This window comes from Streptomyces sp. NPDC059679, assembly GCF_042734105.1.
Lineage (GTDB): Bacteria > Actinomycetota > Actinomycetes > Streptomycetales > Streptomycetaceae > Streptomyces.
In genome coordinates this window covers 56,601-110,922 of the sequence record NZ_JBHWES010000038.1, presented here as the reverse complement: position 1 = coordinate 110,922, position 54,322 = coordinate 56,601, and the positions used below count along the sequence as shown (strand labels likewise).

The window sequence follows — 54,322 nt, the reverse complement described above, 5'->3', positions numbered from 1 at the left end:
CCCCGTCCTGCGGCGGGGCGGTCTGAGGGCGGGGTCGCGGTCTGGTTAGTGCGCGTACTGGCGTCCGTCGTCGGAGTCGCCGGGCGTCTGGCCGCCGGGTGTTGGGGTGTCGGTGTCGGGCATGGTGTCGCGGTCGTCCGGGTCCTGGAGGTGGACGGCGTGCTGTAATCGCATTGGTGCTCCTGTGAGTTGTTGAGGTGCGCAGGGGTGTCCCCGCGCTGGTTGCGCGGTCCTCGTCCCGGCCACTGGCCTGCAAGCGGGAGGCCGGGGCGAGGGTGGGGTGAGCCTTCGGGCGGCCCACCGGTCTAGGTGGCGTCCGCCTTCAGCACCTCGACGGGCGAGGTCTTGTGGCAGCGGCAGTCACAGCGGACGGTCATGATGAGCGCTCCGCGCGTGGCGGGCGGTACCGGCTTCAGCCGGACTTCGCCCGGGCCGTTGCAGAACGCGTGGATCTCGTCGGGTGTGGTGTCGGGCTCGGCGATGTACAGCGCGCAGTACGGGGACATCCGCCGGGTGCCGACGGGGACGGTCACCTCGTCTGCCTCTCGTGCTGCAGGGCTACGAGCACCGTGTAGAGGTCGGCGTCGGGGTGCGGTCGTCGGCGGTTGCACTCCGGGCACAGATGCCGCAGACAGCCGGGCCCGGAAGCGGCCGGGCGGAGCACGGTGATCGGCTCGCGGGTGGGCTTGTCGCAGCGATAGCAGCATTCGGTCACCGGGCGGCCCCTTCACGTGGGCCCAGCGCCGCGCTCGTGGCGATCTTCAGCGCGGCGAGGAGAGCCGTCGGGTCGGTGAGATGCCGGTCGTCCCGGGGCGGTACGCGCCAGCGCACCCCGGGCCCCCTACGGGAGTCGATGGCGGGTACCTCGATATAGGCGGTCGCTCCCCAGACCTCGATGCTGGGTAGCGCGCTCATGTCCCATCCGGCGGCTGAGCCGGGCGCGATCAACCAGTAGAAGACCTTGTCGAAGGGGTTCTTGATGACCGCGCCCGTCGCCTCGCCCAGCAGGTCGAGGGTGTGTTTACCGATGCCGATGGAGAGGGGAACGCGCACGACGTCCCAAGAACGGCCAGCGGGCTGCAGCTCCGTGCCACGGCCGCTTGGCGGTGCCCACGGTTCGGGTCCGTAGGCTTTCAGGCGTTCAGCCAGGTCGAGGCAACGGGATGCGTCCATGCATCGATATCACCGCACCGTGAACCGCGGCGGGATATGACAACCTATGACACGGAGTGGATCATGACCCGGGCTGTGGCCATCACCGGTACGCGGTCGACAGCGCATCGCGATCTCGCGAGCTACGCTGAACTGTTCGCCGACTACCTTGGCCCATTCGTAGACCCCAACGCGAGCTTCTACCTCGGCGGGGCCACGGGCATCGACTCCCTCGCCCTGCTCTGGCTGGCGGGCAACGCATCCTCACAGATCACGATCGTCGTACCCGGTACCGTTCAGCAGCAGCCCGCCGAGGCGCAGCAAGCCATCACCCGCAGCCGCAACCGCATCACGGAGATCGTCGAATTGCGCGCCGACCGGCTCGATGCGCCCGCATTCCACGCCCGGAACCGCTGGATGGTCGACCACTCCCACATGGTCATCGGGTTCCCCCTCGCTGGCCCGCAGGGTACTTCTGGTACCTGGCAAACCATCAACTACGGTGCCGAACAGGGGAAACCTCATCTGATCGTGCCCGTGTGACGCGAATCACCGGCATGATGAGGCCATGAGCACGCGCGAAATGCTCCTCGGTGCTGCTGCCCTCAAGTCCCTTCGGAAGGCACGGGGATGGTCTCTGGCCGAAACCTCACGGGCACTCATCGCCACAGCGCGCCGCCTTGGCCAGCCCCTCGACTCATCTGCCGCGAGCGTGCAGCGATCGGTGGCCCGGTGGGAGAGCGCTACGCGCCCCATCCTCCCCAGCGACCGGTATCAGCTTCTGCTCGTGCATCTTTACGCCCGAGGCGCCGACGGGCATATCGCACTCGGGCCGGGCAGCGACTTCGCCGAACTGCTTGACGCGCTGGCCCGTCTGGGAGAGGCGGAAGCCCGGCTGAGCGATCTGCGCGCGCTGTTGATGCGTACGGCCACTGATGATGGAACCGGTCTGCTCGCTCTACTCGGGCCCGCAACCCGACTGTCCATGGCCGCCGCGCTCACCGATCCGACGCGCGTCGATGAGGTCCTGCTCGACGGGTTACGGACGGCCGTGGGTGACGTCAACGCGCACGTCGGCTCGCTGCCCTTCGCTCGGCTCCAACTCCTGCTCGCCCCCGTGATCGAGTCCTGTCGGCGGCTCCTGCTCGGAGCTGTCCCCGCCCCCCTGTTACCTGAGCTGCGCACGGTCGCGGTGCAGGCGTACACCCTCGGCGGGCGGCTGGCGTTCGAGACCCGGGACGACCAAGCCTCCCGCGCGCTGTACGCGGCCGCCACGGCTACGGCCGGACAACTCGACGCTCGGTGGCGCCGGGCCGTCGTCCACATGAGCCACGCCTTGGTCACGCTGTACTCCGCCCCCGGTATCGAAGCGGCCCGCGGGTTGGTCGACGCCGCGGTGCGTGATGCGCGTACGGGCGACAGTGTCCGCGTGCGGGCCCGAGCGCATGCGTTACAAGCCGAGGTCGCCGCCCGAGCGGGGTCCGAGCGGCACGCGCAGACTGCGCTGTCGCTTGCCTGGTACGACCTCGACCGCAACGGCGAGGGCGATCCGGCGCCGGCCAGCTTCAGCCCGGACCACCTGCGCGGCTTCGAGGGGCTGTGTGAGCTGTACGTCGGAGACGCGGCGGTCGCTCACGACTTCTTCGCCGATAGCGTGGCGGCTCTCGGCACACCGCGTGAGCGGGTACAGCGGGCCATCGTCTCCACCGATCAGGCCCTGGCCTGCATCCGGCTGGACGCGCCTGAGCAAGCCGCGGATCTTCTGCACAGCTGCGTCGACTCCGCCGCCAGTACCGGCGGGCGTGTGCCCGCGCTGCGGCTGCGGCAGGCACGCAGGGAACTGCGGCCCTGGCGGCGTGAGGACTTCGTCGCCGACCTCGACGATCACCTCGTCGAACTACTCGGAAGCTGACATGACGAGCCCCTGTCCGGCCCGAAGGCCAAGATGAGCCGACGCCCGGCTGGGCCGAAACCGCACCCCGATTAGAGTGGGAGCGCACGCCGTGACTGGCGAACGTGGAAGAGACCACGAGGAAGCGGTGTGCGGCTGCGACCATCACGAGGTGCCGCCCGCCTGGGCACCCCGGGACTTCGACCGGACCAACCGACCGATCGCCCGGAGGACACCAATGAGCCAGCCCCTCTCCCATTCCGACTCCGCCTCTTCCCCCGGCCCCTTCCTCTCTCATCCCGCACTGGCGGAGGCCGACCCGGAGCTTGCCGCGCTGGTGGGGGCGGAGGAGCGGCTGCAGGCGGAGACCCTGCGCATGATCCCCAGCGAGAACTATGTCTCCAGCGCCGTTCTGGAGGCATCCGGCACGGTGCTCCAGAACAAGTACAGCGAGGGCTACCCGGGCCGCCGCTACTACGAGGGCCAGCAGGTCATCGACCAGGTCGAGACCCTGGCGGCGGACCGCGCGAAGGCCGTGTTCGGGGTCGAGCACGCCAACGTGCAGCCGTACTCCGGCTCGCCCGCCAACCTCGCCGTCTACCTGGCCTTCGCCGAGCCCGGTGACACCGTGATGGGCATGTCGCTGCCCATGGGCGGCCACCTCACCCACGGCTGGGGCGTCTCCGCCACCGGCAAGTGGTTCCGCGGTGTCCAGTACGGGGTGCGGCAGGACACCGGGCTGATCGACTTCGACGAGGTGCGCGACCTGGCCCGTAAGGAGCGCCCCAAGGTGATCTTCTGCGGTGGGACGGCGGTGCCCCGCACCATCGACTTCGCCGCCTTCGCGGAGATCGCCCGGGAGGTGGACGCGGTGCTGGTCGCCGATATCGCGCATATCGCCGGGCTGATCGCGGGCGGCGCCCACCCCTCCCCGGTGCCGCATGCCGATGTCGTCTCCACCACCACCCACAAGACGCTGCGCGGGCCGCGCGGCGCGATGCTGATGTCGCGCGAGGTCCACGCCAAGGCGATCGACAAGGCCGTCTTCCCCGGGCTGCAGGGCGGCCCGCACAACCAGACCACCGCGGGTATCGCCGTCGCCCTGCACGAGGCCGCCCAGCCCGCCTTCCGCGACTACGCCCACGCCATCGTCGCCAATGCCCAAGCCCTTGCGGAAGCCCTGCTCGCCCGAGGCTTCGACCTGGTCTCCGGCGGCACCGACAACCACCTGATCCTCATGGACCTCACGCCCAAGGACGTGCCGGGCAAGGTCGCGGCCAAGGCCCTCGACCAGGCCGGGATCGTGGTGAACTACAACACCGTCCCCTTTGACCCGCGCAAGCCCTTCGACCCCTCCGGCATCCGGATCGGCACCCCCTCCCTGACCTCGCGCGGTCTGCGCACCGAGCACATGGCCACCGTCGCCGAGTGGATCGACCGGGGCGTGGGTGCCGCCGGGAGCGGCGACGAGGAAACGCTCGCCAAGATCAGGGCCGAGGTCGCCGAGCTGATGGCCGCCTACCCCGCCCCCGGTCTGCCGACCGCCTGACGTCGTTCGGCCTGACTTCGTCCAAGCTGACCTCGTCCGGGCTGGCCTCGTCCGGGCTGACTTCGTCCGGGCTCAACCCTTCCGGCTGGGAGCCCTCCGGCCTGGGCCCGGGCTGGTCGTCCGCGGAGCCCTGTCCGGCCGTCAGGCCGGGCAGGTCCCGCCACTGCTCGTCCGCCCGGACCTGGACCCGCCCGTCCCGGTCCGGAGCGGTCGCGGGGGCGGCCGCCGAAGCGCCCACTATCCGCGCCATCACCCGCTCGATCAGCGTCTCTCCGTCCACCGGCGACCCGCCCAGCGGGGGAGACTCCAGCGCGCGCCCGAGCGCCCGCAACTCGTCGGGCAGGCGCCCGTCCCCGTCCCCGGTCCGGGCCACAGCCTCGGTGCCCTTCGCGGGCGACCCCGAGCCCCTCTCCGCGGTCCTTTTCATATTCCGCTCCGTCACTTTCCCGCCTTCCTTCCTCCCCCTCCGCCAGCAGTCCCTCCAGCCGCCTCAGCGCACGGCTGAGCCGGGACTTCACCGTGCCGCGCGGCCAGCCGAGCGCTTGCGCGGTCTCCGACTCGTCCAGATCCAGCAGATAGCGGTAGGTGACCACCCGCCGCTGTGGCTCGCTCAGCTCGTCCAGCGCGGCCAGCAGTCGGGCCCGCCGCTCGCCCGCGAGCGCCGCCACCGCCGGGTCCGCGGATTCCGGTATGGCCGGCTCGGATCCGCCGCGGCCGGCACCGCCGACCAGCGCCGCTTCCCGGCCCACCGCCGTGCGCATGCGGCGCGCCGAGCGGAGCAGGTTGCTGGTCTCGTTGGTCACGATCCGCAGCAGCCATGGGCGGAACGACGCGCCGTCCCGGAATCCCCCCAGGGCGAGATACGCCTTGACGAAGGCGTCCTGCACCACGTCCTCCGCGTCGGGGCCCGCCCCGAGCAGCACGGCGGTGCGATGGGCGATCGGTGCGTGTGCGCGCATCAGCTCCGCGTACGCCTCGGTGTCCCCGGCGCGCACCCGCGCGATGATCTCCGCTTCGGTTGAAACCGTCTCCGCTTCGGCCGACGCCGTCTCGGCCCCGGCCCCAGCCGACTGCGCCCTTGCCGTCTTCCGCACGGCGAGGCCCCCCTCCCGCGCCCTCTCACGAGTCCTCACACCTTTCATACACCGGCGGACCGAGACCGGTTCCACACCTGAGAGAATGGGTGCCATGGCCCTCGATCGTCCCCGTGCACTCTCCGGTATCCAGCCCACCGCAGGCTCGTTCCACCTCGGGAACTACCTCGGTGCGATCCGGCAGTACGTCGCGCTGCAGGAGACCCACGACGCCTTCTACATGGTCGTGGACCTGCATGCGATCACCGTGCCGCAGGATCCGGTGGCGCTGCGCGCCAACACCCGTCTCGCCGCCGCGCAGCTGCTCGCCTCCGGGCTCGACCCGGACCGCTGCACCCTCTTCATCCAGAGCCATGTGCCCGAGCACGCGCAGCTCGCCTGGGTGATGAACTGTCTGACGGGTTTCGGCGAGGCGTCCCGGATGACCCAGTTCAAGGACAAGACGGCCAAGCAGGGCGCGGACCGGGCCACTGTCGGGCTCTTCACCTACCCGATCCTCCAGGTCGCCGACATCCTGCTCTACCAGGCCAACCATGTCCCGGTCGGCGAGGACCAGCGTCAGCACGTCGAGCTGACCCGTGACATCGCCGAGCGCTTCAACGGGCGCTTCGGCGACACGTTCACCATTCCCGCTCCGCATATCGTCAAGGAGACCGGGAAGATCTACGACCTTCAGGACCCGGCGATCAAGATGAGCAAGTCGGCGTCCACGCCCAAGGGCATCATCAGCCTGCTGGACGAGCCCAAGGTCTCGGCGAAGAAGATCAAGAGCGCGGTCACGGACACCGAGACCGAGATCCGCTACGACGAGGAGAAGAAGCCCGGCGTCAGCAATCTGCTGACCATCTACTCCACCCTCACCGGCACCACGATCGCCGACCTGGAGCGGAAGTACGAGGGCAAGGGCTACGGTGCGCTCAAGACCGAGCTCGCCGACGTACTGGTCGAGTGGGTCACCCCCTTCCGCGAGCGTACGCAGGAATACCTCGCGGACCCCGAGACGTTGGACGGAATCCTGGCCAGGGGCGCGGAGAAGGCCCGCGCCGTCGCGTCCGACACGCTGGCCCGCGCCTACGACAAGGTCGGCTTCCTGCCCGCCAAGCACTGACCGGCACTATTCGCACTGATCGGCACTACTCGATCACCTCGATCACCGGCCGATGTCCCAACGCCCCCTTCGCGGGGGCCGTGGGTACGTGCGCCGATGGACCGGTGAACCTAGCCGCGAAGGCGGCCCAGCCGCCACACTGACACCGGATACACCGGATACAGCGGATCAGGCCCACAACGCCCGGGAGGGCCAGGAGGGAGAACGCAGTGGGGACCGTAACGCTCGGCGTTTCGATCGCGGTCCCGGAGCCGTACGGCAGCTATCTGCAGCAGCGGCGCGCGGGCTTCGGTGACCCTGCCGCTCACGGCATCCCCACCCACGTCACGCTGCTGCCGCCCACCGAGGTCGACTCCTCGGCGCTGCCCGGCGTCGAGCGCCATCTGGCGGCGGTCGCGGCCGAGGGCCGGCCGTTCACGATGCGGCTGGAGGGCACCGACACCTTCCGCCCGCTGTCCCCGGTCGTCTACGTCAAGATCGTCGAGGGCGTCGAGGAGTGCGCGGCGCTCCAGGAGCGGGTGCGGGTCGCCTCCGGGCCGTGTGCCCGTGAGCTGCAGTTCCCCTACCACCCCCACGTCACGATCGCCCATGGCATCGACGAGGAGGCCATGGACCGGGCGTACGCGGAGCTGAAGGACTTCGAGGCGGCCTGGACGATCGAGGGCTTCGCGCTCTATCAGCAGGGCGCGGACGGGGTCTGGCGGCTGGAGCGCGAATACCCCTTCGGCGACGGCCCCGGCCCGTCGGGCCCCGGTCCGGTGCTCCCTCGCCAGGTCAACCTCTGCCGTCCGCCCGCGCCGTCCCTCTGACGGATCCGTAAGAGCCAGCGGATCCGTAAGAGCCAGCGGATCCGTAAGAGTGATGAGCGGGGTGTCGGACAAGCCGATTCCGGCTGACGGCCCGTCGTAGCGAGACCCTGGCCTCCTCGCCCCGGGGACTGGAAGCCGACCGAAGGGTACTCGCTGATCATGGATTGGTTGACCCGGCTGCCCGTGATCGGCCCCCTGATCGTCCGGCTGATGCACACCCACGCATACCGCTCGTACGAGACGCTGGAGCGCGTCCACTGGACCAGGCTCGCCGCCGCCATCACCTTCATCAGCTTTCTCGCCTTCTTCCCCCTGATCACCGTCGGCGCCGCGATCGGCGCCGCGACGCTCAGCGCGGACCAGATGCGGCAGCTGGAGAAGAAGCTCGCCCAGCAGGTCCCCGGGATCTCCGGGCAGCTCGACCTCAGCGGCCTCATCGAGAACGCCGCCACCATCGGCATCGTCGCCGGCGTGCTGCTGCTGTTCACCGGCATCGGCTGGGTGGGCTCGCTGCGCGAGTGCCTGCGCGCGGTGTGGGAGCTGGAGGAGGACCCCGGCAACGCGGTGAAGCGCAAGCTCAAGGACGCCGTCGTGCTCTTCGGCCTCGGCGGCGTCGCGCTCGCCTCCTTCGCCGTCTCCGGCTTCGCCGTCACCGCCGTCGGCTGGACCGCACGACATCTGGGCATCCCCGAGAACGGGCCCGGCGGCTCGCTGCTGCGGCTGGCGGCCTTCGCGGCCGCCGTCGTCGCCGACTTCCTGCTGCTGTGCTACGTCCTGACCTGGCTGCCCGGCGTACAGCCACCCCGCAGGAGCGTCGTCGTCGCGGCGCTCATCGGCGCGATCGGCTTTGAACTGCTCAAGCTGCTGCTGAGCAGCTACCTCCAGAACGTCGCGGCCAAAAGCATGTACGGGGCCTTCGGGGTGCCCATCGCCCTGCTCCTGTGGATCAACCTCACCGCCAAGCTGACGCTCTACTGCGCTGCCTGGACCGCCACCAAACCGGTCCCCGAGCCGGAGCGCCCCGGGCTGGGGATCCCCCAGCCCGAGCGCTCCTGACGTCGGGACTCGCGAGCAGAGCGTGCTCAGCCGCGTGAGCGGCGCCGCACCAGCTCCGGCAGCGGCCACCGCCGGTGCACCGCGTACGCCACGCCGCCCAGCAGCACCAGCGAGCCGCCCGTGACACCGACCGCCGTCCACATGCCGCCCGAGCCCGAGCCGTCGTCGCCGGGCGAGACGGCCGCCTGGGCGTGGTCACCGGTCTTCTTCCCGCTGCCTCCGGCGCCGTCCGACCCGGACCCGCTCTCCAGGCCCTTGGGGCCCGGCCGGACGAGCGTGCCCACCGGCTCGACCTTGTCGGCCGCCTTGAAGCCCCAGTCGAAGAGTTTCGAGGTCTCCTTGTAGACCTCGTTGGCCTCCTCCTTCTGCGGGTTCATGACCGTGACCAGCAGCACCCGGTCGCCGTGCTGCGCGACCCCGGTGAAGGTGGAGCCGGCGTGCGTCGTGTAGCCGTTCTTCACCCCGGCGATGCCCTTGTACTGCGGGACCTCGTAGCCGGTCAGCAGGCGGTTGGTGTTCTGGATCGCGAAGCTCTCGCGCTTCTTCTTCCCCTTGTTCTTCTTGTCCTTCTTGTACTCCCCGGGGAACTTCGCGGTCGCCGTCGAGCAGTACTCCCGGAAGTCCGCCTTCTGCAGCCCCGAGCGGGCGAACAGCGTGAGGTCGTACGCGCTGCTGACCTGGCCCTTCTCGTCGTAGCCGTCCGGGGTGACGACATGCGTGTCGAGCGCGTTCAGCTGCTCGGCGTGCGCCTGCATCTCCTGGACCGTCTTCCCCTTGCCGCCGTTCATCGCGGACAGCACATGCACCGCGTCGTTGCCCGAGCGCAGGAAGACACCGAGCCACAGATCGTGCACCGAGTACGTCAGGTTCTCCTTGACCCCGACCAGGCTGCTGCCCGCGCCCATGCCCGCCAGGTCGGACGGCGCCACCTTGTGCTCGCGGTCCTTGGGGAGCTTGGGCAGCACCGTGTCCGCGAAGAGCATCTTGAGGGTGGATGCGGGCGGCAGCTTCCAGTGGGCGTTGTGCGCGGCGAGTACGTCGCCGGACTCGGCGTCGGCCACCATCCAGGAGAGTCCGCTCAGCCCCTTGGGCAGCGCGGGCGCGCCGCCCTTCAGCGAGACCTGGGTGCCCGGGCGGCCGAGCCGTTCGCCGCCCACGTCGGACATCTTGGCGGGCGGCTTGGGGGTGTCGTCGTCGCGGTCGGCGGTCGGCGCGGCGTGGGCCGGGGCGGCGGACAACAGGGCGGCCAGGAGAAGGGCGGCGGAGGCGGCCAGGGGGGCGGCGGTGCGCCGCTTGGGGGCGCGGGAGGAGGTCGGCACGCCTGTGAACGTACCGGCCGTCGAACCCCCGGGCGAAATGGCTGCGGTCTTGCGAGTGTTCGACCCGCGCGAGGCACGTCCGCCATGCGTGTTCATACTGGAAAGCATGAAGCTCAGCCGCCCCATTTCCTGGTTCCTGCTCGCCTTCGGGGTCTGGAGCTGGGCCATCTGGTTCACCTTTGTCAAAAACTTGTGGAAGGACAGCAGCGGGCTGGCTTTCGACGACGCCGGAGATCCCACCGCGTACTTTTGGGTGCATCTGCTGCTCGCGATCACCTCGTTTCTCTTGGGGACGGGGATCGGCGTGATCGGGTTCCGTGGGCTGCGTGCTCTGCGCCACGAGGACGCAGCTGAAGCCGCTGAAAAGCAGCAGCAGCACTGAACGGGAGGACCTGGGTTGGTCGTGCTCTTCGCCCTCGTGGCGCTTGCCGTCGTCGGCCTGCTGGCCGGCGTCCACTGGTATCTGTGGCGCCGGCTCGTCCGCGATACGACGGCGCGGGGCGGGCGCGCCCGGCGCGCCGGTACGGTCGCCGCGGTGGTGCTGCCGCTGATCAGCGTGGGCGCGCTGGTCTCCGGGCGGGCCGGAGCGCCCTTCGCCCTGCAGCAGGCCCTGGCCTGGCCCGGGTATCTGTGGCTCGCGCTGGTGCTGTATCTGACGCTCGCCCTGCTGGCGGGCGAGGCGGTACGGCCGCTGCTGCGCCGATGGCTGGAGCGGCGCGACGCGGCCCGGGGCGGTCAGCCTGAGCCCGAGCCCGAACCCCAGCCGATCGCCCCGCCCGCTGAACCGCCCGCCGAACCGCCCGCGGAGCAGGTACGGGTGGCGGTACGCACCGAGACCGAGACCGAAGCCGAGACCGCGACCGAAGACGTGCCCCCGCCCCCCTCCCGGCGGCTGTTCGTCGCGCGGACCGTGGCCGTCGGGGCGGCCGCCGTGGCGGCGGGCACCGTGGGGTACGGGACGTACACCGTGCTGCGCGGGCCGCGCCTGAAGCGGGTCACCGTGCCGCTGGCCAAGCTGCCGCGCCAGGCGCACGGGTTCCGGATCGCCGTGGTCAGCGACATCCACCTCGGGCCGATCCTGGGCCGCGCCCACACCCGGCGGATCGTGGAGACGATCAACCGCACCAGCCCCGATCTGATCGCCGTCGTCGGCGACCTCGTCGACGGCAGCGTCGAGGATCTGGGCCCCGCCGCCGAGCCGCTGCGCGAGCTGCGCGCCCGCCATGGGTCGTACTTCGTCACCGGCAACCACGAGTACTACTCCGGCGCGGCCCAGTGGGTCGACCACGTACGCGAGCTCGGGCTGCGGCCGCTGGAGAACCAGCGCACCGAGCTGGGCGGCTTCGACCTCGCCGGGGTGAACGACATCGCGGGCGAGGACGAGGGCCAGGGCCCCGACTTCAAGGCGGCGCTCGGCGACCGCGACCCGGCCCGCGCCTGTGTGCTGCTCGCCCACCAGCCGGTGGTGATCCACGACGCGGTGGACCACGGCGTGGATCTCCAGCTGTCCGGACACACCCACGGCGGCCAGATGTGGCCCGGCAACTACGTGGCCGAGCTCGCGAACCCGACCGCCGCCGGACTCGAGCGCTACGGCGACACACAGCTCTACGTCACACGCGGCGCCGGCGCCTGGGGCCCGCCGGTACGGGTGGGGGCGCCGCCGGACATCACCGTCGTGGAGCTGGCGGCGACCCGCGCCTGACCCCGACAACGCACATCAGGGCGTCGTCGGCCGGGCCGCCGGCCGTCCGGCCGTGGTCGTCGTCCCAAGGCCGGCCGCCGCCCGCGCCCGATGGTGGCCGTCCGCCCGCGCCGACGGCAGGGCCACCACGACCGTCAGCCCCTCGCCCGGGGCGGTGGTGACCCGTACCGTGCCGCCGTGCGCGTCGACCGCCGCCCGTACGACCGCCATGCCGAGCCCGCTGCCCTCCGCGCCGCCTGTACGGAAGAAGCGGTCGAAGATGCGCTCCGCGTCCTGCTGACCCATGCCCGGCCCCTCGTCGGCGACCCGCAGCACCCCGTACCCGCCCTCCTCGGCCACGCTCACTCGCACCCGCGCGTCGGCGGGCGTGTGGATGCGGACGTTGGCCAGCAGATTGCTGACGATCTGGTGGAGGGTCGGCTCGTCGGCGAGGACCGGGCAGTCCGCGGGCAGGCGCAGCTCGACGGGGCGGCCGGGCTGCTGGGCGCTGAGGTCGGCGGCGGCGCCGCGCGCCACGCCCGCCAGGTCGACGGGCGCGGGGCGCAGCCGGGGCCGCTGGTCGAGGCGGGCCAGGGCGAGGAGTTCGTCGACGAGCCGGGCCATGCGTTCGGCCTCGGCGTTCATCCGGGCCATCGCGCGTGCCCGTTCCGCCTCGTCCTTGAACATGCCCTTCTCGTCCAGCTGCAGATAGCCGCGGATCGCGGCGAGCGGCGTCCGCAGCTCGTGCGAGGCGTCGGCGATGAACCGGCGCAGCTGTCCGGCGGCGTGCTCGCGCGTGACGAAGGCGGTCTCCAGCTGCTGGAGCATGGCGTTGAGGGCGGTGCGCAGCTGTTCGACCTCGCCGCCGCTGTGCCGGTGGCCGCGGGAGGCGACCCGGCGGGAGAGGTCGAGCCCCTGGGGGCAGCCCTCGGCGATGGCGGAGGCGGTCTCGACCATGTCCTCCAAGGGGCGCAGCCGCCGCCGCGTGCCGAAGAAGGTGGCCGCGCCCAGGCAGGCGACCAGGGCGGCGCCGATGGTGAGCACCATCCGTACGACCTTGTGCATGGTCTGGGTGACGGCCGTGGTGGAGTTGGCCACCAGAATCAGCAGGCCATCGGGGCCGCCCAGGCGCAGGGCGGTCACCCGGTAGCCGGTGCCGTGCGCGGTCACGTCGATGGGCTCGTCGCGGCGGGTCAGCGCGGCGGCGTCGGGGACGGCGTCGGCGAGGGCGCGCTGGGCGGCGTCCGGCGGCACGCCGCTGAACGGCGCGGCCTTGCCGTCGCGGCCGACGACGGTGAACAGGGTCCGGTTGGAATGGTTCTCGGAGGTGAACTTGCCGCTCAGCTCGGCGATCGAGGCGAGGGTCGCTATCTGGTCGCCGGTCAGCCCGGTCCGCTGGAGCGCGTTGCGTGAGGCGAGGAGTTCGCTGTCGATGTTGGCGACCATGTAGTGCCGGATGCCCATGGTGCTGACCCACAGGGCGGCGGCGATGCCGAGCGTCAGCATGGCGATGATGCTGAGCGTCAGCTTGGCCCGCAGCGTCGCGCGCTGATGCCGCTCCTCCTTCTTCCGCCACCTCACGCCGGCTCCACGGGCCGCAGACCGTAGCCGACGCCCCGCCGGGTACGGATCAGCGGCGGCCCCAGCGGGTCGAGTTTGCGCCGCAGATAGCTGATGTACGTCTCGACGACCGTGGATTCGACGGGCTGCTCGTACCGCCATACATCCCGCAGCAGCTGCTCCTTGGGCACGATCCGGTCCGCGTGCCGCACCAGATGGCGCAGCAGCGCGAACTCGGTCGGGGTCAGATCCGCGCTGCGCCCACCGCGCCGCACCGTGTACGTGGCCTCGTCGAGCTCCATGTCACCGTGGCGCAGCACCGGGGGCCGGGGCGGCGGCGGGGCGTCCGGGGCCGGGCCCGGCGGGCGGGTGCGGCGCAGCACGGCCCGGATCCTGGCGACCACCTCGTCGACGTTGAACGGCTTGGTGATGTAGTCGTCGCCGCCGAGCGCGAGGCCGCGCACGATATCGGCGGGGGCGTCGCGCGCGGTGAGGAAGACGACCGCCAGATCGGCGCGTTCGGCGCGCAGCACCCGGCACACATGGCGCCCGTCGCCGTCGGGCAGGGCGATGTCGAGCAGGACGGCGTCCGGGCGCGCCTCGCGGGCGAGTTCCACGGCGGCCCGCGCGCTGCCCGCGCACACCACCGAGAAGCCGTGGAAGCGCAGGGTGATGGCGAGCACGTCCGCGATGCTCGGCTCGTCCTCGACGATCAGGACGGTGGCGCTGCCAGGACTGCCAGGGCTGACGGGATTGCCAGGACCGCCAGGGCTGACGGGACTGCCGGGGTTGCCGTTGGGGTCTTCGGCACTCATCTCCCCAGTATCGGTCGCAAAATTGCGCGATCCCATGGGGAAGCCTGGGAGCTTCTTGTGAGTCCGGGCTCGGCCGCCCTGCCGCCCCGCACCCGCGGCCGAGCCTTGGTGCGTACCTCGGGGACGTACGTCGGAACATCACGAGAAACAGGGGGCGGAACGCATGGCGGCATGGGCACGGTGGTGCCTCAGACACCGGCTGGTGGTGCTTCTGCTGTGGGTGGGGGCGCTGTTCGGCACGGCCGTCGCGAGCGGGGTCGCGGGCAGCGCGTACTCGAACGTCTTCAGCCTCCCGGGGACCGAGTCCTCGCGGGCCATGGAGCGGATGGAGAAGGCGTTCCCCCAGCGCGCGGGGGACACCGACAGCGTGGTGTGGGAGGTGGATCAGGGCAAGTCGGTCAAGGATCCGGCCGTACGGGAGCGGATGTCGGCGGCGCTCGCCGACATCGGGAAGCTGCCCGAGGTGGGCACGGTGGTCAGCCCGTACGAGCCCGAGGGCGCGCGGCAGATCAGCGAGAACGGGCGGATCGCCTACGCCGAGGTGACCTTCACCAAGCAGGCGCCCGAGCTGCGGAAGGAGAACATCCGGAAGGTCATCGACCGGGCCGAGGAGGCGCGCACCGCGGGGCTGCGGGTGGAGCTCGGAGGGCAGGCCATCGAGCAGACGCAGGAGCCGCCGGCCGGGCTTTCGGAGGCGGTGGGCATCGTCGCGGCGGCCGTGGTGCTCTTCCTCGCCTTCGGGTCGCTGTTCGCGATGCTGCTGCCGCTGCTCAACGCCATCTTCGCGGTGGGCACCGGCCTGTCCGCGCTGGTGCTGCTCAGCCATGTCGTCGACCTGCCCGATGTGGCGCCGCTGATGGGCAGCCTGATCGGGCTCGGCGTCGGCATCGACTACGCGCTGTTCATCGTCACCCGGCACCGCAAGGGCCTTCGGGCGGGCCTGGATCCGGCCGAGTCCGCGATGCGGGCGCTGGACACCTCGGGCCGCGCGGTGCTGTTCGCGGGCGGCACGGTGTGTATCGCGCTGCTGGCGATGTTCTCGCTGGACCTGAGCTTCCTCAACGGCATCGCGATCGCCGCGACGCTCACCACCCTGCTCAGCGTGGCGGCCGCGGTCACCCTGCTGCCCGCGATGTTCGGCTTCCTCGGGCACCGCGTGCTCAGCCGCAAGGAACGGCGGGCCCTGGCGGAGGAGGGGCCGCGGGAGGGCGAGAAGCCCGGCGGACGGGCGGTGCGCTGGGCCTCGTTCGTGGAGCGCCGGCCCAAGGCGCTGGCCGCGGTCGCGCTCGTCGTGATGGCGGTGCTCGCGATCCCCACGCTCTCGCTCCGGCTGGGCACCAACGACCAGGGCAACCAGCCCGAGTCGCAGACCACCCGCAAGGCGTACGACCTGCTGGCCGAGGGTTTCGGGCCCGGCTTCAACGGGCCGCTGCTGATGGTCGCGGACGTCTCCGGCGGGGCGGCCGAACAGCGGGCGCTGGACGGTCTGGTGCGCAGGGTGAACGGCACCGAGGGCGTGGTGCGAGCCGTACGACTCCCAGCCGCGCCCGGAACGGCCAAGGACACGGCGGTGGTGCAGGTGGTGCCGACCACCTCGCCGCAGTCGGAGAAGACCGACCGGCTGATCGACACGTTGCGCGACGACATCGTGCCCGCGGCCGAGCGGGGCACCGCGCTCGAGGTCGACATCGGCGGTGCCACGGCCATCCAGAAGGACTTCGCGTCGGTCATCGGCGAACGGCTGCCGCCGTTCATCGCGCTGATCGTCGGTCTTGGCGCGCTGCTGCTGCTCGTGGCGTTCCGCAGCGTGGTGGTGCCGCTCACGGCCGCGGTGATGAACCTGATCGCGGCGGCCGCGTCCTTCGGCGTGCTGGTGGCGATCTTCCAGTGGGGCTGGGGCATGGACCTGCTGGGCCTGGGCAAGGAGGGGCCGATCATCTCCTTCCTGCCCGTGATCATGCTGCCGCTGCTGTTCGGCCTGTCGATGGACTACCAGGTCTTCCTGGTCAGCCGGATGCACGAGGAGTGGGTGCACACCAAGGACAACGCGCGGGCGGTACGGGCCGGGCTCGCCGACACCAGCCGGGTCATCAACTGCGCGGCGCTCATCATGATCTGCGTCTTCTCCTCGTTCATCCTCAGCGGTGACCGGGGCGGCGTCATGGCCGGGCTCGGGCTCGCGGGCTCCGTGGCGCTGGACGCGTTCATCCTGCGCATGGTGCTCGTACCGGCCCTGATGCAGCTGATCGGCCGGGCCAACTGGTGGCTGCCGCGCGCGATCGACAAGCGGCTGCCGCATCTGGCGGTCGACCCGCCGGACCGCCCGTACCCGGGGGCCGCGCCGGAGCCCGAGGGAGAACGGGAGCTGGTGGCGGAGCGCTGAGTTCATGCGCGGGAGGGGGCGCTTCCGGGGACCGGGAGCGCCCCGAGCCGTAAGGTGATGGTGGTCGACGTCCGCCGATCCGTTCGCCAAGCGGCGCCGCCCACAGGGGGGTTGGGATGACGGGCTACGACAGAAGCGGAGAAGGGCTTGCGCCGGGAGGCCGGGTCGGGCCCTATCGCATCCTGTCGGTGCTCGCCGGCGGGGGCATGGGGCGGGTGTATCTGGCCCGTTCCTTACCCGGTGGCCGGTTGGTCGCGCTCAGGACGATCCGCGCGGAGGGGCCGGTCAGCGACGCCGCCCGGCAGCGGTTCGCGCATGAGGTGACGCTCGCCAGGCGGGTCGCGGGCATCTACACCGCCAACGTGGTGGACGCCGACCCCGCGGCCGAGGTGCCGTGGCTGGCCACCGAGTACATCGCGGCGCCTTCCCTGGCCCATCTGGTCGAGACCTGCGGGCCGCTGCCCGTCCCCGCGGTGCGGTGGGTGGCCGCCGGGGTCGCCGAGGCGCTGGTGAACGTGCACGCGGCGGGGCTTGTTCACCGGGACGTCAAGCCCTCCAATGTGCTGCTGCCCGAGGGCGGCCCGCGCGTGATCGACTTCGGTGTCCCGCACGCCGTCGACCCGACCCGGACCACGGTCACGCCGGGGACGATCGCCTTCACCTCACCCGAACAGGCCCGGGGTGAGGAGAGCGGCGCGGCGTCCGATGTCTTCTCCCTCGGGGCGACGATGTTCCATCTCGCGGTCGGCCGTCCCCCGTACGCCGAGACCGGCGAGGTTCCCCAACTGCTGGGGCGGGTCGCCCAAGGGCGGCTCGACCTGACCGGACTGCCCGCTGAGCTCGACGGCCTCGTACGCCGCTGTCTGGCGGCCGACCCGGCCGACCGGCCGTCGCCGCGGGAACTGCTCGACGTCCTGGCCGCCGAGCTGGACGCGCCAGGAACGGCTTCGGCCTCGGACGACCCGGCTTGGCTGCCGCCGAGTTGGTTGCGGGCCATCGACGCCTTCCGGGAGCGCGGTGCGGCCTCCGCCCAGGAGTACGGCGAAACACCGTGGCCGGCGGAGGCCGACGTCCTCCAGGACGTACGGACCGCGCCGGTGCGGAAGACCGCGGTGGCGGTCGCGGTCGCCGCGATCGTCGTGGTCCTGGCCGTCGTGTCGGCGGTGCTGATGTTCGGCGGCGTGATGTCCGACGACGGGGACGAGCCGAAGGCGCGGGCGGGCGGCAGCACATCGTCGTCGCAGAGCACGTCGCCGTCACCGTTGCCGGGCTCGGCGAGTTCCACGCGTACGGCGGACACGGCCGGGGAGCCCGCGCTGCTGACCGGCGAGTGCACCGATGTCTTTCATGACGGCAGCGCGTGGTATCCGGCCGACCAGGCCCCGGGGCCGGTCGACTGCGCGGCCGACGACGCCTACTACAAGGTGGTCGACCGCGCGGAAGAGCGCGAGGGGCTGGACTGTTCGGAGACCTGGCAGATCGAGTGGAAGCCGGCCGAAGCGGAACGGCCGGCGCTGTGCATGGAGCGCGTCTACCGGGTGGGGCAGTGTTTCCCGCTGCGCACGGACTCGTCGAGCGACGAGATCGTCGAGGCGCGGGTCGGCGCCCGGACGCCGTGCGGGCGGCAGATCCCGTTCACCGGCCGCGACTGGGTGAAGGCGCGGATCTTCACGGTGCTCGAAGGCCAGGACAAGGTCTACGCGGACGCCTGCGGCGATGACCCCGGGACGTACACGGTGATCGTCAGGCCCCGTGAACTTGCCCTCTGCGCCCGGGAAGCATGACCCGGGCCTGACCCGGGCTCACACGCTGGTGAGCGTCTTCTCTCGCGGGGCGGTCGCCCTCACGGCGACGGGGGCGGTCCCGACGGGGGCGGTCCCGACGGGGCCGGGGACGGCGACGGGGGCGGGGACGGCGACGGCGACCGGGACGGCCACCGCGCCGCGGGGGCACCGGGCGCGGGTGTGCGGCAGGGGCTCGTTGCGGAGCCCCGACAGGGTCTCGTGCGGGCCGAGCCCATCGGGGTGCCGCAGCGTCCGCAGCCCGTACGCCACCAGCAGCGCGACGCCCAGCACCGTGACGAGTGCCTGCTCCGGCGAGGACGCCACGAGGTACACCGCGTCCTCGCCGTTCGCCCGCCGGGCGGTGGCGGCGGCAGTGTTGACGAGGCCGGACAGCGACGGCTCGAAGAGCAGCACCGCCGTCGCGAGGGAGAGCCCCGCCAGCAACGGAAGCGCGGCCACGCCGAGCACCAGCGCCCGTACGGCCAGCCGCCAGAGGGGGAGCGCCCCGCCGTCCGAGGGCACCACCCGCAGCAGCAACAGCCGTTTGTCGGGTGTCGCCCCGGTCAGATACGGCAGGACCACGAACCACCCGGCGAAGGCCGCGACGGGCACCCACAGCACGAGGTCCCCCACGCCGAGCCCCGCACTCACCACGACGGCGAGAAGCGTCGCCGCCGCATACCCGACCAGGTCGACCACCAGCGCCGTCAGCCGCCGCCCGAACGGCACCGGATGGCGCGCCAGCGCCCGCCCGTCCAGCGTCTCCAGCGTGGGCAGCCGCCGCGCCACGGGCCCGGCCAGGACCCAGCCGAGCATCGCGCCCGAGGTGTTGACGATCAGATCGTCCACGTCGAAGAGCCGGTACGGGCATGCGTACAGGCCCCACACCCCGCTCCACTGCGTCAGCTCGAAGAACAGCGAGGCGCTGAAGCCGAGGGCCGCGGTGGCCCGCAGCCCCTGCCGGAAGTGATAGCGCAGGAAGATCCCGAGCGGCAGGAGCAGCAGCAGATTGAAGAGGGTTCCGGCGACGGCGGGGTTCTGCAGGACCAGCGCGTTGACGCCGACCTTGCCGTGCGCCTCCTTCCAGATGTCACCGAAGGTGTTGCCGGGGATCAGCTGCGGGTCGGCGACCGCGGCGAACCTGCCGCACATGTCCGCGGACCGCCTGGGCAGCGGGACCACCGTCATGCAGAACGCGCTCAGCGCGTAGTACAGGAACCCGTACAGCGACAGGGCCCGCCCCCGCGACATGACGCCGTGCCTGCGGTACAGCGCGACGGCCGTCGGCAGGAACAGGGCCAGCGCGAGGAGGGGGAACAGCGCCGCGGCGGTCTTGATCGGCAGCAGATACGCATCGGTCATGCGGAGCACTATACACACCACGTATACACCGCGTGTATAGCTGCAAAGACGCACGCGGGGAGCCCTGTTGGCATACGACGAGGGCCCCGCTTCCCGGGCGGGAAGCGGGGCCCTCGTCAGATGACCGCAGGCGCTACGAGGAGCGGTGCCTGCGGCAGTGAGGAACTCAGAAACGCCGCGTGATCAGCGCGCGCTTCACCTCCTGGATGGCCTTGGTGACCTCGATGCCGCGCGGGCAGGCCTCCGTGCAGTTGAAGGTGGTGCGGCAGCGCCAGACGCCGTCCTTGTCGTTCAGGATCTCCAGGCGCTGCTCACCGCCCTCGTCGCGCGAGTCGAAGATGAAGCGGTGCGCGTTGACGATCGCCGCCGGGCCGAAGTACTGGCCGTCGTTCCAGAACACCGGGCACGAGGAGGTGCACGCGGCGCACAGGATGCACTTGGTGGTGTCGTCGAAGCGCTCGCGGTCCTCGGCGGACTGCAGACGCTCGCGCGTCGGCTCGTTGCCCGTGGTGATCAGGAAGGGCATCACATCGCGGTACGCCTGGAAGAACGGCTCCATGTCCACGACCAGGTCCTTGAGGACCGTGAGGCCCTTGATGGCCTCGACCGTGATGGGCTTCGACCCCTTCCCATCTTGAATATCAGCGATGTCCTTGATCAGCGTCTTGCAGGCGAGCCGGTTGCGGCCGTTGATCCGCATGGCGTCGGAGCCGCAGATGCCATGGGCGCAGGAGCGGCGGAACGTCAGGGTGCCGTCCAGATCCCACTTGATCTTGTGAAGCCCGTCGAGGACGCGCTCCTTGGGGTCGATGTCGATCTGGAAGTCCTCCCAGAACGCATCGGCCGCGACCTCCGGGTTGAACCGGCGGATCCGGAAGGTGACCGTGACCAGGTGCGAAGCGGTCGCCGCGGCCGCCTCCGGAGCCTCGGCGGGCTTGTCAAGCGTCGGGGTGCTCATCAGTACTTACGCTCCATCGGCTGGTAGCGGGTCTGCACGACCGGCTTGTAGTCGAGGCGGATGGACTCGGAACCGCCTGCGCCCACCTCGCGGTACGCCATGGTGTGGCGCATGAAGTTGACGTCGTCGCGGTTCGGGTAGTCCTCGCGGTAGTGGCCGCCGCGCGACTCCTTGCGGGCCAGCGCGGAGACGGCCATGACCTCGGCCAGGTCGAGCAGGTTGCCCAGCTCGATCGCCTCGAGAAGGTCGGTGTTGAACCGCTTGCCCTTGTCCTGGACGCTGATGTTCTTGTAGCGCTCGCGCAGGTGGCCGATCTCCTCGACGGCCTCCTTCAGCGTCTGCTCGGTGCGGAAGACCATGACGTTCTTGTCCATGGTCTCCTGGAGCGCCTTGCGGACCTCGGCGACCCGCTCGCTGCCGGTGGCGTTCCGCAACCCCTCGACCTGGCCCTGGACGAACGTGGCCGGGTCGTCGGGGAGCTCGACGAAGTCGTTCCCGGCGGCGTACTCCGCGGCGGCGATGCCGGCCCGGCGGCCGAAGACGTTGATGTCGAGCAGCGAGTTGGTGCCCAGGCGGTTGGCGCCGTGTACGGAGACACAGGCCACCTCGCCCGCCGCGTACAGGCCCGGCACGACGGTGTCGTTGTCGGACAGCACCTCACCCAGGACGTTGGTCGGGATGCCGCCCATCGTGTAGTGCGCGGTCGGCTGGATCGGGATCGGGTCCGTGTAGGGCTCGATGCCCAGGTACGTCCGGGCGAACTCGGTGATGTCGGGCAGCTTGGCGTCCAGCTGCTCCGGCGGCAGGTGGGTCAGGTCCAGGTAGACGTGGTCGCCCTCGGGGCCGCAGCCGCGGCCCTCCCGGATCTCGGTGTAGATGGAGCGCGAGACCACGTCGCGGGAGGCGAGGTCTTTCATGACCGGCGCGTACTTCTCCATGAAGCGCTCGCCGTCCTTGTTGCGCAGGATGCCGCCCTCACCGCGGGCGCCCTCGGTGAGCAGAATGCCCATGCGCCAGATGCCGGTCGGGTGGAACTGGAAGAACTCCATGTCCTCCAGCGGCAGCCCGCGCCGGTAGGCGACCGCCTGGCCGTCACCGGTCAGGGTGTGGGCGTTGGAGGTCACCTTGAAGAACTTGCCGCAGCCGCCCGAGGCGAAGACGACGGCCTTCGCCTGGAAGACGTGGAGCTCGCCGGTCGCCAGCTCGTACGCCACCACACCGGCGGTGCGCTGGACGCCGTCGACCTCGGTCAGCAGCAGATCCAGGACGTAGAACTCGTTGAAGAACTCCACGCCCTCCTTGACGCAGTTCTGGTACAGCGTCTGGAGGATCATGTGGCCGGTGCGGTCCGAGGCGTAGCAGGACCGGCGGACCGGGGCCTCGCCGTGGTTACGGCTGTGGCCGCCGAAGCGGCGCTGGTCGATGGTGCCGTTCGGGGTCCGGTTGAACGGCAGGCCCATCTTCTCCAGGTCGAGGACCGAGTCGATGGCCTCCTTCGCCAGGATCTCGGCGGCGTCCTGGTCGACCAGGTAGTCGCCGCCCTTGATCGTGTCGAAGGTGTGCCACTCCCAGTTGTCCTCCTCGACGTTCGCGAGGGCGGCCGCCATGCCGCCCTGGGCGGCGCCGGTGTGGGAGCGGGTCGGGTAGAGCTTGGTGAGCACCGCGGTGCGGCTGCGCTTCGTCGACTCGATGGCCGCGCGCATCCCGGCGCCGCCGGCGCCGACGATGACGGTGTCGTACTTGTGGATCTTCATGAGTGGATACCTCAGCCCCGGGGCCTAGCGGATGTTCGGGTCGAAGGTGAAGATCACCAGAGTGCCGAGCACAATGGTGAATCCTGCCGCCGTGTAGAGCAGCCCCTTCAGCCACAGGCGGGTGTTGTCCCGCTCCGCGTAGTCGTTGATGACCGTACGCAGGCCGTTCGCGCCGTGCAGCGTGGCGAGCCAGAGCATGATCAGATCCCATGCCTGCCAGAACGGCGAGGCCCAGCGGCCGGCCACGAAGGCAAAGCCGATCTTGGAGACGCCGCCGTCGAGGACCAGCTGGATCAGCAGGTGGCCCAGGACGAGTACGACCAGCAGGACGCCGGACAGCCGCATGAACAGCCATCCGTACATCTCGAAATTGGTGCGGGTCGCCTTCGGCGTCTTACGGGTACGGGCGCGCGGCGGCTCGATGAGCGGCGCGGGGTGGTCCACGTCATACATGTGGACACTGTCGTTCACGGGGGTGGTGGTCTCGGCGGACATCTCGCGTCAGCCCTTCCCGAACAGCTCGCGCAGGGTGTGCTGCAGGATCGGGTAGAAGGCACCCGCCATCAGCACGACCCAGATACCGACGACGCTCCACAGCATCTGCTTCTGGTACTTCGGGCCCTTCGACCAGAAGTCCACGGCGATGACGCGCAGGCCGTTGAGGGCGTGGAACAGGATGGCGGCCACCAGGCCGTACTCCATCACGTTCACGATCGGATTCTTGTACGTCGCCACGACGTCGTCGTAGGCCTCGGGCGACACGCGAACGAGCGAGGTGTCCAGCACGTGGACGAACAGGAAGAAAAAGATGAGGACGCCGGTGACTCGATGAGCCACCCAGGACCACATGCCTTCCCGGCCGCGATACAGCGTTCCAGCCGGCACGGAAAACCCTCCGGAAACGGGGATTGGGGCCTGCCGGCTTCTGTCGGTCGGGCCCGGCCGGGTACGGTCCACCGGCCCTGGCCATCGTAGCGACGTGTTGTCGGTTCGCTCGCCCGGGGGGCTTCAGTGTGATCGATCAGGCACGCACGGCCTAGATCAGGCGGGGTGGAACCGTTTGATTCCGGACATCTGAGATTGGCCCGCGATCAGCCGCGCGAGTCGGCCGCGCGCGATACGCCGCAGCTCGTCGGCCGCCTTGACCCGCTCGGCGTCCCTCTCGTTGTCCAGTCGGGTATGTATTTCGGCCAGCACCCGATTGCGCATTTCGTCGGGGTGAAGGTCATCCAGACAGATCACGAAGACATGTCCGAAGCGGCGCTCGTACTCCGCGTGGGCGGCCCGCAGTGCGGTATGGGCGGCCAGCGCCCCCGGGCCGTCGGCGGCCGGCAGCTGTCCCACCACCGCCTCGTCGGCCAGGGCCTCGTCGAGGTCGGCGGGGGTGAGGTCATAGCTGGCCTCGTCGCCGGCCGCGAGCAGCGCGTCGAGATCCGGATAGGGGCGGTGCGCCACGAGCAGCCGGGCCCAGCGGCGGCTGCCGCAGCAGGCGAGCAGTACGTCCTCGGCGACGCCGGCGGAGGCGGCGTTGAGGCGGGCGAGGCGGGCGGTGGACAGCATGGGCTCCTTGGACACGTGTGTTCGAAGGGGCGATGCAAGAGGCACGGAGAGGGAGATAACGGGCGCCAGGGGTTGAAGTGGTGCGATCGGCAGTTCAAGGTAGCGATATGTGTCAGTCGCTGTCCGGAGGATGTGCGAAATTCACCCGGAAGGGGAGGTTTCGCGGCATGCGATGGACGCTACAGGGCCGGAACGGGAGGTCAGCGCGATGAGAGAGCCGAGAGATCAGAGAGACCAGAGAGATCTGAGGGGCCTGAGCGAGCCGACAGGTCCGAGCGGCGTGAGAGAGCGGCCCGTGCCATGGGACCGCCGTATATAAGGCGGCCAGGGCGACAGACGGCCGACCGTGCGAGCGCCGCCCGCCGGGCGGGCACCCCCGTCGTCACGGCCGTCGCCGTCACGGTCGTCACGGCCGTCGCCCTGGTCACCGGCTGCCAGCAGCAGAGCGGCGAAGGCGGGCACCCGGCCACCACCAGCCACCGCCCGACCAGCACCGCCAGCCCCACCCCGACCAGCCGTCCCCCGGCCACCCGGAGCCCCCGCCCCACCACCACCTCGCCCCGGCCACCGGCCAGCCCGACAGCGCTCCCCGCCGCGCCCCGCACCATCCCGTCCGTCCGGCACTTCGCCCCTGCGGCCGGCCCCGGCTGGCGGCCCGGCGCGGGCAGCCGCGTCGTCACCAATACGCGTGGCCCGCTCGCCGACGAGGCCGCGCTGATCGCCCGTGAGCTGGGCCTTCGCGTCAGCTCGGGCCCCGCACGCCGTGGCGACCTGGAGCTCGCGCTGAACCCCAAGCAGAGCGGCGGCCGCGAGGCGTACATCCTCACCGTGCGCGGCGGCCTGGCCCGGATCACCGGCTCCGCCGACGCCGGGGTGTTCTACGGCACCCGCACCGTCAAGCAGGCGCTGCGCTCCGGGGGCCGGGTGCCGCAGGGCGTCATCCGCGACGCCCCGGACCGCTCACAGCGCGGCCTCAACCTCGACATCGCGCGTAAGTACTACTCGCCCGCGTGGATCGAGGCCCGGCTGCGCGAGATGGCCGATCTCAAGCTCAACCAGCTCGGTCTGCACTTCTCCGACGACCAGGCCTTCCGCATCCAGAGCTCCACGCATCCGGAGATCGTCGCCCCGCAGCACCTCACCAAGCAGGAGGTGCGCCGGATCGTCAGCCTCGCCCAGAGCCTGCACATCACCGTCGTCCCCGAGATCGACTCGCCCGGCCACCTCGGCGCGGTCATCCGCGCGCACCCCGCGCTCCAGCTGCGCACCGCGAGCGGGTCCGCGTTCCGCGGCGCCGTGGACATCTCGAACCCGGCCGCCGCCCGCATCGTGGACGATCTGATGCGCGAATTCGCGCCACTCTTCCCCGGTCCGTACTGGCATCTGGGCGGCGACGAGTACGGCGCGCTGATGTCGCGGAACCCCGAGGCCACCTATCCGGCCCTGGCCACGGCCGCCCGGCTGGCCTACGGGCCGCGGGGGCGCATCCAGGACCTGGCCACCGCCTGGCTCAACGCCCGCGCCGCGGTCGCGCGCCAGCTGGGCAAGCAGCCCAAGGCGTGGAACGACGGCTTCTTCTCCGGCGGCGTCGTCACCCCCGACCGTTCCATTCAGGTCGAGTACTGGACGGGCAGGGAGACCGGGGCCAGACCACCGGCGGAGTATTTGCGTGAGGGGCGCACGGTGGTGAACCTCAACGACGAATACCTCTATTACGTGCTGGGGCAGCCGAACAACTTCCGCTACCCGACCGGCGAACGTATATACGAAGACTGGTCCCCGGCGGTGCTGCGCGGCACCACGCCCGTCTCCGACCCGTCGCTGACCGGACCCGCCCGGGTGCCGGGCGCACGCTTCGCGGTGTGGAGCGACATCGCCGGCGCGCAGACGCAGGCACAGGTGGCCAACGGCATCAGGCTGCCGCTCGCGGCGCTGGCCCAACGGCTGTGGGATCCCGGGAAACCGTCCCTGAGCTGGAAGAATTTCGTCGCGCTCTACGACCGGCTGACGACGTGAGCTCCGCGGCCCCCTGAGCGGGCCCTCGCCCGGACCTCAAGAACGGGCCCTCGCCCAAAGGAAGGACGGTCGGGGCCGCCACCCCCCACAGGAGAGGCCCCGACCGTCGTCCGGTGCGGGCCCGCGAAGGACCCGTACTCCCTACAGCGTCGCACGCCCCGAATCCGTCACACCTCCCGCGGACGAGATCGAGACCGGACCGATCCACCCGGGCCGGGTCCGACGCCCGGTACGGCTCTGGACGTGACCGGTCGAATCCCCGTAACGTGCAGGTCCGCGCTGTGGGCGCGGTGTTGTTTATTCCTTGCGTGGCCGAAAAGGGGCCACGTTTTCAGGGGGACTCCAAAAAATGTATCCGTGCGGGAACTGCCGCGCCGTGGCCGTCGGCCCCGACGGGCGCTGCGCAGCATGCGGGACCTACCAGCAACAGCTCGATCAGCAGCCACCCCAGCAGCCTCAGCCGTATGCCCCTCCCCAGCAGGGGCCCATACCGGCCGCACCGCCGCTCGCCTACCCGGCCGCCCCGGGCATGGGGATGCCGGCCGGAGGCGTGGATCTGCGGCGCGGGCTGTCGACCACACTGGTGGTGCTCTTCGGTGTGGCGATCCCCTCCCTCATCCTTCTTCTCGTGGCGCGTGGTGACCAGTACGGCGTCATCGGGGACATGCTCGACGGCTCGTTCGTGTCCGTGAAGGACCTCGACGACGCCGACGACTTCTATACGGGCGCGGCGGCCATCTACTTCTGCCTCATGGTCGCGATCGTCATCGTATGGGCCATCTGGTTCCGCCGGCTGCGGCTGAACGCCGAGGTGTTCGCCCCCGGGCAGCACCGGTTCAGCAGTGGCTGGGCCGCGGGCTCCTGGTTCACCCCGGTCGTCAACCTCTGGTTCCCCAAGCAGATCGCCAACGACATCTGGCGGGCCAGCTCCCCCCAGGGGCCGCACAATGTGCGCCGCGGACTGCTCAACGGATGGTGGGTGACCTGGATCGTCGGCCTCGTCGCCAACGCCGTCGGCACGATCCGGTACAACACGCTGCGGAGCAAGGTCGAGAGCGACACCTACCAGCCGAGCCTTTCGGAGGCCAGGAGCGACCTCGACGACCTGCACGGCATCCTCGCGCTCGATATGTTCGCGGTCGTCGTCTTCATCGCCGCGGCCATCCTGGCGCTGCTGCTCGTCCGGCAGATCACCGCGATGCAGGAGCAGCGCGCCTCGCTTCCGCCGCAGGTCGGGGGCGTCGCCCCGGCCTATGGCACGCCGCCGGCCGCTCCGTACGGCACGCCTGCCCCGCCCTACGGCACGCCCCCCACACCTCCCTACGGCCCGCCCGGTCCGGCGAACCAGCAGTACCCGCCCTATGGCCACGGCTAGCCTCGGCTACGGCATCGTTGGACCTCCGTTTCTCCGAGTGGGGCAGGTAGAGGGCGTGCAGGGGGACGACGCGGAACTGACAGCCGCGGTGCGCGCGGCGCAGGACGGAGACGAGACCGCTTTCCGGACCGTGTACCGGGCGGTCCACCCTCGCCTCCTCGGGTACGTACGGACGCTGGTCGGCGACGGCGACGCGGAGGACATCACCTCCGAGGCGTGGCTGCAGATAGCCCGCGACCTGGCCAGGTTCAGCGGCGACGCCGACCGCTTCCGCGGCTGGGCCGCGCGGATAGCCCGGAACCGGGCGCTCGACCACATACGGATGCGTGGGCGGCGCCCGGCGATCGGCGGCGACGAGACCGAGCTGGAGGGCCGGGCGTCCGACGCGGACACCGCGGACCAGGCGCTGGAGGCGCTGGGCACCGGCCGAGCCCTCGGGCTGGTCGCCCAGCTGCCGCACGACCAGGCCGAGGCGGTGGTGTTGCGGGTGGTCCTCGGGCTCGACGCCAAGAGCGCGGCCGCGGTGCTCGGCAAACGCCCCGGCGCGGTGCGCACCGCCGCCCACCGGGGCCTGCGGCGTCTGGCCGACCTGCTCGACGCGGGGAAGGGGGCCGAACAAGGGGTACTGGACGGGATCCCGCTGCAGCGGGAGTCACGCAGAGGGACCGCGAGGTCCGCTGGTGTGACGGATTCCGGCGCTCCGACGCAGAAGGACATGTGATGGCCGACGACCACCGCTACAGCTGGCTGGATGACGATGCGGCGGAGCGGTTGCTTCGTGGTGAGCCGGCCTGGGCGCAACCCGGCGACCGCGAAGCCGGGCAGAACGGCGGACAGAGCGCCGGACGGACCGCCGGACAGAACGGCTGGTCGAGCCAGTCGCGGAGCGAAGCGGAGCGGTTGGCCGCCGTGCTCGACGCCGTGGCCGAGATGTCCCGCCCGATAGCGACGGACGGCACCGACGACGGCAAGCCCCTGCCGGGCGAGGAGGCCGCGCTGGCCGCGTTCCGCGCGGTACGGGCCGAGCAGGCGGAGCAGACGGCGCGGGCTGGGAAGGCAGGCCGGGTCGGCCGGGCGGCGCTGCGCAGCGTACGGTTGGGCGCCGACGGCGGCTCGAGACCCCGCAGGACGTTCCGGATGGCGGGCCCGTCGAACGGTCAGGCGCGGCTGCGCAGACCGCTGCATATGGGACTGGTCGCCGCGCTGGCCGGCTGCGCGCTCAGCGGATTCGCGGTCGCGACGGCCGCGGGCGTGCTGCCTTTCGGGCCGCAGGACAGCGCGCCTGGCCCCTCGGTGAGCATGCCGGCCGACACCACTGGGAAGTCGGCCGAGCCCAACATCTCCCCGGACGGCACGACGCCCGGAACCGGAGGATCAGCCGACAACGATGCCAGCGGCGGGGGCCGGCACGGTTCCGGCGGCTCGCCGACGTCACCCGGCCAGGGCCATGAGGCCGAGGGTGGCACGGACGGCAAGGGCGAGGGGAACAACGGCAAGGGCGACCCCTCGGCGCCGGACTCGAACGCGGGCGGCTGGGCGCTCAACGTCTGCCGCGACTATCTGGCGGCGGAGAGCGGCGATGCCGAGGCCGTCGACGCCAAGGACCTGAGCAAGCTGGAGAAGGCGGCGGGCAGCGCGACCGGGATCCACGGTTACTGCGTCGCGGTCGTCAACAACGGGGGCACCAGCGAGGGGACCCCGCGCAGCGGCGACAACGACGGTGACAACGGCGACAGCAGCGGCGACAACAGCGGGAACGGCGACAGCGGTCAGGGCGGCGACTCCGGCAGCGGCGACAACGACAACGGCGGTGGGGGCGACCAGGGAAAAGGGGACGGGGGCACGGGCACTGACAACATCCCGGTGCCCCCTCCTCCGCCTCCGCCACCACCCCCGTCCGACCCTTCTGACCCGTCTGATCCTTCCGACCCGGTGACCGCCGACCCGACCTCGACCGTCGACGACGCGACCGAGAGCGCTGACGACGTCGCAGGTGACAGCACCGGGCACAGCACCGGTGACGGCGCTGGTGACACCGCCGGCGGTGTGGCGGACGACGCCACCGGCTCGGCCCACTGAGGGTCCGGAAACAGGGTGTGACGTTTTTTTCGGCGGTGACGCTGTAAGAAACGGGCCGACTGGTCATCGGCCGGCGCGCGGGAGCCGAGGTTCCCCCCGTACCGACGGCTCCGCGCATATGGCGCGGGCAGGGCACGTTCCCCCGGCCCTGCCCGCGCCCTTCTCTTTGGGCCCGCTTGTGGCCTACGTGTGGCCTACTTGTAGACCACGACCTTGTCACCCGTCCGGACCTGGTCGAAGAGCTTTGCGATCTTGGCCTTGTCCCGTACGTTGACGCAGCCGTGCGAGGCGCCGCTGTAGCCGCGGGCGGCGAAGTCCGCCGAGTAGTGCACCGCCTGACCGCCGCTGAAGAACATCGCGTACGGCATGGGGGTGTGGTAGATCGTCGAGACGTGGTCGCGGCTCTTGAAGTCGACCTGGAACTGCCCTTCCCGCGTCGGGGTGTACTGCGAGCCGAACCGCACATCCATCGCCGAGACGACCTTGCCGTTGACCATCCAGGCCAGCGTCCGGCTCGTCTTGCTGATGCACAGCGCCCGCCCGGTCATACAGCGCGGATCGGGCTTGGCGAGCGGGTTGGTGGTCGGCGGATACAGCTCGTCGCGCGTGGGCCGCTTGGTGGCCGTGCGCAGCGAGTTCCAGGTGCGGCGGTCGACCGAGCCGGTGGCCGACAGGCCGTGGCCGCGCTGATAGGCCAGCACCGAGGAGCGGGTGACCGTGCCGTAGTAGCCGGTCGGGTTGCGGCCGAAGAGACCGAGCGCGCGCAGCCGCGCCTGTAACTCGCGCACCCGCTCACTGCTCGTCCCGAAGGCGATCACGGCGGCGGGCGCCGGTGGGGCGGTCCGCCGCGGTGGCACGGCCCGATGCGTGGGACGTGGCTTGTACGTCGGCTTGTGCCAGGTCCTGTGCGGCCGCGGCTTCGCCGGTGCCGCATGGGCGGGCGCGCTGTGGCTCGTACGCACCTCCGGCCTCGCCCGCGCATGCCCGGCGTCGGCCATGTCCTGCTGTTTGCACCCTGTGACCAGCGTCGCCACCGCAGCCGTGGCGAGCGCCGTACCAGCCACCGATATCCGGTGCATCCTCCCCAACCCCCCAGTCCCGTCTCTGCCCCGGTCTTGTGTTCGCAGTTCGCTGTCGCTATCCGTCTTCCATGCTTCCCGGGGCTGCCGCCCGGCGAACATCGGCGCATGCTGTGAGGAGGGCTCCATCCCCAGTGGTGGACACCGGACCAGCAGGAGACGTGAACCCATGGCGCGCGATTCGGAGTCGGGCTTCCCCATCGAGCCGGTGTACGGGCCCGAGGCGCTGGCCGGCCGGGACCCGGAGGAGGCGCTGGGCGAGCCGGGTGCATACCCGTACACCCGCGGGGTCTATCCCTCGATGTACACCGGCCGCCCCTGGACGATGCGCCAGTACGCGGGCTTCGGCACCGCCGCCGAGTCCAGCGCCCGCTACCGCCGGCTCATCGAGCACGGCACGACGGGCCTGTCCGTCGCCTTCGACCTGCCCACCCAGATGGGCTATGACTCCGACGCCCCGCTCGCCCACGGCGAGGTCGGCAAGGTCGGCGTCGCCATCGACTCGATCGAGGACATGCGGACGCTGTTCGCCGGCATCCCGCTGGACCGCGTCTCGACCTCCATGACCATCAACGCCCCAGCGGCCCTGCTGCTCCTGCTCTACCAACTCGTCGGCGAGGAGCAGGGCGTGGCGGCCCGGGATCTGACCGGGACCATTCAGAACGACGTGCTCAAGGAGTACATCGCGCGCGGCACCTACATCTTCCCGCCGGGCCCCTCGCTGCGGCTCGTCGCGGACGTCTTCAAGTACTGCCGGGCCGAGATCCCCCGCTGGAACACCATCTCCATCTCCGGCTACCACATGGCCGAGGCGGGCGCCTCGCCCGCGCAGGAGATCGCCTTCACGCTGGCCGACGGCATCGAGTACGTCCGTACGGCCCTCGCCGCGGGCATGGCGGTCGACGACTTCGCCCCCCGCCTGTCCTTCTTCTTCGTCTCCCGTACGACGCTCCTCGAAGAGGCCGCCAAATTCCGGGCGGCGCGCAGGATCTGGGCGCGGGTCATGCGCGAGGAGTTCGGCGCCCGCGACCCGAGGTCGCAGATGCTGCGCTTCCACACCCAGACGGCGGGCGTCCAGCTCACCGCCCAGCAGCCCGAGGTGAATCTGGTGCGGGTCGCGGTCCAGGGGCTCGCCGCGGTCCTCGGCGGCACCCAGTCCCTGCACACCAACGCCTACGACGAGGCCATCGCGCTGCCGACCGACAAGTCCGCCCGCCTCGCGCTGCGCACCCAGCAGGTGCTGGCCCTCGAGACGGATGTGACCGCCACGGTCGACCCGCTCGCCGGTTCGTACGCCGTCGAATCGCTGACCGACGCCGTCGAAGCCGCCGCCCTCGATCTGCTGCGGCGGGTCGAGGACCTGGGCGGCGCCGTGGCCGCCATCGAACAGGGCTTCCAGAAGGAGGAGATCGAGCGCAACGCCTACCGCATCGCCCAGGAGACCGACACGGGCGATCGGGTGGTCGTCGGTGTGAACCGCTTCCGGCTGGAGGAGGAAGAGCCGTACGAGCCGCTGCGCGTGGACCCGGCCATCGAGGAACAGCAGCGCAACCGCCTGGCGAAGCTGCGCGCCGAGCGCGACCGTACGGCGGTGGGCGCGGCGCTGTCCGCGCTCAAGAAGGCCGCCGAGAGCGAGGCGGGGGCGGCGAACGTCCTCTACCCGATGAAGGACGCGCTCGCCGCCCGCGCCACGCTGGGGGAGGTCTGCGATGCGCTGCGGGACGTATGGGGTACGTATGTCCCCGCCGATGCCTTCTGACCGGGGCGCGGATTCTGCTCTACTTTCAGGGCCGACTTGGGCCACAGGATTTGAGAACCACGGGGGGCGGGCCGAGATGAGGACCGGATGGGTGCGGGCGCGGGGCGTTGCGGTGGCGGGGCTGCTGCTGGCGGCGTCGGCCGCGACGGGGTGCGACGACGGCGGCAGTGACGGCGCGGGTGAGAGGGGCGGCGCCATTGGTGGGGCCTTCGACCCGCCGAAGAAGGCCCCGTCGGCACCCGGGGGCGGAGACGGCGAGGGCGGCGGCGCCGCGGGTGGCGTGGTGAGCGGGCCGCCGGTGAAGTTCCTCCCGGTCGAGCGGGAGGAGCCCGGGGCCTGCCCGAGCGGCGCCGCCGACGCGTACACGGACACGCCGACGGGCAAGACGGGCGGGGCGACCGGGACGGGCGGGACGGCGTCGGGCGGGGCGACCGAGGCCGCGCCGTCGTGCCTTTACCTCGATCCGGACGGCGGGATGACCGTGCGCCGGACCGAGTCGGCGAAGGCGACCTTCGACACGCAGTACGCCAATGGCTTCATCGTGACCATCGACCTCGCCGACGCGGACGCCAAGCGCTTCGGCGAGTTGACGGGCAAGCTCGCCCAGGAGCAGCCCCCGCGGAACCGGCTGGCGATGGTGCGCGGCGACAAGCTGCTGTCCGCCCCGACCGTCGCTTCCGCCATTCCCGGGGGCAATGTCCAGATCACCGGGTCGTTCGACCGGGACGAGGCGGAGCAGCTGGCGCGGGACCTCGGCGGCGGCTGAGCGGCCGGAACTCCGGTGCTACGTGTGCTCCATGGTCTACGTGTGCTCCATGGTCAGGGTCAGGACGGTGCCGGGTTCGAGGGCCTGGCAGATATGCGGGGCGTCCCCGGGATAGGCGATGTAGTCGCCCGGCCCCAGCTCGACCGGCTCCTCGCTGGGGCCGATGAGCACACGCCCGGCGCTGACCACCGCGTGTTCCACGGTGCCCGGCTGATGCGGATCGGATTCGCGCGGCGGGCCGGGCTCCACATGTACGAGGTAGATGTCCCGGCGGGCGTTCGGCGGGCTGGAGGCCAGCAGGGTGGCCACATAGTTCGAGCGCTCGGACGGCACCGCGATGCCCTCGCCGTGGCGCAGCACGGTCACCGGGGGGCGCGGCGGGTCGACCAGCCTGCTGAACGGCACATCCAGCGTGACACTGATCGCCCAGAGCGTTTCCACACTGGGGTTGCCCGCGCCTGACTCCAGCTGGGACAGCGTGGACTTGGCGATTCCAGCGCGTTTGGCCAGCTCGGACAGGGACAGCCCGGCCCGGCCGCGCTCTTTGCGGATCGAGGCCGCGATCCGTTCCAGCGGGGGGCGGGCCGGCTGGGCTCGTTCGCTCTGTCGGTCCATGCGTTCTCCTTGACGAACGACCGATGGTTTGTTCACCATATCGTCCATGCGTTCGTTGTGGAAAACGGTCCCGCTGGAACGGTGGCTGCTGCGCGATATCGCGATGGTGGGTGTCGCCATCGGCGTCGTGGGCGTGTCCTTCGGGGCGATCGCGGTCTCCCGCGGCGAACCGGCCTGGGTGCCGCTCACCATGTCGCTGACGGTGTTCGCCGCCGGGGCGCAGCTCGCCGCGCTGGACATCGCGCTCGGCGGCGGCGGAACGGCCGCCGCCGTGGCCGCCGGGCTGGTGCTCAACGCCCGGCTGCTGCTGTTCGGCCTGGCCGTCGCCGATGTGCTGGGCGGCGTACGGTGGCCGGCCCGGCTGCTGGGCAGCCATGCGCTGGTCGACCAGTCGGCGGCGTTCGCCCTGGCACAGGGCGAACCGGCGCGGCGCAGAGCCGCGTTCTTCGTCTGCGGCGCGCTGCTGTACGTGATGTGGAACCTTGGCACCCTGCTGGGCGTGGTGGCCGGACGGGCCATGGGCGATCCGGGCGCGCTGGGCCTGGACGCGGCCGAGCCGATGGTCCTGCTGGCCCTGGTCCTCCCGGCGCTGCGCGAGCCACGCACCCGCCGGGCCGCGCTGCTCGGCGCCGCGATCGCCCTGGCCTGCACGCCGTTTCTGCCCGGCGGGCTGCCCGTGCTGGTGGCCCTGGCGGGGGTGGTGGCCGCGCCGGGTGGCGGCACCGGCGGGTCGTATGGCGCGCCGGGGACGGAGGGCCGTACATGACTCCGCTGACCGTACTGCTGCTGGCCGTCGGCACCTTCGGGCTACGGCTGTCCGGCCCGCTGCTCTCGGACCGCATCGAGTTGGGCGAACGGGCCCGGCGAGTGCTGTCCGTATCCGCGACCGTGCTCCTGTGCGCGCTGGTCGCCACTTCCTCCCTCACCGCCGACCACGCCTTCGCCGGCTGGGCCCGGCCCGCCGGGGTGCTGGTGGGCGGGGCGCTGGCGGCCCGGCGGGCGCCGTTCCTCGCCACGGTGCTGGCGGCAGCGGTGACCACCGCGGCGCTCAGGTGGCTCGGCGTGGACTGAGGCGGGGCGGGGGCGGGGGAGTTGGGCCGCTCCGGCGCCCGCTCCCCTTCCTGCTGCCGGCCGTTTTGCGCCGAAGGCGCGAGACGATGCCCGCACGCGGCGTCCGGACCATGCCGTCCAGCGGTCGCCGGCCCGTTCGTCGCGCTCGCGCGCCTCCAGCCCGACGCGCGCCACCACATCCGAAACGCGGACACAGGCGCCTCATCCGGCATATCGGCGCGGGAGTGCGCCCGCCGCGGCCCGCGGCTCGGTCCGCGCTCAAGAGTTGCAAGGGCTCCTTGCAAATGCTCTTTGCAACTCGTAGCCTTCTGGTGTGGCCGAACAACCGCCTGCTCAAGAGATCGCCGATGTCGAGGCGCTGCGCGCCTTCGCGCACCCGATGCGGCAGAAGATCGAGCGATGTCTGCGCCGGGGACCGGCCAACTCTGCCGCGCTGGCACGCGAGTTGGGCGAGAGTACGGGGCTGGTCAGCTACCACCTGCGGCAGCTGGCCAAGCACGGCTTGGTCGAGGAGGTCCCGGAGTTGGCGAAGGGGCGGGAGCGGTGGTGGCGGGCGGTGCCGGGGGACCGGCGGTACCCGCCGTACAGCCGACAGACGCCGGAGATGCGTGAGGCACTGACCGAGATGCATCGGCTCAACCTCGCCGAACTGATCGACTCCGCCCGGCGGTTCGAGGAGGCGCGCGACACGCTGGGGCCTTGGGCTGACGCGGCGCTCTTCTCGCGCGCCACGCTCCGGGTCGATCCCGCCCAACTCCGCGCGTTCTTCGAAGAGTACATCGCGCTCCTCTACCGGTACTCGGCTCCGGAATCGGGGAACGCGCCCGAGGCGCGGACCGTGCTCGTCCGGCTGCTCGGAATTCCCGAGACCGACTGACCGCACGCGGCCCAACCGACAACGAAGGGGAACGCACGCCGTGCTGCTCTCGGCTACGTCCAGATCACCGATACGCGCCGGACTGGCCTTGTTGGCCGGGGTGTTGGCCGCTGCCCTCCTCCTGCTGGCCGCGCCCATGGCGTACGCCCGCGGGGACGGGCTGGTCCGCCAGGACGTCACCTTCCGGGGCGGGGGTGGGCTCGTCCTGCACGGCACCGTCCTCAGCAGGGACGGAGCATCCGGCCCGGAACCTGGCATCGTGCTCGTCGGCGGCTCGGGCTCCGGGCCCCGGGAGGAGTACCGGCAGGAGGCCGAGGCGTTCGCCCGGGCCGGGATCACCACGCTCGTCTACGACAAGCGGACCGTCGGCTACTCCCTGCTCCACCGGGACTTCGGCCTGCTGGCCGACGACGCGCTGGCCGGAGTGCGGTTGTTGCGGTCCAGGACCGGGGTGAACCCACGCCAAGTCGGGCTGTGGGGGTTCAGTGAGGGGGGCTGGGTGGCGCCGCTGGCCGCATCGCGCTCGACCGACGTCGCGTTCGTCGTCACCATCGGCGGCTCCGGCTACGACCCGCTGCGTACCGAGACCTGGAACCTCGCCACGCATCTGCGCCACCAAGGGGTGGGCGGACCGTTCCGTCGCACCGTGGCCGGCCCCGCCGCCCAATTCCTGGGCTCGACCGGCCTGTTCCCCGCGGCTGGCTATGACCCCTTGCCGGTGCTGGAGCAGCTCCACCGAACGCCGGTACTGGCGCTGTGGGGTGATCACGACACGCAGGTGCCGCCCCAGGAGAGCGCACGGATCTTCCGCGAGGCCCTGGCCCGTGCGGGCAACCAGCACGCCGTCATCGGCTTCGTCGCCGGCGGTGCACACAACGGGCACCGCACGTCGGACGGGTTCGACCGGATCGGCGGCCCGCGCTTCCATGGCAAGGAGCTGGGGGAGCTGACCCCGCGCTATGCGCAGACCATGACCTCATGGGTACGGGCCGTGGCCGCCGGCCACCCACCGGCGTCGAGCGCCGCGCCCGCACCCGGGCAGGCACTCGCCACCACCCCCGTACCTGGCCACGTCTGGTATGCCTGGCTCGCCCCGGCGCTGCTCCTCCTCGGCTTCGCCGCCTATCCGGTGAGCGCCCTCCTGCGCCGGGGCCCGGTCCTGCGCCCGGTGCGGTGGTTGGCCGGGCTCGGTTTGCTGGCGGTCGTGACGACCGTGGCCTGTTCGATCGCCGTGTTCGTCGCGGGGAACGGTGCGACCGCGCCCGTGGTGTGGGGCCGTCCGGCTCTGTGGCTGGTGGCACAGGGGCTTGCCGTCGCCGTGGTGGTGTCCGCCGGTGTCTCGGCCGTCGCACTCCGGCGCCGACGGCTGACGTCGAGCTGGGCGGCCTGGCTGCGTCTGGCGCCGGTCGGGCTGGCCGCGGTCGGCTTCGTACCGTGGGCGGTGTGGTGGGGTATTGCCGCGTGACGGGGCGAGGCGGCGCGAGGCGGGGCCGTCAGTCCGTGAGCGGCTGCGGCGAGCCCGTGACCAGCCGCGAGTGGATCCGTACGCCCGGGCAGGCGTCCGTCAGGGCCGCGGTGAGCGCGTCCCCGGCGGCGGTCAGGGCGGCGTCGTCCATGGGGCCGAGGGCGTCGAGGACGAACATGGCGCGGGTGGTGGCGTGGGTCAGCCGGGTGCGGGTGCACTGGCGCCAGTTCCAGCGGCGGCAGGTGACCCCCGCGTCGTCGCGCCAGACCACCTCGCCCGGCGCGGGGTGCTCCACGACGGCCTCGCCGCCGGCCGTGGTCTCGAAGGTCTCGTCGCCGGCGGCGCGGACCAGGCGCGCCGGTCCGGCGTAGTGGTCCAGGTCCTCGCCGCCGAGCGGCAGGACATGGGCGACGGAGATCGCGTTGTAGATATCGGTGAGCCGGTCCACCCGGGGCAGCCCGGCGGCCACCCGGCGCAGCAGCGCCTCCGCGCTGGGCCGCGTGCGCTGCGGCTTCGCGCCGAAGGCGCGGAACGCCTCGCGCCAGGCGGCGAGGTGCGGATGCTCCTCCACAGGCCCGTCGCCCAGCAGGTCACGCGCCGTGGCCTCCGCCGCCGCGAGCATGCCCTCGCTGAAGTCGTCGCTGGGGCCGGGGCGCAGCCCCTCGGCGGTGATGAGGAGCGCGCGGTAGTCGGGGCGCAGCGCGAGGACGGCCGGGTCGATGGTGGCCGAGTCGAGCCATTTCGCCGCGTCGAGTGTCACGGTTCGCGTCTCCCTGTGTAGTTCACTATTTATAACGATGGAGTACAGCGTACTGGACGGAGCCGGTTCATCGCAGGACTCGCGTCCCGGGGCAAGGTGCACTCAACTCCACCCGAGGACGGCGGGCTCCCCACATGGTGGCGAGCGGCCCGACACGGAATCCTTTAACACATGACGACATACACCACCGGCCGTGGGCCGCACCGCAGCGAACCGACCGCCTCCGCCCCGCTCGCCGCCCCGGCCCCCGCCCCCGCCCCCGCCTCAGCGGGCATGGCGGCGCCGACCGGCCCGGACCCCGTCGGCATGGTCTCCCTGCCCCTGGTCGACCGCGACCGGCCCGAGCCCGGGGTGCGGTCCAAGCCGTTCCGCGAGCTGATGGTCGACGTCCGCTACCCGGCCCGTGAGGTCGAGCGGTACGAGCGGACCCCGGGGACCTTCGTCCACGAGGACGCCCCGCCCGCGCTGGACCCCAGCGGCCCGCGCCCGGTGGTGCTCCACTCGCCCGGCGTCGGCGAGGCGTATGCGCCCAGCCCGCTCGCCGAGGAGCTGGCCTCGCACGGCTATGTGGTCGTGACCATCGTCCACGACGACGCGCGGGCGGCCGGGTTGCCGGACGCCGGGATGGCGGACGCCGGGATGGCGGACGACCGGGTGGCGGACGTCCGGTTCGTACTCGACCAGCTGATCTCGCTCGCCCCCGGCGTACTGGACCTGTCCAGGGTCGGGCTGGTCGGCCGGTCCACAAGGGCCAGGGCGGTGGGCCGCCCCGCGGACCTGGCGACCCTGTACGACGATCCGAGGATCACGGCGATCGCCGATCTGGACGGAAACCTGGCGGCTTCGGCGGACGGCCCGCGTACGCCCGTCGTGGCGTTCTTCGACCGCCGGCTGCGCGGCGGCGAGGAGACGGCCGTCGCGGCTACAGCAGCCCGAGCTGGACGGTGAGCATCGCGATGCAGACGGTCAGAACCCAGCCGAGGATGGTCTCCAGCGGCCCGTCTTCGGACGGTCCGCCGGTACGAGGCAGGAAACGGGTGCGGCGTGCCGCGATGTCGGTCATGCGGGTGTCCTTGTCGCTCAGCGATGATTCGGCATGAGGCAGCCGTCACCCCGCCCAGGGTGCGCATGGGCGTCCCGTGCGGTAAAGGGGGAGTGGCCGAACTCACGAGCACCGGTTCCAGCCCGCCGGGCGCGGGCGAAGCGAGTCGAGGAGGTCCGCCGTGACCAGCGTCATTCCGAAAGGCTTGAGCGAGCAGGTCCGCGCGCTGGCCGGCGGTGAGGTGTCCTCCCGTGCGCTGGTCGAGCGGGCGCTGGTCCGTATCGCCGGGACACAGGGCACGCTCAACGCCTTCCGGCGGGTACGCGCCGAGGCCGCGCTCCGCGAGGCCGACGAGGCCGACCGGCTGCTGGCGGCCGGGCAACGGCTGCCGCTGCTGGGGGTGCCGATCGCGGTCAAGGACGATACGGACGTGGCGGGCGAGCCGACCGCCTTCGGGTGCTGCGGGGAGTTCCCGCCCAAGACCGAGGACTCCGAGGTGGTGCGGCGGCTGCGGGCCGCCGGTGCCGTCATCGTGGGCAAGACGAACACACCAGAGCTGGGGCAGTGGCCGTTCACGGAAGGGCCCGCCTTCGGCGTGACACGCAATCCCTGGAACCCGGACTACACCCCGGGCGGCTCCTCCGGCGGAGCCGCGGCCGCTGTGGCCGCGGGTCTGGTGCCCGCCGCGCTCGGTTCGGACGGGGCCGGTTCGGTCCGTATCCCGGCCGCCTGGAGCCATCTGATCGGCATCAAACCGCAGCGCGGCCGGATCTCCACCTGGCCGTACGCCGAGGCGTTCAACGGCATCACCTGCAACGGCCCCCTCGCCCGCACCGTCGAGGACGCCGCCCTGCTGCTGCACGCGGCGACCGGCAACCGCCCGGGCGATCTGCACCAGCCGCCGCCCGTGGACGTGCTCTCCGCCGTACGCCGCGACCCGGGGCGGCTGCGCATCGCGCTCTCCCTGAAACCCCCCTTCACCGGTACGCACAAGCACCTCGACCCGGTCGTCCGGGCCGCCGTCCTGCGGCTCGCCGAGCGGCTCGCGGCCCTGGGCCACGACGTCGTGGCGGCCGAGCCGCGCTACGGGGCCGGGGTCGGCCTGTCCTTTCTGCCACGGGCGATGGTGGGCCTGTGGGAGTGGTCCGGACACGTCCCGGACCGGGCCCTGCTGGACGTACGCACCCTCACCGCCGTCCGGCACGGCAGGCTCCTGGGCGGGCGGCCGCTGCGCCTGGCCCGAGCCGCCGAAGAGCCGCTGCGGCGCAGGGTCGGGGCGATCTTCTCGCGCGACGGCGACCGCGACGGCTACGGCTTCGATGTGGTGCTCTCCCCGACGACCGCGACGCCACCGCTGCGGATCGGGGCCCTGGCCGAGCTGAACTCCTGGCACACCGACCGCGCGACGATCGCGGCCTGCCCGTACGCCTGGCCGTGGAACGTCCTGGGGTGGCCGGCCGTGAACGTACCGGCCGGATTCGTCGGCGAGGACGGCACCCTGCCGCTCGGCGCCCAGCTCCTGGGCCCCGCCAACAGCGAGCCGCGGCTGATCTCGCTCGCCGCGCAGCTGGAGGCCGACCAGCGGTGGTACGAGCGCTGGCCGGCGGGGGCCGCGGGCGGGGTACTGGGGCGCTAGGCCCAGCACGTCCTTACGGCGCCAGGATGTCCAGCTCCCGCAGCGCGCCGACCGTGATCTCCCGCGTGTACGCCTCCGCCAGCGCCGCGTCCCGCGCCCGTACGGCCTCGGCGACCCGTACGTGCAGGGTGACCGCTTCCGGGTCCGGGTCGCTGAACATCACCTGGTGCTCGGTGCGCCCCGTCAGCACCTCCGCGACCACGTCGCCGAGGCGCGCGAACATCTCGTTGCCCGAGGACTTGAGGATCACCCGGTGGAACGCGATGTCGTGGATCAGGTAGGCGGGCAGCTGCTGGCCGCGTGAGGTGGCCACCATGTTGAGCGCGTGTTCGGTGAGCTCGGCGCACTGCTCGGGGGTGGCGTGCTCGGCGGCCAGCGCCGCCGCGGCCGGTTCGATCGCCGAGCGCAGCGCGGTCAGCGAGCGCAGCTGGCGCGGCCGGTCGGCGCCCGCCAGCCGCCAGCGGATGACCTGTGGGTCGAAGACGTCCCACTCGTCGGCCGGGCGCACCGTGACCCCGACCCGGCGGCGGGATTCCACCATGTGCATGGACTCCAGGACGCGCACCACCTCGCGTACGACGGTCCGGGAGACGTCGAAGCGCTGTTCCAGCTCGTCCGTACGCAGCACGGTGCCTGGTGGATATTCGCCTGCGGTGATCGCGGGCCCGAGGGATGCCAGCACACGCGCGTGCTGTCCCCGCCCCTGGTTGTCCATGGGCTCAGCCTACGTGGCGAGCCGCACCCCAAATAAGTATGACTTTTAGGTCACGGACTCTTGAATACGTCGTACCTGTGGGGTTGAGTGTGCCGCGGCGCCGAGGTCGAAGAAGACAGCGCCGGAGAAGACAGCGAGGTATCGATGCAGACCCCCCAGGTTGTCGTCGTCATGGGCGTGTCCGGTACGGGCAAGTCCACGGTCGGCGAGCGGCTGGCAGCCGAGCTCGGCGTTCCGTACGCCGAGGCCGACGACTTCCACCCCCCGGCCAACATCGCCAAGATGTCGGCCGGTGTCCCGCTCGACGACGACGACCGCCGACCCTGGCTGGACGCCATCGGCGCGTGGGCCCACGAACACTCCGTGGGCGGTGGAGTGGTCAGCTGCTCCGCACTCAAGCGCGCCTACCGCGACCGGCTCCGCGCCGCCGCCCCCGACGTCTTCTTCCTCCATCTCACCGGCGATCGCGATCAGATCGCCCAGCGGATGGAGGCCCGTAAGGGCCACTTCTTCACCAGCAAGATGCTCGACTCGCAGCTGGCCACCCTCGAACCGCTGCAACCGGACGAGAACGGTGTCGCGGTGGACATCACCCCGGACCCCGAGACCGTCACGGAGCGTGCCGTCGCCGTACTGCGACGGCTCGAAGTGCAGCGCTAGCGCCCGCCCCGTCCCCCTCTCCATCCCCTCCGCCCCGTCCCCGGGCCGTATCTGGCATACCCGGATAAACAAACGTACGGCCAACACACGCACGCAAAGGAAGCCTCCGTGACCAGTCTCAGCGTCGAGATGCTGGCAGCGGATCCCGTCGACCCGATCACGTCGGCCGGTCACGCCCAGCTGGGAATCGCCGTCCTCGTCGGCATCGCCGTCATCGTCCTCCTCATCACCAAGTTCAAGCTGCACGCCTTTCTGTCGCTGACCATCGGCTCACTGGCCCTCGGCGCCGTCGCGGGCGCGCCGCTGGACAAGGCGATCGCCAGCTTCACGGCCGGGCTCGGCACTACGGTCGCGGGCGTCGGCGTGCTGATCGCGCTCGGCTCCATACTCGGCAAGCTCCTCGCGGACTCCGGAGGAGCGGACGAGATCGTCGACACGATCCTCGCCAAGGCGAACAACCGCACCATGCCGTGGGCGATGGCGCTGATCGCGGGCATCATCGGGCTGCCGCTCTTCTTCGAGGTCGGCATGGTGCTGCTGATCCCGGTCGTGCTGCTGGTCGCCAAGCGCGGCAACTACTCGCTGATGCGTATCGGTATCCCGGCCCTCGCCGGTCTGTCCGTCATGCACGGCCTGGTGCCGCCGCACCCCGGCCCGCTCGCCGCGATCGACGCGGTCAAGGCCAACCTGGGCGTCACCCTGGCGCTCGGTGTGCTGGTCGCGCTGCCCACCGTCGTGATCGCCGGACCGCTCTTCGCGCGTGTCGCCGCCCGCTGGGTGGATGTCACCCCGCCCGACCGGCTGATCCCGGCCCGTCCCTCGGAGGAGCTGGAGCGCCGCCCCGGGTTCGGGGTCACCGTGGCCACGGTGCTGCTGCCCGTCGTCCTGATGCTCGGCAAGGCGCTCGTCGACATCGTCGTGGACGACCCTTCGAGCGGCGTCCAGCGGGTTGCCGACGTCGTCGGCTCGCCGCTGATCGCGCTGCTCGCGGCCGTCATCGTCGGGATGTTCACGCTCGGCCGGGCGGCCGGCTTCACCAAGGACCGGCTGACGTCCACGGTCGAGACCTCGCTCGCCCCCATCGCCTCCATCCTGCTGATCGTCGGCGCGGGCGGCGGCTTCAAGGCGACGCTGGTCGACATCGGCGTCGGCGACATGATCATGGACGTCTCCAAGGACTGGAACGTCTCCGCGCTGCTGCTCGGCTGGCTGATCGCGGTGGGCATCCGGCTGGCGACCGGCTCGGCGACCGTGGCCACGATCTCCGCCGCCGGTCTGATGGGCCCGCTCGCGGCCGATATGAGCACCACGCACACCGCGCTGCTCGTCCTCGCCATCGGCGCCGGGTCGCTGTTCTTCAGCCATGTCAACGACGCCGGGTTCTGGCTGGTCAAGGAGTACTTCGGGATGAGCGTCGGCCAGACCGTACGGACCTGGTCGGTGATGGAGACCATCATCTCCGTCGTCTCGCTCGGCTTCGTCCTGCTGCTCTCACTGGTCATCTAGCGACCTGGTCACCCGGCCGTCCAGATACCGCTCATCCAGCGAACTGGGGGAACGCATACCCATGGCGACACATCCGCTCTTCGACATCGCGGGCCGCACCGCCCTTGTCACCGGCTCCAGCCGGGGCATCGGCCATGCGCTCGCCCGGGGCCTGCTGGAGGCGGGCTGCACGGTGGTGCTCAACGGCCGTGACCCGGAACGGCTCAAGGCCGCGGCGGCCGAGCTCACCGAAAGCGCCGGCTCCGTGGAGGCGACGGGGAGCACCACGACCGTCCACACCGCCGCCTTCGACGTCACCGACGGCCCCTCCGTCACCGCGGGGATCGCCGAGGTGGAGGAGCGGGTCGGCCCGCTCGACATCCTGGTCAACAACGCGGGTATGCAGAACCGCGCCCCGCTGCTGGAGTTCACCGACGCCGCCTGGCACCAGATCCTGGACACCAACCTCACCAGCGCGTTCCTGGTGGGCCGTGAGGTCGCCCGGCGGATGACCGAGCGCGGACACGGAAAGATCGTCAACATCTGCTCACTGCAGAGCGAGGTGGTGCGCCCCGGTATCGCCCCCTACGCGGCCACCAAGGGCGCGCTGAAGATGCTGACCAAGGGCATGTGTGCCGACTGGGGCCCGTACGGAATCCAGGTCAACGGGCTGGGCCCCGGCTATATCGAGACGGAGCTGACCCGGCCGCTCGTCGAGGACGAGAAGTTCAGCGCCTGGGTGCGCGGCCGGACCCCGGCGGGCCGGTGGGGGCGCACCGAGGACCTGGTCGGCGCGCTGCTGTATCTCGCGTCCCCCGCGGCGGACTTCGTGAGCGGGCAGATCCTGTACGTAGACGGCGGCATGACGAGCGTGCTCTGAACACGGATGAGCACAGAGAGGTGTGGGTGGAGGACATGGTGCTTGGCTGTGTGATCCATGGGCAGGGCGATCTGCGCGTCGACGAACTCCCCGAGCCGACCCCGGCTCCCGGACAGGCCGTCGTCGCGATCCGCTACGGCGGGATCTGCGGATCCGATCTGCACTACCACCGCCACGGCGGGGTCGGCGACTTCCGGCTGAGCGAGCCGATGGTGCTGGGCCACGAAATCGTCGGCACGGTCGTCGGATACGGCGAGGGCGCGAGCGGACCCGCGCCCGGTACGCCCGTCGCCGTCCACCCGGCCACGCCCTGCGGGGTGTGCCCCGAGTGCGCGGACGGCCGGGCCAACGTCTGCCGCGACACCCGCTACCTGGGCAGCGCCGCGCGGACCCCGCACGTCCAGGGCGGCTTCGCGGGCCGTATAGCCGTCCCGGCGGAGCAGTTGCGGGCCCTGCCCGAGGGTCTTGAGCTGCGCCGCGCCGCGCTCGCTGAGCCGCTCGCGGTCGGCCTGCACGCGGTACGGCGCGCGGGTGATCTCAAGGGCCGTCATGTGCTGGTCACGGGCGCCGGGCCGATCGGCTGTCTGGTCGTGGCCGCGGCGCGCGCGGCGGGCGCCGCGCGGATCACGGTGACCGATCTGCTGCCGCGGGCTCTGGAGTTCGCGGCCTCGGCCGGGGCCACCGCATGCGTACGGGCCGACGACCCGGCCGACCCGAACTGGCCGGACGACGGCGAGGTGGACGTCGCGATCGAGGCGTCCGGCGTGGCGGCCGGCCTCGACACCTGTGTGCGCCTGATCCGGCGCGGCGGTGTCGTCGTACAGCTGGGCATGCTGCCGCCCGGGCAGAGCCCGATCGCGGGGAACCTGCTGGTCAGCCGGGAGATCGAGGTGCGCGGGGCGTTCCGCTTCCACGCGGAGTTCGATGACGCGCTGCGGCTGCTGGCGGCCGAGCCGTCCCTGGAGTCGCTGATCAGCGCGGTCCGGCCGGTACGGGAGTCGGTCGACGCCTTCGCGCTGGCCGCCGACCGCAGCCGCTCCTGCAAGGTGCTGCTGGAGTTCGGCGAGGAGTAGAGCGGTACGGGGTGGACGGCGTGGCGGAGAGGGATCCGCCACGCCGTCCGTCGTGTGTGGATGTGGATGCGGATCCGCCACATGCCATGGACATGTCTAGGCCAATCGTGGCAGGCTTTCCGCGGCGCGGGTTGGACAACGTTGTCGGGCCGGCTCGCGCGGCAATCCGAACGCACCACGCACCCCCCTCAACGGACGTGGAGCCCCTTCCATGAGACGTGCCATCACCTTCTTAAGCGCGATAACCGTCGCCGCCATGGGCTGGACCCTCGGTACCGCCCAGGCCGTGCCCTCGCCGCCCCCGCCGCCCCGGTCCGCGCAGGAGACCTCCTTCTCCGCCGAGCAGCAGCGGTCCGCGCTGCGCTTCTGGACCGCCGAACGCCTGCGCACCGCACGGGACGTCACCACACCGCGCCAGACCGGCGCGTCGGCCGCCGGACCGTCGGCCGCCGGACCGCGGGTGACGGTCCCCCCGGTGTCCGCGCCCAAATCCGTGTCGCCCTCGGGCACCGCCCCCTCGGGCACCGCCCCCTCGGTGGCCGCCTCCTCGCCCACCCCCTGGACCGGGGGCGGCCTGATCGGCACCACGGCCGGCAAGGTGTTCTTCCAGAACGCCTCCGGAGGCACGTTCGCCTGCTCGGCCACCGTCGCCAACGCCGACAACAAGTCCGTCGTCCTCACCGCCGGGCACTGCGTCGTGGACGCGGGCAGCGGAGAGGTCTACCGCAACTGGGTCTTCATCCCGGGCTACGCCAACGGCAACCGCCCCTTCGGCACCTTCACCGCCAGGTCGCTGTTCCACCTCGGGCAGTACGTCTCCACGCGCGGCGACGCCAACTGGGACCTCGCCTTCGCCGTCATGGGCCAGGTGAACGGACGGTCACTGGTCGACACCGTCGGCGCCCAGGGCATCGCCTTCAACTCGCCCACCGGCCGCCACGTCCACTCCTTCGGCTACGGAGGCTCGGCCGCGGAGGGCAACGGCGAGCGCCTGAACCACTGCGAGGGCGACGAGTACCCCGACGCGGGGCGGCCCGGCTCCACGATGTGGGGCATCGACTGCGTACAGACCGGGGGTTCGAGCGGCGGCGGCTTCCTGGCCGACTTCGACACCTCGAACGGCGGCGGCTACCTCGTCGGCAACATCAGCGTGAGCGCGGGCAACAACGAGTACCACCCGACCCTCGGGAACGAGGCGCTGGATCTGTACCGCCAGGCGGGCGCGGCCTAGCCGCCGAGCCCGGCCAGATAGTCACCTAGCCCGGCTTCCTCGTCCGCCGCGAAACCGACGTAGCCGTCGGGGCGGACGAGGAAGAGCCCGCGCTCCCCGTAACCGGCGCGGATATGCCCGTCGGGGTCGAGAAGATGACCTGGGCGCCCCGCCGGGCCGCCGATCCGGTACGTACGGACGAAGTCCGCGCGGACGGGCGGGAGTTCGGTGTCGCCGAGGGCCAGCAGCGTGAAATGCGGGCCACGGAAGGCGTCGAACAGGCGGAACGGCTCGCCGTCGGGCCGGGCGCACGGCGCGTCCGGGGCCCGGTCGCCCGCGCGCGGACTCCCGTACCCGTCCGCAGCGCCTTCCGGCGCGGGCCGTCGGTCCACCGCCAGTCGGCCGCCGCGGTAGTTCAGCCCGAGCTGTCGCACTTCGGGCCCGCGGCGCTCCCCCTCCTCGTCACCCGCCCGATGGGCGCGGTGGATACGGGTGCTGATGCCGAGCACCCTGGCGGCGACCGGCAGCCGCTCCTCCTCGTAGGTGTCCAGCAGAGCCGGGTCCGCCCCGTGTCGCAGCACTTGGCCGAGCTTCCAGCCGAGGTTGTACGCGTCCTGCACGCTGGTGTTGAGGCCCTGGCCGCCCGCGGGGGAGTGGATGTGCGCCGCGTCCCCCACCAGGAAGACCCGGCCCTCGGCGAATCGCTCCGCCATCGCCGCCCGCGCCCGGAAGTCCGAGGCCCACGACACCTCGCGCACATCGGACGCCGCGAGGTGGGTGCGCTCGGCGATCAGCTGCCGCACCGCCTCGGCCGAGGTGTCCGGCGCGGCGTCGGCGTCGGCGTCCTCGTATCGGGCGAATAGCTGGAAGTGGTCGGTCCCGGCGAGCGGGCACAGCGCGACCGTGCCGCCCTTCGCCTTCGGCCATGCGTGCCAGTGGCCGCGGTCGAGCCGGTCATCGTCCAGTCGGACGTCGGCGACCAGCATCGGGCTGGGATCCACGGTCTCGCCGGTCATGGGGATGCCGAGTGCCCTGCGTACGGTACTGCGGCCACCGTCGGCGGCCACCAGATAGGCGGCCCGTACGGTGGCGGCCGAGCCGTCGGCGCGGGACAGCCGCGCCTCGACGCCGTCGGCGTTCTGCGTCAGGCCGGTGAGCTCGGTGCCGAACTCGACCGATCCGCCCAGCTCTTGGAGCCGCGCGTACAGCAGCCGCGCGGTGCGCCACTGCGGGACCATCCACATGTCCGCGTACGGCGCGCCCGGCGTCGGCCGGTCCCGTTCGAGCATGTCGTGCGTGCCGAGCCGCGTGCCGTCCTCCCAGCCCAGCACCAAGGGATACGGCCCGCCCGCCCGCCGCACCGCGTCGATCACTCCCAGGTCGTCGAAGACCTCCTGCGTCCGCGGGTTCAGCCCCTTGCCACGCGACCCGGGGAACAGGTCGGCCCCCCGCTCGACCACGCGGGCGCGCACGCCGCGCCGGGCCAGGTCGATGGCGAGGGTCAGACCGGAGGGCCCGGCCCCGACGATCAGCACCGCTTCCTTAACGTTGTTAAGTTCCATGTCCCGAGAGTGCCCTTAACGGCGTTAAATTGTCAAGCGTCATCGGCCGGGGGACGGCCTGGGAGAATCGGCGCATGGCGACGCGACTGGACCGCACGCAGGTGGTGGACACCGCGCTGCGGCTGCTGAACGAGGTGGGTCTCGAAGGGCTCACGCTGCGCCGGATCGCCAAGGAGCTGAACGTCCAGGCGCCCGCCCTCTACTGGCACTTCAAGAACAAGCAGGCCCTCCTCGACGAGATGGCCACCGCCATGTACCGCGAGATGGCGGCCGGTGCGGCGGCGGCCCCCGCCGCCACCTGGCAGGAGCGCGTCGCGGACGCCCAGCGGGCGCTGCGCCGCGCGCTCCTGCGCTACCGCGACGGCGCCAAGGTCTTCAGCGGCAGCCATTTCACGGACACCTCACACGCCCCCGGCCAGAACGAGCACCTGCGCGCACTCGTCGCGGCGGGCTTCACCCCCGGCACCGCCGCCCGCGCCTCCTTCGTCGCGTACGCGTTCACCCTCGGGTTCGTGATCGAGGAACAGGCGGTGCAGCCGATGCCCGGCGAGCGGGCGGAGGGCTACGACGTCCAGGAGCGCGCGAAGCTCATCGGCGAGGAGTACGCGCTGGCGGCGGAGGCGGGCGCGGATCTGTTCACGGATTACGAGGCGCGCTTCGAGGAGGGGCTGCGCGCCATCGTCGCGGGCATCGAGGCGACCATGGGCCCTGACGCGCGGTCTTGAGGCGCGGTCTTGAGGCGCGGTCTTGAGGCACGGCCTTGAGGCGCCCGGCCCGGTGCCCTGCACAATGACTGCATGACACACCGAATCGAGGCCGACAGCGAGGCCGACGCCGAGGTCGACGCCGACACGGATGCCGCGACCGCGCACGCGTGGGCCGCCCTCGGCGGCGCCCCGGACCTGCTGGAGAAGGTGTCGTACGTCCCCGCCGGCGGTGTTCTGCCCGCCCGCCTGCCCGTACGCGAGCTGGCCCGGGCCACCGTCGGAGCGTGCTCCCTCGCCGCCGCCGAACTCGCGGCGCGGCGGTCCGGGGGAGCGATCCCGGCCGTACGGGTGGCGGAGGCCGCGGTGGCCACCGCGTTCATCAGCGAGCGGCATCTGCGGATCGACGGCCGGAAGCCGACGAACTTCGCGCCGCTGTCCGGCTTCTGGCGCGCGGCCGACGGCTGGGTGCGCACCCACGCCAACTATCCACACCACCGCGCCCGCCTGCTACCCGCCCTCGGGATAGCCGACGACGGCGATGAGGACGTGCTGGTCAAGCGCCTCGCGGAGGAGCTGGCGGCCCGCCCGGCGCAGTGGATCCAGGAGACGGTGTACCAAGCGGGCGGCCTGGCCGTAGCGGTAGCGCCGCCGCCGCGGCTCACCACCGGGGCCGCCGCAGCGACCACCACCGGGGCCGCGGGAGAGCCTGGCACCGGGGCCGCCGCAGAGACCGCCATCCCGCTGCCCGGTCCCGCGTTGATCGAGGCCCGCCACATCGGAGAAGCCGCTGCCCGTCCCCTGCCGCCCGCGCCCCTGCCCGCGAGCGGCGTACGGGTCCTGGACCTGACCCGGGTCATCGCCGGCCCCGTGGCCACCCGCACCCTGGCGCTGCTCGGCGCGGACGTACTGCGTATCGACTCCCCGCACCTTCCGGAGGACCCGGACGCCCACGCCGACACCGGCTTCGGCAAGCGCTCCACCCGGCTGGACCTCGCCGACCCCCGGGACCGGCAGACCTTCGAGGAACTGCTCGACCGCGCCGATGTCGTGGTCACCGGCTACCGCCCGGGCGCCCTCGACCGCTTCGGCCTCGCCCCCGACGCCCTGCTGGAACGCCGCCCCGGACTCGTCGTCGCCCAGGTGTCCGCATGGGGCTGGTCCGGCCCGTGGGCCGGACGGCGCGGTTTCGACAGCCTGGTCCAGGCCGCATGCGGTATCGCCGCCCTCGAAGCCGCCCCCGACGGCCACCCCGGCGTACTGCCCGCGCAGGCCCTGGACCACGGCACGGGCTATCTGCTCGCCGCCGGGGTCCTGCGGTCCCTGGCCGAACGCCAGGAGAGCGGCGGCGGACACCATCTGCGCTTCTCCCTGGCCGCCATGGCCTCCTGGCTGATGCACGGCATCACCCGCGACACGCTTGCCACCACCGCCGCCCCGTACGACCCCGCGCCCTGGCTGACCGAACGCCCCGCCCCGTACGGCCGGCTGCGCTACGCACGCCCACCCCTCGGCCACGCCGACGCCCCCCGCGACTGGGCCCATCCGCCGACCCTCTGGGGCACCGACGCCCCGGTCTGGCTCTGACACTTCACGCGCGTTTGATTGCTTGAAGCGCACTTGAAGCTCCTAGCGTGACCGGCATGAGCAACGTCATCGAAAGCAGCGCCATCGAACCGATCAGCAAGGTCGAACTGGGCACCGGCGGTCCCCTCGTCGGTGTCCAGGGCTTCGGCGCCATGGGCATCAGCCACGCCTACGGACAGACGGACGACGCGGCCGCCCGCGACACCCTGGAGGCCACCGTCGAGGCGGGCGTCACCCTCATCGACACCGCCGATCTGTACGGCATCGGTGCCAACGAGGAATTCCTCGCGCCGTTCGTCGCCGCGCACCGCGACGTGATCACCCTGGCCACCAAGTTCGGCGTCGAGCGCCGCGCCGACGACCCGGGCTACCGGGCCATCCGCAACGATCCCGCTTACGTCAAAAAGGCCGTCGAGGCGAGCCTGCGCCGCCTGAACGTCGAGGTCATCGACCTCTACTACATGCACCGCCGCGACCCCGCCGTCCCGTTCACCGAGTCCGTCGGCGCCATGGCCGACCTGATCCGGGCAGGCAAGGTCAAGCACCTCGGCCTGAGCGAGGTCACCGGCGCCGAACTGCGCGAGGCGCACGCGGTGCACCCGATCACCGCCCTGCAGTCCGAGTGGTCGCTCTTCAGCCGGGACGCCGAGCGCAGCGCGGTGGGCGCGGCCGCCGAGCTCGGCGTCGCCTTCGTGCCGTACTCGCCGCTCGGCAGGGGCTTTCTGGCCGGCGCCTTCGCCGACGCGGGCAAAGACCTCTCCAGCGACGACTTCCGGCAGTCCCAACCCCGCCTCACCGGCGACAACGCCAAGACGAACGCCGCCCTCCTGGCCCCCCTCCACCGGATCGCAGCCGACCACGGCGCCACCACCGCCCAGATCGCCCTGGCCTGGGTCCAGCAGCGGGCCCGGACCCACGGCCTGACCGTCGTCCCGATCCCCGGGACCCGTAAGCGCAGCCGCCTTCTTGAGAACGCCGCGGCCACCCGGATCACGCTGACCCCCGAAGAACTGGCGCTGCTTGAGCCGATCGCCGGCCGGGTGGCGGGCGACCGCGAAGCGGACATGTCGCTCACCTCAGCGGCCCGAGAGGGCTAGCGCTCTGCACCGTTTGACGGCCTACTCCGAGTGTGCCCACGCCGTGAAGGAGCTGGTGGCTCGCTGCCAGATGATCGCCGCCGCTCTGCACTGTCGGAGACGCTTGGGCTGCTCGGTGACACGGAGGCGAACGCCGCGTCCAAGACACCGATTGTCGTCTTCACCGTGACGCGGCGCCCAGCACGGCCTGGCCTCAGCCGTCCTCGCGCCGCACGCACTGATCGGTCGGTCGCCTTCTGCACAGCATGCGGAACGGCCCCGGAACGGGTGCGCATCCGTTCCAGGGCCGCATCAGAACCGCCCGCCCCCATCAGGCGGGGGATGGCGACACGGGGACGGGCGGTCGTTCTCAGTACCGGTGTCGGCCTCCTGGGTAGTGGACCGGCTGGCGGCATTCGGGTGCGTCTCCGGGTGGGGGCTGGTCGCCCAGTGCGTAGCAGAGGGCTGCGTGCAGTTGTTCCGCTTCGGCGGGGGTCAGTTCCAGTTCGGTGATGGCGTGGTGGTGTCCGTCGCTGCTGATCTGGAGCGGCAGTGCGAGCTCTCCATCGCATGTACGGTGCAGGCCCCGCCCCGGGACGCGGCCGACCTGCCAGCCGGTCATGATGACCCCTCTGCGTTCATAGGGGCGGGCCCCTTGCCCTGGCTCGGGCTGTCCGGATCGGCGGCGCATCCGTCGTCGGGTGCGGGCAGGCGCCCGCCTCTGCTCTCGGCCACCCGCAGCACGTCGCGTAGTGCCTCACACAGCCGTTCCGCCAGGAACCGGAGTTCCCGTGCGTCCGCCTTGCGGTCCTCGAGCAGTGCGCGGGCGTGGTTGAGGAGTTCCTTCCCCATCGACACCTGCAGTGCCTCGATCTCGTCCGCTCTGCGGCTCAGAGGGCTGTTGCCGCCGTCCGTCGCCAAGTAGCAGGGCTTGCCGTCCGGGTCGGACCACGGCAGCAAGCGCAAGCCATTCATCGTGGTCATCGCGCCGCGTCCACCAGACGGCCGCGAGGTCGTAAGGCGCAAACTGCACTCACCCATTCGAGCGCACACCGGTTAAGGTCACGCATGCGATCAGCTCCTTCGCAGCTGGTGGCCATGCCCCCGGACGTTCGCCCGTCGCGGGGGTCTTTCCGACCGAATCCTGACCCCCCATGGCGGACGTATCGCCTGCCAAAGCAAGGACGGTTGGGGCGTTTCGGCGCTACCGTTGAAAACGCCCAAACGTCCCCAGGGGGAGCCTTGAACACGGCCCTACGATCAGCTATCGAGTCCGCTGGGCTGTCACCGAGGCAGCTCGCTATCCGGGTGGGCGTCTCCGGCAAGACTGTTGAACGATGGATCGCGGACAAAGAGCTCATCCCGCACGCCAGGAATCGGGGAGACACCTCTGAGGTGTTGGGAGTTGACGTAGAGATGCTGTGGCCGAAAGCTGTTCGGGACCGGGTGAAGACCGGCGGCGACCGGGAGCTTGTCCAAAGCTATCCCTACCGGTCTGCGTGTCCCTCGACGGTCTGGGCCGATCTGATCGCCGGGGCGACCGAAGACCTGTTCTTCGCCGGCTTCACGTCCTACTTCCTCTGGACACAGGTGTCCGCTCTTCCCGAGACGCTGCGGCGGAAGGCGGAGAGCGGTTGCCGGGTCCGCTTTCTGCTCGGCGACCCGGATGGACCGGTGGCCCGGCAGCGTGAAGAGATCGAGGACGTTGCCCTGAAGGTCTCCACGCGCATCAACATGACCCTGGAGCAACTTGCCAAGATAGGTGAAGTGCAGGGCCTGGAAGCGCGGTTTTCCGCTCCGGCCGATGCTGTCAACCACGTGTCCCTCTCGGTCTTTCGCTTCGACGACGATGCTCTCGTTACGCCGCACTTGGCCCGGCTCGTCGGCCATGATTCGCCACTGATGCATCTGCGGCGCCATGGTGACGTGGGGATGTTCTCCCGCTTCGCGGAACATGCGGAGGAGTTGTGGTCCGGTGGCGTCCCCATTCGAAGGATCGCTTCGTCCGCGCCGCGATAGCGGCAAGCAGCCCTGCGGTGGGTGCGCGGCTGTGGCCGACTTGGTGGCCCTGGCTCGCGGGCCAGTGGGGCGCTCGCCCACCCCGCGACGCGTTCCACAGCGCGGCTTGAGCGCTCCGCTCCGCTGCGCTGCGCGTTGGCTGCGCTTCGCTTCGCCTGTGCCTGTGCGCCGTCTCGCGGCATTCGGCTCGGGCGGGTGCGGGTTTCGTCTCGGACCCTCCGGGTCCAAAGCGCTGGCGAGAAGGGGGAAGGGGGCGGTTGGTCCGTTGTCCCGGTTCCTTGGCCTGGTGGGTGGTTGAGCTCAAAGAGGCTCCGCTGCGCTCCGCCGCAGCTGCTGCCGCGCGGTGGCCGGGCGAGGGGGCCAGCGGTGCGCTGGATCGGAGGCGTGGGAGCGCGACGGATGGGCGGGCACCGGGGACAGGATCGCCTCTCCCCCCACCTGCTCTCAGAAAAGCGTTTGATGCAGTACTTGATGCAGATCAAGTGTTTTTTTGAAAGCAGGTGGGGGGAGGCCCCAACCGGGCGGCCCGACGATGCCTTCGGTGCCCCTCCTCTTCCCGCTGCTGGCCGCTGTGCGCCGAAGGCGCGAGACGATAGCCGCCTTCGGCAACCGGACCATGTCGTCCAACGGCGAGGCGGGCCGACCCCGTCGTGGCCGGATGCGCTGCGCGTCGCCACCGCCTCCTCAGTTGACCAGGGCCCGCTCGTAGTCGGTCAGGTGCATCAGCACGCCGCACTGGCTGGCCAGCGTCGAGGCGAGCAGCATGGCCGCCTCGTCGGAGTCCTCGAAGTCCTCATGGCGCAGGAGAGCGATGCCCGCGTCGAAGTCATCCATCGCCGCCGCGACCAGGCCGCGGGCGTTTCCCAGGTTGCTCAGGGCGAGCGCCAGATGGTTGATCTTGGCGGGTTCCGCCACGGCCAGCTGGCGGCAGACGGCAATCCCCTGCCGCATGGTGGTCACGGCCTCCTCGCGC

54 protein-coding genes, 1 pseudogene and 1 riboswitch (1 of these 56 running past the window's edge) are annotated in these 54,322 nt (G+C 71.4%); of the genes and pseudogenes, 31 read left to right on the top strand and 24 right to left on the bottom strand.

The window, feature by feature from the left end; genetic code table 11:
* Nucleotides 1-45: 45 nt before the first annotated feature.
* From ACFV2X_RS33070 to ACFV2X_RS33055, 4 genes are all read right to left on the bottom strand, one after another.
* The gene (locus ACFV2X_RS33070; RefSeq protein WP_385623630.1) at nucleotides 46-174 is read right to left on the bottom strand and encodes a hypothetical protein; all 129 of its coding nucleotides are present in this window, start codon (nucleotides 172-174) and stop codon (nucleotides 46-48) included.
* Nucleotides 175-305: 131 nt separating this feature from the next.
* Entirely contained in the window at nucleotides 306-533 is a 228-nt protein-coding gene (locus tag ACFV2X_RS33065) for a hypothetical protein (RefSeq protein WP_385623627.1), read from the bottom strand.
* On the bottom strand, nucleotides 530-715 hold the full coding sequence (locus ACFV2X_RS33060) for a hypothetical protein (protein WP_385623624.1): 186 nt from the start codon (nucleotides 713-715) through the stop codon (nucleotides 530-532). Before ACFV2X_RS33060 ends, ACFV2X_RS33065 begins: the two co-directional genes overlap by 4 nt.
* Entirely contained in the window at nucleotides 712-1,053 is a 342-nt protein-coding gene (locus ACFV2X_RS33055) for a hypothetical protein (protein WP_385623622.1), read from the bottom strand. Before ACFV2X_RS33055 ends, ACFV2X_RS33060 begins: the two co-directional genes overlap by 4 nt.
* 183 nt (nucleotides 1,054-1,236) lie before the next feature.
* Between ACFV2X_RS33055 and ACFV2X_RS33050 the strand changes: the two genes are divergently transcribed.
* The 3 genes from ACFV2X_RS33050 (at nucleotide 1,237) to glyA (ending at nucleotide 4,592) form a co-directional block, all read left to right on the top strand.
* Entirely contained in the window at nucleotides 1,237-1,695 is a 459-nt protein-coding gene (locus ACFV2X_RS33050) for a DNA-processing protein DprA (RefSeq protein WP_385623619.1), read from the top strand.
* Nucleotides 1,696-1,720: 25 nt separating this feature from the next.
* Entirely contained in the window at nucleotides 1,721-3,064 is a 1,344-nt protein-coding gene (locus tag ACFV2X_RS33045; RefSeq protein ID WP_385623616.1) for a hypothetical protein, read from the top strand.
* An 81-nt stretch (nucleotides 3,065-3,145) separates the two neighbouring features.
* Nucleotides 3,146-3,239, top strand: a riboswitch (ZMP/ZTP riboswitch).
* A gap of 42 nt (nucleotides 3,240-3,281) precedes the next feature.
* Nucleotides 3,282-4,592 (top strand): serine hydroxymethyltransferase, encoded by a 1,311-nt coding sequence (glyA, locus tag ACFV2X_RS33040; RefSeq protein ID WP_385623614.1) that lies wholly within the window; start codon nucleotides 3,282-3,284, stop codon nucleotides 4,590-4,592.
* Here the strand turns inward: glyA and ACFV2X_RS33035 are convergent.
* Both ACFV2X_RS33035 and ACFV2X_RS33030 read right to left on the bottom strand, forming a co-directional pair.
* Nucleotides 4,531-5,019 (bottom strand): hypothetical protein, encoded by a 489-nt coding sequence (locus ACFV2X_RS33035; protein WP_385623652.1) that lies wholly within the window; start codon nucleotides 5,017-5,019, stop codon nucleotides 4,531-4,533. The genes glyA and ACFV2X_RS33035 overlap by 62 nt on opposite strands.
* 34 nt (nucleotides 5,020-5,053) lie before the next feature.
* Nucleotides 5,054-5,599 (bottom strand): annotated as a pseudogene (locus ACFV2X_RS33030) (RNA polymerase sigma factor); the annotation flags it as partial.
* Nucleotides 5,600-5,780: 181 nt separating this feature from the next.
* Here ACFV2X_RS33030 and trpS point away from each other — a divergent pair.
* The 3 genes from trpS to ACFV2X_RS33015 all read left to right on the top strand — a co-directional run bounded on the left by trpS (nucleotide 5,781) and on the right by ACFV2X_RS33015 (nucleotide 8,659).
* A complete protein-coding gene (gene trpS, locus ACFV2X_RS33025; protein WP_385623611.1) occupies nucleotides 5,781-6,794 on the top strand; it encodes a tryptophan--tRNA ligase in 1,014 nt (337 codons plus the stop codon).
* A gap of 209 nt (nucleotides 6,795-7,003) precedes the next feature.
* Nucleotides 7,004-7,603 (top strand): 2'-5' RNA ligase family protein, encoded by a 600-nt coding sequence (locus ACFV2X_RS33020; RefSeq protein ID WP_385623609.1) that lies wholly within the window; start codon nucleotides 7,004-7,006, stop codon nucleotides 7,601-7,603.
* Nucleotides 7,604-7,762: 159 nt separating this feature from the next.
* Nucleotides 7,763-8,659, top strand: coding sequence for a YihY/virulence factor BrkB family protein (locus ACFV2X_RS33015; protein ID WP_385623607.1), 897 nt, complete (start codon nucleotides 7,763-7,765; stop codon nucleotides 8,657-8,659).
* Between the two features lie 26 nt (nucleotides 8,660-8,685).
* Here the strand turns inward: ACFV2X_RS33015 and ACFV2X_RS33010 are convergent, their stop codons facing one another.
* Nucleotides 8,686-9,978 (bottom strand): D-alanyl-D-alanine carboxypeptidase family protein, encoded by a 1,293-nt coding sequence (locus ACFV2X_RS33010; protein WP_385623605.1) that lies wholly within the window; start codon nucleotides 9,976-9,978, stop codon nucleotides 8,686-8,688.
* Between the two features lie 106 nt (nucleotides 9,979-10,084).
* On the opposite strand from ACFV2X_RS33010, the gene ACFV2X_RS33005 reads away from it, so the two are divergent.
* The gene (locus ACFV2X_RS33005) at nucleotides 10,085-10,360 is read left to right on the top strand and encodes an SCO4848 family membrane protein (protein WP_385623649.1); all 276 of its coding nucleotides are present in this window, start codon (nucleotides 10,085-10,087) and stop codon (nucleotides 10,358-10,360) included.
* Between the two features lie 15 nt (nucleotides 10,361-10,375).
* Nucleotides 10,376-11,683, top strand: coding sequence for a metallophosphoesterase (locus tag ACFV2X_RS33000; RefSeq protein WP_385623602.1), 1,308 nt, complete (start codon nucleotides 10,376-10,378; stop codon nucleotides 11,681-11,683).
* A gap of 15 nt (nucleotides 11,684-11,698) precedes the next feature.
* On the opposite strand, the gene ACFV2X_RS32995 is transcribed toward ACFV2X_RS33000, so the two are convergent.
* Both ACFV2X_RS32995 and ACFV2X_RS32990 read right to left on the bottom strand, forming a co-directional pair.
* Nucleotides 11,699-13,243, bottom strand: a complete 1,545-nt coding sequence (locus ACFV2X_RS32995; RefSeq protein ID WP_385623600.1) for an ATP-binding protein — start codon at nucleotides 13,241-13,243, stop codon at nucleotides 11,699-11,701.
* Entirely contained in the window at nucleotides 13,240-13,935 is a 696-nt protein-coding gene (locus tag ACFV2X_RS32990; protein ID WP_385623647.1) for a response regulator transcription factor, read from the bottom strand. Before ACFV2X_RS32990 ends, ACFV2X_RS32995 begins: the two co-directional genes overlap by 4 nt.
* Nucleotides 13,936-14,200: 265 nt before the next feature.
* Between ACFV2X_RS32990 and ACFV2X_RS32985 the strand changes: the two genes are divergently transcribed.
* Both ACFV2X_RS32985 and ACFV2X_RS32980 read left to right on the top strand, forming a co-directional pair.
* Nucleotides 14,201-16,420 (top strand): MMPL family transporter, encoded by a 2,220-nt coding sequence (locus ACFV2X_RS32985; protein ID WP_385623597.1) that lies wholly within the window; start codon nucleotides 14,201-14,203, stop codon nucleotides 16,418-16,420.
* A gap of 116 nt (nucleotides 16,421-16,536) precedes the next feature.
* Nucleotides 16,537-18,204 (top strand): serine/threonine-protein kinase, encoded by a 1,668-nt coding sequence (locus ACFV2X_RS32980; protein WP_385623595.1) that lies wholly within the window; start codon nucleotides 16,537-16,539, stop codon nucleotides 18,202-18,204.
* A gap of 18 nt (nucleotides 18,205-18,222) precedes the next feature.
* Here ACFV2X_RS32980 and ACFV2X_RS32975 read toward each other — a convergent pair whose 3' ends face one another.
* The 6 genes from ACFV2X_RS32975 to ACFV2X_RS32950 all read right to left on the bottom strand — a co-directional run bounded on the left by ACFV2X_RS32975 (nucleotide 18,223) and on the right by ACFV2X_RS32950 (nucleotide 23,838).
* Nucleotides 18,223-19,566, bottom strand: coding sequence for a VanZ family protein (locus tag ACFV2X_RS32975; RefSeq protein WP_385623592.1), 1,344 nt, complete (start codon nucleotides 19,564-19,566; stop codon nucleotides 18,223-18,225).
* Between the two features lie 166 nt (nucleotides 19,567-19,732).
* Nucleotides 19,733-20,524, bottom strand: coding sequence for a succinate dehydrogenase iron-sulfur subunit (locus ACFV2X_RS32970; protein WP_385623590.1), 792 nt, complete (start codon nucleotides 20,522-20,524; stop codon nucleotides 19,733-19,735).
* Nucleotides 20,524-22,278 carry a succinate dehydrogenase flavoprotein subunit gene (sdhA, locus tag ACFV2X_RS32965; RefSeq protein ID WP_385623588.1) on the bottom strand — a complete coding sequence of 585 codons (1,755 nt, stop codon included), beginning with the start codon at nucleotides 22,276-22,278 and terminating at the stop codon, nucleotides 20,524-20,526. The genes ACFV2X_RS32970 and sdhA overlap by 1 nt, the downstream gene beginning before the upstream one ends.
* 24 nt (nucleotides 22,279-22,302) lie before the next feature.
* The gene (locus tag ACFV2X_RS32960; RefSeq protein ID WP_385623586.1) at nucleotides 22,303-22,773 is read right to left on the bottom strand and encodes a succinate dehydrogenase hydrophobic membrane anchor subunit; all 471 of its coding nucleotides are present in this window, start codon (nucleotides 22,771-22,773) and stop codon (nucleotides 22,303-22,305) included.
* 6 nt (nucleotides 22,774-22,779) lie between these two features.
* Entirely contained in the window at nucleotides 22,780-23,163 is a 384-nt protein-coding gene (gene sdhC, locus ACFV2X_RS32955) for a succinate dehydrogenase, cytochrome b556 subunit (protein ID WP_043487051.1), read from the bottom strand.
* 156 nt (nucleotides 23,164-23,319) lie between these two features.
* Nucleotides 23,320-23,838, bottom strand: a complete 519-nt coding sequence (locus ACFV2X_RS32950) for a 2-oxo-4-hydroxy-4-carboxy-5-ureidoimidazoline decarboxylase (protein ID WP_385623584.1) — start codon at nucleotides 23,836-23,838, stop codon at nucleotides 23,320-23,322.
* Nucleotides 23,839-24,138: 300 nt separating this feature from the next.
* Between ACFV2X_RS32950 and ACFV2X_RS32945 the strand changes: the two genes are divergently transcribed.
* The 4 genes from ACFV2X_RS32945 to ACFV2X_RS32930 all read left to right on the top strand — a co-directional run bounded on the left by ACFV2X_RS32945 (nucleotide 24,139) and on the right by ACFV2X_RS32930 (nucleotide 29,308).
* Nucleotides 24,139-25,854, top strand: a complete 1,716-nt coding sequence (locus ACFV2X_RS32945) for a family 20 glycosylhydrolase (RefSeq protein ID WP_385623582.1) — start codon at nucleotides 24,139-24,141, stop codon at nucleotides 25,852-25,854.
* A 376-nt stretch (nucleotides 25,855-26,230) separates the two neighbouring features.
* Nucleotides 26,231-27,229 carry a DUF4328 domain-containing protein gene (locus tag ACFV2X_RS32940; protein WP_385623579.1) on the top strand — a complete coding sequence of 333 codons (999 nt, stop codon included), beginning with the start codon at nucleotides 26,231-26,233 and terminating at the stop codon, nucleotides 27,227-27,229.
* Nucleotides 27,230-27,284: 55 nt separating this feature from the next.
* Complete coding sequence (locus ACFV2X_RS32935) at nucleotides 27,285-27,950, top strand: RNA polymerase sigma factor (protein WP_385623577.1); 666 nt, start codon at nucleotides 27,285-27,287, stop codon at nucleotides 27,948-27,950.
* On the top strand, nucleotides 27,950-29,308 hold the full coding sequence (locus ACFV2X_RS32930; protein ID WP_385623575.1) for a hypothetical protein: 1,359 nt from the start codon (nucleotides 27,950-27,952) through the stop codon (nucleotides 29,306-29,308). Before ACFV2X_RS32935 ends, ACFV2X_RS32930 begins: the two co-directional genes overlap by 1 nt.
* Nucleotides 29,309-29,502: 194 nt before the next feature.
* Here ACFV2X_RS32930 and ACFV2X_RS32925 read toward each other — a convergent pair whose 3' ends face one another.
* The gene (locus tag ACFV2X_RS32925; protein ID WP_385623572.1) at nucleotides 29,503-30,387 is read right to left on the bottom strand and encodes a L,D-transpeptidase family protein; all 885 of its coding nucleotides are present in this window, start codon (nucleotides 30,385-30,387) and stop codon (nucleotides 29,503-29,505) included.
* 169 nt (nucleotides 30,388-30,556) lie between these two features.
* Here ACFV2X_RS32925 and ACFV2X_RS32920 point away from each other — a divergent pair, with 169 nt between their 5' ends.
* Both ACFV2X_RS32920 and ACFV2X_RS32915 read left to right on the top strand, forming a co-directional pair.
* Complete coding sequence (locus tag ACFV2X_RS32920) at nucleotides 30,557-32,146, top strand: methylmalonyl-CoA mutase (protein ID WP_385623571.1); 1,590 nt, start codon at nucleotides 30,557-30,559, stop codon at nucleotides 32,144-32,146.
* Between the two features lie 76 nt (nucleotides 32,147-32,222).
* Nucleotides 32,223-32,912, top strand: coding sequence for a hypothetical protein (locus ACFV2X_RS32915; RefSeq protein WP_385623569.1), 690 nt, complete (start codon nucleotides 32,223-32,225; stop codon nucleotides 32,910-32,912).
* 36 nt (nucleotides 32,913-32,948) lie between these two features.
* Here ACFV2X_RS32915 and ACFV2X_RS32910 read toward each other — a convergent pair whose 3' ends face one another.
* Entirely contained in the window at nucleotides 32,949-33,527 is a 579-nt protein-coding gene (locus ACFV2X_RS32910) for a helix-turn-helix domain-containing protein (RefSeq protein WP_385623567.1), read from the bottom strand.
* 46 nt (nucleotides 33,528-33,573) lie between these two features.
* Here ACFV2X_RS32910 and ACFV2X_RS32905 point away from each other — a divergent pair, with 46 nt between their 5' ends.
* From ACFV2X_RS32905 to ACFV2X_RS32890, 4 genes are all read left to right on the top strand, one after another.
* Entirely contained in the window at nucleotides 33,574-34,293 is a 720-nt protein-coding gene (locus tag ACFV2X_RS32905) for an AzlC family ABC transporter permease (RefSeq protein WP_385623565.1), read from the top strand.
* Nucleotides 34,290-34,598 (top strand): AzlD domain-containing protein, encoded by a 309-nt coding sequence (locus tag ACFV2X_RS32900; protein ID WP_385623562.1) that lies wholly within the window; start codon nucleotides 34,290-34,292, stop codon nucleotides 34,596-34,598. The genes ACFV2X_RS32905 and ACFV2X_RS32900 overlap by 4 nt, the downstream gene beginning before the upstream one ends.
* A gap of 313 nt (nucleotides 34,599-34,911) precedes the next feature.
* Nucleotides 34,912-35,475, top strand: coding sequence for an ArsR/SmtB family transcription factor (locus ACFV2X_RS32895; RefSeq protein WP_385623560.1), 564 nt, complete (start codon nucleotides 34,912-34,914; stop codon nucleotides 35,473-35,475).
* 40 nt (nucleotides 35,476-35,515) lie between these two features.
* Nucleotides 35,516-36,940, top strand: a complete 1,425-nt coding sequence (locus ACFV2X_RS32890; protein ID WP_385623557.1) for an alpha/beta hydrolase family protein — start codon at nucleotides 35,516-35,518, stop codon at nucleotides 36,938-36,940.
* A 28-nt stretch (nucleotides 36,941-36,968) separates the two neighbouring features.
* Here the strand turns inward: ACFV2X_RS32890 and ACFV2X_RS32885 are convergent, their stop codons facing one another.
* Entirely contained in the window at nucleotides 36,969-37,700 is a 732-nt protein-coding gene (locus ACFV2X_RS32885) for a B3/4 domain-containing protein (protein WP_385623556.1), read from the bottom strand.
* Between the two features lie 171 nt (nucleotides 37,701-37,871).
* Between ACFV2X_RS32885 and ACFV2X_RS32880 the strand changes: the two genes are divergently transcribed.
* Nucleotides 37,872-38,648, top strand: coding sequence for a hypothetical protein (locus tag ACFV2X_RS32880; RefSeq protein WP_385623554.1), 777 nt, complete (start codon nucleotides 37,872-37,874; stop codon nucleotides 38,646-38,648).
* Here ACFV2X_RS32880 and ACFV2X_RS32875 read toward each other — a convergent pair.
* Nucleotides 38,623-38,763: an SCO1431 family membrane protein gene (locus tag ACFV2X_RS32875; protein WP_385623551.1), complete on the bottom strand. Its 141-nt coding sequence runs from the start codon at nucleotides 38,761-38,763 to the stop codon at nucleotides 38,623-38,625. The genes ACFV2X_RS32880 and ACFV2X_RS32875 overlap by 26 nt on opposite strands.
* Before the next feature lie 160 nt (nucleotides 38,764-38,923).
* On the opposite strand from ACFV2X_RS32875, the gene ACFV2X_RS32870 reads away from it, so the two are divergent.
* The gene (locus tag ACFV2X_RS32870; protein ID WP_385623549.1) at nucleotides 38,924-40,378 is read left to right on the top strand and encodes an amidase; all 1,455 of its coding nucleotides are present in this window, start codon (nucleotides 38,924-38,926) and stop codon (nucleotides 40,376-40,378) included.
* A gap of 13 nt (nucleotides 40,379-40,391) precedes the next feature.
* On the opposite strand, the gene ACFV2X_RS32865 is transcribed toward ACFV2X_RS32870, so the two are convergent.
* On the bottom strand, nucleotides 40,392-41,093 hold the full coding sequence (locus ACFV2X_RS32865) for a FadR/GntR family transcriptional regulator (protein ID WP_385623547.1): 702 nt from the start codon (nucleotides 41,091-41,093) through the stop codon (nucleotides 40,392-40,394).
* Nucleotides 41,094-41,237: 144 nt separating this feature from the next.
* On the opposite strand from ACFV2X_RS32865, the gene ACFV2X_RS32860 reads away from it, so the two are divergent.
* From ACFV2X_RS32860 to ACFV2X_RS32840, 5 genes are all read left to right on the top strand, one after another.
* Nucleotides 41,238-41,753, top strand: a complete 516-nt coding sequence (locus ACFV2X_RS32860) for a gluconokinase (RefSeq protein ID WP_385623545.1) — start codon at nucleotides 41,238-41,240, stop codon at nucleotides 41,751-41,753.
* A gap of 108 nt (nucleotides 41,754-41,861) precedes the next feature.
* A complete protein-coding gene (locus ACFV2X_RS32855) occupies nucleotides 41,862-43,259 on the top strand; it encodes a gluconate:H+ symporter (protein WP_385623543.1) in 1,398 nt (465 codons plus the stop codon).
* A gap of 61 nt (nucleotides 43,260-43,320) precedes the next feature.
* Nucleotides 43,321-44,118 (top strand): SDR family oxidoreductase, encoded by a 798-nt coding sequence (locus ACFV2X_RS32850; RefSeq protein WP_385623541.1) that lies wholly within the window; start codon nucleotides 43,321-43,323, stop codon nucleotides 44,116-44,118.
* Nucleotides 44,119-44,153: 35 nt separating this feature from the next.
* Complete coding sequence (locus tag ACFV2X_RS32845) at nucleotides 44,154-45,191, top strand: L-idonate 5-dehydrogenase (protein ID WP_385623644.1); 1,038 nt, start codon at nucleotides 44,154-44,156, stop codon at nucleotides 45,189-45,191.
* A 211-nt stretch (nucleotides 45,192-45,402) separates the two neighbouring features.
* On the top strand, nucleotides 45,403-46,422 hold the full coding sequence (locus tag ACFV2X_RS32840; protein ID WP_385623539.1) for a trypsin-like serine peptidase: 1,020 nt from the start codon (nucleotides 45,403-45,405) through the stop codon (nucleotides 46,420-46,422).
* Here the strand turns inward: ACFV2X_RS32840 and ACFV2X_RS32835 are convergent.
* Nucleotides 46,419-47,963, bottom strand: coding sequence for an FAD-dependent monooxygenase (locus ACFV2X_RS32835; protein WP_385623536.1), 1,545 nt, complete (start codon nucleotides 47,961-47,963; stop codon nucleotides 46,419-46,421). The genes ACFV2X_RS32840 and ACFV2X_RS32835 overlap by 4 nt on opposite strands.
* A 74-nt stretch (nucleotides 47,964-48,037) precedes the next feature.
* Between ACFV2X_RS32835 and ACFV2X_RS32830 the strand changes: the two genes are divergently transcribed.
* The 3 genes from ACFV2X_RS32830 to ACFV2X_RS32820 all read left to right on the top strand — a co-directional run bounded on the left by ACFV2X_RS32830 (nucleotide 48,038) and on the right by ACFV2X_RS32820 (nucleotide 51,351).
* Complete coding sequence (locus ACFV2X_RS32830) at nucleotides 48,038-48,688, top strand: TetR/AcrR family transcriptional regulator C-terminal domain-containing protein (protein ID WP_385623534.1); 651 nt, start codon at nucleotides 48,038-48,040, stop codon at nucleotides 48,686-48,688.
* A 72-nt stretch (nucleotides 48,689-48,760) separates the two neighbouring features.
* Entirely contained in the window at nucleotides 48,761-50,254 is a 1,494-nt protein-coding gene (locus tag ACFV2X_RS32825; protein WP_385623532.1) for a CoA transferase, read from the top strand.
* Nucleotides 50,255-50,310: 56 nt separating this feature from the next.
* A complete protein-coding gene (locus ACFV2X_RS32820; protein ID WP_385623531.1) occupies nucleotides 50,311-51,351 on the top strand; it encodes an aldo/keto reductase in 1,041 nt (346 codons plus the stop codon).
* A 349-nt stretch (nucleotides 51,352-51,700) separates the two neighbouring features.
* On the opposite strand, the gene ACFV2X_RS32815 is transcribed toward ACFV2X_RS32820, so the two are convergent.
* On the bottom strand, nucleotides 51,701-51,952 hold the full coding sequence (locus ACFV2X_RS32815) for a hypothetical protein (RefSeq protein WP_385623529.1): 252 nt from the start codon (nucleotides 51,950-51,952) through the stop codon (nucleotides 51,701-51,703).
* Nucleotides 51,949-52,314: a hypothetical protein gene (locus ACFV2X_RS32810; RefSeq protein WP_385623526.1), complete on the bottom strand. Its 366-nt coding sequence runs from the start codon at nucleotides 52,312-52,314 to the stop codon at nucleotides 51,949-51,951. The genes ACFV2X_RS32815 and ACFV2X_RS32810 overlap by 4 nt, the downstream gene beginning before the upstream one ends.
* Before the next feature lie 432 nt (nucleotides 52,315-52,746).
* On the opposite strand from ACFV2X_RS32810, the gene ACFV2X_RS32805 reads away from it, so the two are divergent.
* Nucleotides 52,747-53,349, top strand: coding sequence for an XRE family transcriptional regulator (locus ACFV2X_RS32805; RefSeq protein WP_385623642.1), 603 nt, complete (start codon nucleotides 52,747-52,749; stop codon nucleotides 53,347-53,349).
* Nucleotides 53,350-54,033: 684 nt separating this feature from the next.
* On the opposite strand, the gene ACFV2X_RS32800 is transcribed toward ACFV2X_RS32805, so the two are convergent.
* Nucleotides 54,034-54,322, bottom strand: the 3' portion of a protein-coding gene (locus ACFV2X_RS32800) for a hypothetical protein (protein ID WP_385623524.1). 77 nt of this gene lie beyond the right edge of the window; 289 of the gene's 366 nt are visible here — the last part of the coding sequence; its start codon lies off the right edge, out of view — the gene reads right to left on this strand; the stop codon is at nucleotides 54,034-54,036.

What these genes read in the sequence shown, in the direction of transcription:
- ACFV2X_RS33070 (WP_385623630.1), bottom strand. Translation starts at nt 174, where the DNA reads ATGCGATTACAGCACGCCGTCCACCTCCAGGACCCGGACGACCGCGAC.
- ACFV2X_RS33050 (WP_385623619.1), top strand. Translation starts at nt 1,237, where the DNA reads ATGACCCGGGCTGTGGCCATCACCGGTACGCGGTCGACAGCGCATCGC.
- ACFV2X_RS33045 (WP_385623616.1), top strand. Translation starts at nt 1,721, where the DNA reads ATGAGCACGCGCGAAATGCTCCTCGGTGCTGCTGCCCTCAAGTCCCTT.
- glyA (WP_385623614.1), top strand. Translation starts at nt 3,282, where the DNA reads ATGAGCCAGCCCCTCTCCCATTCCGACTCCGCCTCTTCCCCCGGCCCC.
- ACFV2X_RS33035 (WP_385623652.1), bottom strand. Translation starts at nt 5,019, where the DNA reads ATGAAAAGGACCGCGGAGAGGGGCTCGGGGTCGCCCGCGAAGGGCACC.
- trpS (WP_385623611.1), top strand. Translation starts at nt 5,781, where the DNA reads ATGGCCCTCGATCGTCCCCGTGCACTCTCCGGTATCCAGCCCACCGCA.
- ACFV2X_RS33015 (WP_385623607.1), top strand. Translation starts at nt 7,763, where the DNA reads ATGGATTGGTTGACCCGGCTGCCCGTGATCGGCCCCCTGATCGTCCGG.
- ACFV2X_RS33005 (WP_385623649.1), top strand. Translation starts at nt 10,085, where the DNA reads ATGAAGCTCAGCCGCCCCATTTCCTGGTTCCTGCTCGCCTTCGGGGTC.
- ACFV2X_RS32985 (WP_385623597.1), top strand. Translation starts at nt 14,201, where the DNA reads ATGGCGGCATGGGCACGGTGGTGCCTCAGACACCGGCTGGTGGTGCTT.
- ACFV2X_RS32980 (WP_385623595.1), top strand. Translation starts at nt 16,537, where the DNA reads ATGACGGGCTACGACAGAAGCGGAGAAGGGCTTGCGCCGGGAGGCCGG.
- ACFV2X_RS32975 (WP_385623592.1), bottom strand. Translation starts at nt 19,566, where the DNA reads ATGACCGATGCGTATCTGCTGCCGATCAAGACCGCCGCGGCGCTGTTC.
- ACFV2X_RS32970 (WP_385623590.1), bottom strand. Translation starts at nt 20,524, where the DNA reads ATGAGCACCCCGACGCTTGACAAGCCCGCCGAGGCTCCGGAGGCGGCC.
- sdhA (WP_385623588.1), bottom strand. Translation starts at nt 22,278, where the DNA reads ATGAAGATCCACAAGTACGACACCGTCATCGTCGGCGCCGGCGGCGCC.
- ACFV2X_RS32960 (WP_385623586.1), bottom strand. Translation starts at nt 22,773, where the DNA reads ATGTCCGCCGAGACCACCACCCCCGTGAACGACAGTGTCCACATGTAT.
- ACFV2X_RS32950 (WP_385623584.1), bottom strand. Translation starts at nt 23,838, where the DNA reads ATGCTGTCCACCGCCCGCCTCGCCCGCCTCAACGCCGCCTCCGCCGGC.
- ACFV2X_RS32945 (WP_385623582.1), top strand. Translation starts at nt 24,139, where the DNA reads ATGGGACCGCCGTATATAAGGCGGCCAGGGCGACAGACGGCCGACCGT.
- ACFV2X_RS32930 (WP_385623575.1), top strand. Translation starts at nt 27,950, where the DNA reads ATGGCCGACGACCACCGCTACAGCTGGCTGGATGACGATGCGGCGGAG.
- ACFV2X_RS32925 (WP_385623572.1), bottom strand. Translation starts at nt 30,387, where the DNA reads ATGCACCGGATATCGGTGGCTGGTACGGCGCTCGCCACGGCTGCGGTG.
- ACFV2X_RS32920 (WP_385623571.1), top strand. Translation starts at nt 30,557, where the DNA reads ATGGCGCGCGATTCGGAGTCGGGCTTCCCCATCGAGCCGGTGTACGGG.
- ACFV2X_RS32915 (WP_385623569.1), top strand. Translation starts at nt 32,223, where the DNA reads ATGAGGACCGGATGGGTGCGGGCGCGGGGCGTTGCGGTGGCGGGGCTG.
- ACFV2X_RS32910 (WP_385623567.1), bottom strand. Translation starts at nt 33,527, where the DNA reads ATGGACCGACAGAGCGAACGAGCCCAGCCGGCCCGCCCCCCGCTGGAA.
- ACFV2X_RS32905 (WP_385623565.1), top strand. Translation starts at nt 33,574, where the DNA reads ATGCGTTCGTTGTGGAAAACGGTCCCGCTGGAACGGTGGCTGCTGCGC.
- ACFV2X_RS32900 (WP_385623562.1), top strand. Translation starts at nt 34,290, where the DNA reads ATGACTCCGCTGACCGTACTGCTGCTGGCCGTCGGCACCTTCGGGCTA.
- ACFV2X_RS32880 (WP_385623554.1), top strand. Translation starts at nt 37,872, where the DNA reads ATGACGACATACACCACCGGCCGTGGGCCGCACCGCAGCGAACCGACC.
- ACFV2X_RS32875 (WP_385623551.1), bottom strand. Translation starts at nt 38,763, where the DNA reads ATGACCGACATCGCGGCACGCCGCACCCGTTTCCTGCCTCGTACCGGC.
- ACFV2X_RS32865 (WP_385623547.1), bottom strand. Translation starts at nt 41,093, where the DNA reads ATGGACAACCAGGGGCGGGGACAGCACGCGCGTGTGCTGGCATCCCTC.
- ACFV2X_RS32860 (WP_385623545.1), top strand. Translation starts at nt 41,238, where the DNA reads ATGCAGACCCCCCAGGTTGTCGTCGTCATGGGCGTGTCCGGTACGGGC.
- ACFV2X_RS32850 (WP_385623541.1), top strand. Translation starts at nt 43,321, where the DNA reads ATGGCGACACATCCGCTCTTCGACATCGCGGGCCGCACCGCCCTTGTC.
- ACFV2X_RS32845 (WP_385623644.1), top strand. Translation starts at nt 44,154, where the DNA reads ATGGTGCTTGGCTGTGTGATCCATGGGCAGGGCGATCTGCGCGTCGAC.
- ACFV2X_RS32840 (WP_385623539.1), top strand. Translation starts at nt 45,403, where the DNA reads ATGAGACGTGCCATCACCTTCTTAAGCGCGATAACCGTCGCCGCCATG.
- ACFV2X_RS32835 (WP_385623536.1), bottom strand. Translation starts at nt 47,963, where the DNA reads ATGGAACTTAACAACGTTAAGGAAGCGGTGCTGATCGTCGGGGCCGGG.
- ACFV2X_RS32830 (WP_385623534.1), top strand. Translation starts at nt 48,038, where the DNA reads ATGGCGACGCGACTGGACCGCACGCAGGTGGTGGACACCGCGCTGCGG.
- ACFV2X_RS32825 (WP_385623532.1), top strand. Translation starts at nt 48,761, where the DNA reads ATGACACACCGAATCGAGGCCGACAGCGAGGCCGACGCCGAGGTCGAC.
- ACFV2X_RS32820 (WP_385623531.1), top strand. Translation starts at nt 50,311, where the DNA reads ATGAGCAACGTCATCGAAAGCAGCGCCATCGAACCGATCAGCAAGGTC.
- ACFV2X_RS32815 (WP_385623529.1), bottom strand. Translation starts at nt 51,952, where the DNA reads ATGACCGGCTGGCAGGTCGGCCGCGTCCCGGGGCGGGGCCTGCACCGT.
- ACFV2X_RS32810 (WP_385623526.1), bottom strand. Translation starts at nt 52,314, where the DNA reads ATGACCACGATGAATGGCTTGCGCTTGCTGCCGTGGTCCGACCCGGAC.
- ACFV2X_RS32805 (WP_385623642.1), top strand. Translation starts at nt 52,747, where the DNA reads ATGCTGTGGCCGAAAGCTGTTCGGGACCGGGTGAAGACCGGCGGCGAC.